Source organism: Frigoribacterium sp. CFBP 13707 (assembly GCF_014842245.1).
Lineage (GTDB): Bacteria > Actinomycetota > Actinomycetes > Actinomycetales > Microbacteriaceae > Frigoribacterium > Frigoribacterium endophyticum.
Window position 1 is genome coordinate 1 of record NZ_JACYVL010000006.1, and the last position, 56,319, is coordinate 56,319.

At 72.8% G+C, this 56,319-nt stretch carries 55 protein-coding genes and 1 pseudogene (1 of these 56 only partly in view); 7 read left to right on the forward strand and 49 right to left on the reverse strand.

Annotated elements, in window-relative coordinates:
• Positions 1–208: 208 nt before the first annotated feature.
• From tyrS to infC, 20 genes and pseudogenes are all read right to left on the reverse strand, one after another.
• Entirely contained in the window at positions 209–1,522 is a 1,314-nt protein-coding gene (tyrS, locus tag IFT45_RS11580) for a tyrosine--tRNA ligase (RefSeq protein ID WP_371810989.1), read from the reverse strand.
• Between the two features lie 18 nt (positions 1,523–1,540).
• Positions 1,541–2,116, reverse strand: a pseudogene (locus IFT45_RS11585) (DNA-3-methyladenine glycosylase); the annotation flags it as partial.
• A gap of 55 nt (positions 2,117–2,171) precedes the next feature.
• Positions 2,172–2,294: a hypothetical protein gene (locus IFT45_RS17535; RefSeq protein ID WP_256431871.1), complete on the reverse strand. Its 123-nt coding sequence runs from the start codon at positions 2,292–2,294 to the stop codon at positions 2,172–2,174.
• Positions 2,291–3,742 carry an argininosuccinate lyase gene (gene argH / locus IFT45_RS11590; protein WP_192045936.1) on the reverse strand — a complete coding sequence of 484 codons (1,452 nt, stop codon included), beginning with the start codon at positions 3,740–3,742 and terminating at the stop codon, positions 2,291–2,293. The genes IFT45_RS17535 and argH overlap by 4 nt, the downstream gene beginning before the upstream one ends.
• A complete protein-coding gene (locus IFT45_RS11595) occupies positions 3,742–4,941 on the reverse strand; it encodes an argininosuccinate synthase (RefSeq protein ID WP_056056171.1) in 1,200 nt (399 codons plus the stop codon). The genes argH and IFT45_RS11595 overlap by 1 nt, the downstream gene beginning before the upstream one ends.
• Before the next feature lie 109 nt (positions 4,942–5,050).
• On the reverse strand, positions 5,051–5,971 hold the full coding sequence (argF, locus tag IFT45_RS11600; protein ID WP_167259524.1) for an ornithine carbamoyltransferase: 921 nt from the start codon (positions 5,969–5,971) through the stop codon (positions 5,051–5,053).
• On the reverse strand, positions 5,968–7,170 hold the full coding sequence (locus IFT45_RS11605) for an acetylornithine transaminase (protein ID WP_056056174.1): 1,203 nt from the start codon (positions 7,168–7,170) through the stop codon (positions 5,968–5,970). Before IFT45_RS11605 ends, argF begins: the two co-directional genes overlap by 4 nt.
• The gene (argB, locus tag IFT45_RS11610) at positions 7,167–8,180 is read right to left on the reverse strand and encodes an acetylglutamate kinase (RefSeq protein WP_192045939.1); all 1,014 of its coding nucleotides are present in this window, start codon (positions 8,178–8,180) and stop codon (positions 7,167–7,169) included. Before argB ends, IFT45_RS11605 begins: the two co-directional genes overlap by 4 nt.
• Entirely contained in the window at positions 8,180–9,337 is a 1,158-nt protein-coding gene (argJ, locus tag IFT45_RS11615; protein WP_192045940.1) for a bifunctional glutamate N-acetyltransferase/amino-acid acetyltransferase ArgJ, read from the reverse strand. The genes argB and argJ overlap by 1 nt, the downstream gene beginning before the upstream one ends.
• On the reverse strand, positions 9,334–10,383 hold the full coding sequence (argC, locus tag IFT45_RS11620) for an N-acetyl-gamma-glutamyl-phosphate reductase (RefSeq protein WP_192128288.1): 1,050 nt from the start codon (positions 10,381–10,383) through the stop codon (positions 9,334–9,336). The genes argJ and argC overlap by 4 nt, the downstream gene beginning before the upstream one ends.
• A 58-nt stretch (positions 10,384–10,441) precedes the next feature.
• Positions 10,442–12,949, reverse strand: a complete 2,508-nt coding sequence (gene pheT, locus IFT45_RS11625; protein ID WP_192128290.1) for a phenylalanine--tRNA ligase subunit beta — start codon at positions 12,947–12,949, stop codon at positions 10,442–10,444.
• Positions 12,949–13,989 (reverse strand): phenylalanine--tRNA ligase subunit alpha, encoded by a 1,041-nt coding sequence (gene pheS / locus IFT45_RS11630; protein WP_192128292.1) that lies wholly within the window; start codon positions 13,987–13,989, stop codon positions 12,949–12,951. Before pheS ends, pheT begins: the two co-directional genes overlap by 1 nt.
• A 103-nt stretch (positions 13,990–14,092) precedes the next feature.
• Complete coding sequence (locus IFT45_RS11635) at positions 14,093–15,025, reverse strand: amino acid ABC transporter permease (protein WP_192128294.1); 933 nt, start codon at positions 15,023–15,025, stop codon at positions 14,093–14,095.
• The gene (locus tag IFT45_RS11640; RefSeq protein ID WP_167261200.1) at positions 15,022–15,690 is read right to left on the reverse strand and encodes an amino acid ABC transporter permease; all 669 of its coding nucleotides are present in this window, start codon (positions 15,688–15,690) and stop codon (positions 15,022–15,024) included. Before IFT45_RS11640 ends, IFT45_RS11635 begins: the two co-directional genes overlap by 4 nt.
• 121 nt (positions 15,691–15,811) lie before the next feature.
• Positions 15,812–16,684, reverse strand: a complete 873-nt coding sequence (locus tag IFT45_RS11645) for a glutamate ABC transporter substrate-binding protein (protein ID WP_167259531.1) — start codon at positions 16,682–16,684, stop codon at positions 15,812–15,814.
• 137 nt (positions 16,685–16,821) lie between these two features.
• A complete protein-coding gene (locus IFT45_RS11650) occupies positions 16,822–17,559 on the reverse strand; it encodes an amino acid ABC transporter ATP-binding protein (protein ID WP_192128296.1) in 738 nt (245 codons plus the stop codon).
• An 81-nt stretch (positions 17,560–17,640) separates the two neighbouring features.
• The gene (locus IFT45_RS11655) at positions 17,641–18,465 is read right to left on the reverse strand and encodes an RNA methyltransferase (protein ID WP_056056188.1); all 825 of its coding nucleotides are present in this window, start codon (positions 18,463–18,465) and stop codon (positions 17,641–17,643) included.
• Positions 18,466–18,587: 122 nt separating this feature from the next.
• The gene (gene rplT, locus IFT45_RS11660; RefSeq protein ID WP_056056191.1) at positions 18,588–18,974 is read right to left on the reverse strand and encodes a 50S ribosomal protein L20; all 387 of its coding nucleotides are present in this window, start codon (positions 18,972–18,974) and stop codon (positions 18,588–18,590) included.
• Between the two features lie 30 nt (positions 18,975–19,004).
• Positions 19,005–19,199, reverse strand: a complete 195-nt coding sequence (gene rpmI, locus IFT45_RS11665; protein ID WP_056056193.1) for a 50S ribosomal protein L35 — start codon at positions 19,197–19,199, stop codon at positions 19,005–19,007.
• A 3-nt stretch (positions 19,200–19,202) separates the two neighbouring features.
• Entirely contained in the window at positions 19,203–19,859 is a 657-nt protein-coding gene (infC, locus tag IFT45_RS11670) for a translation initiation factor IF-3 (RefSeq protein WP_235491231.1), read from the reverse strand.
• A gap of 253 nt (positions 19,860–20,112) precedes the next feature.
• Between infC and IFT45_RS11675 the strand changes: the two genes are divergently transcribed.
• A complete protein-coding gene (locus IFT45_RS11675) occupies positions 20,113–20,529 on the forward strand; it encodes a DUF1844 domain-containing protein (protein ID WP_370543615.1) in 417 nt (138 codons plus the stop codon).
• Here IFT45_RS11675 and IFT45_RS11680 read toward each other — a convergent pair.
• The 6 genes from IFT45_RS11680 to IFT45_RS11705 form a co-directional block, all read right to left on the reverse strand.
• Positions 20,526–21,344, reverse strand: coding sequence for an SseB family protein (locus IFT45_RS11680; RefSeq protein ID WP_192128298.1), 819 nt, complete (start codon positions 21,342–21,344; stop codon positions 20,526–20,528). The two genes, IFT45_RS11675 and IFT45_RS11680, sit on opposite strands and share 4 nt — an antisense overlap.
• Before the next feature lie 62 nt (positions 21,345–21,406).
• Complete coding sequence (gene priA / locus IFT45_RS11685; RefSeq protein WP_056056198.1) at positions 21,407–22,153, reverse strand: bifunctional 1-(5-phosphoribosyl)-5-((5-phosphoribosylamino)methylideneamino)imidazole-4-carboxamide isomerase/phosphoribosylanthranilate isomerase PriA; 747 nt, start codon at positions 22,151–22,153, stop codon at positions 21,407–21,409.
• A 130-nt stretch (positions 22,154–22,283) separates the two neighbouring features.
• Positions 22,284–22,919: an imidazole glycerol phosphate synthase subunit HisH gene (gene hisH, locus IFT45_RS11690; protein WP_056056200.1), complete on the reverse strand. Its 636-nt coding sequence runs from the start codon at positions 22,917–22,919 to the stop codon at positions 22,284–22,286.
• Positions 22,916–23,530 (reverse strand): imidazoleglycerol-phosphate dehydratase HisB, encoded by a 615-nt coding sequence (hisB, locus tag IFT45_RS11695; RefSeq protein ID WP_185232950.1) that lies wholly within the window; start codon positions 23,528–23,530, stop codon positions 22,916–22,918. Before hisB ends, hisH begins: the two co-directional genes overlap by 4 nt.
• Positions 23,527–24,612: a histidinol-phosphate transaminase gene (locus tag IFT45_RS11700; protein ID WP_192128300.1), complete on the reverse strand. Its 1,086-nt coding sequence runs from the start codon at positions 24,610–24,612 to the stop codon at positions 23,527–23,529. Before IFT45_RS11700 ends, hisB begins: the two co-directional genes overlap by 4 nt.
• Before the next feature lie 63 nt (positions 24,613–24,675).
• A complete protein-coding gene (locus IFT45_RS11705) occupies positions 24,676–25,056 on the reverse strand; it encodes a hypothetical protein (RefSeq protein WP_192045946.1) in 381 nt (126 codons plus the stop codon).
• Positions 25,057–25,308: 252 nt separating this feature from the next.
• Between IFT45_RS11705 and lexA the strand changes: the two genes are divergently transcribed.
• A complete protein-coding gene (gene lexA / locus IFT45_RS11710) occupies positions 25,309–25,995 on the forward strand; it encodes a transcriptional repressor LexA (protein WP_056056206.1) in 687 nt (228 codons plus the stop codon).
• Between the two features lie 123 nt (positions 25,996–26,118).
• Here lexA and hflX read toward each other — a convergent pair whose 3' ends face one another.
• Positions 26,119–27,666 carry a GTPase HflX gene (hflX, locus tag IFT45_RS11715; RefSeq protein ID WP_192128302.1) on the reverse strand — a complete coding sequence of 516 codons (1,548 nt, stop codon included), beginning with the start codon at positions 27,664–27,666 and terminating at the stop codon, positions 26,119–26,121.
• A gap of 82 nt (positions 27,667–27,748) precedes the next feature.
• Here hflX and IFT45_RS11720 point away from each other — a divergent pair, with 82 nt between their 5' ends.
• Positions 27,749–28,357: a class I SAM-dependent methyltransferase gene (locus IFT45_RS11720; RefSeq protein WP_056056210.1), complete on the forward strand. Its 609-nt coding sequence runs from the start codon at positions 27,749–27,751 to the stop codon at positions 28,355–28,357.
• Between the two features lie 44 nt (positions 28,358–28,401).
• Here IFT45_RS11720 and dapF read toward each other — a convergent pair whose 3' ends face one another.
• From dapF to thyX, 16 genes are all read right to left on the reverse strand, one after another.
• Positions 28,402–29,286 carry a diaminopimelate epimerase gene (gene dapF / locus IFT45_RS11725; protein WP_192128304.1) on the reverse strand — a complete coding sequence of 295 codons (885 nt, stop codon included), beginning with the start codon at positions 29,284–29,286 and terminating at the stop codon, positions 28,402–28,404.
• Complete coding sequence (gene miaA / locus IFT45_RS11730) at positions 29,283–30,194, reverse strand: tRNA (adenosine(37)-N6)-dimethylallyltransferase MiaA (protein WP_192128306.1); 912 nt, start codon at positions 30,192–30,194, stop codon at positions 29,283–29,285. Before miaA ends, dapF begins: the two co-directional genes overlap by 4 nt.
• A 1-nt stretch (position 30,195) precedes the next feature.
• Positions 30,196–31,770 (reverse strand): tRNA (N6-isopentenyl adenosine(37)-C2)-methylthiotransferase MiaB, encoded by a 1,575-nt coding sequence (gene miaB, locus IFT45_RS11735; protein ID WP_192128309.1) that lies wholly within the window; start codon positions 31,768–31,770, stop codon positions 30,196–30,198.
• Positions 31,771–31,807: 37 nt separating this feature from the next.
• Entirely contained in the window at positions 31,808–32,884 is a 1,077-nt protein-coding gene (locus IFT45_RS11740; protein WP_192128310.1) for a regulatory protein RecX, read from the reverse strand.
• Positions 32,881–33,942 (reverse strand): recombinase RecA, encoded by a 1,062-nt coding sequence (gene recA, locus IFT45_RS11745; RefSeq protein ID WP_056058750.1) that lies wholly within the window; start codon positions 33,940–33,942, stop codon positions 32,881–32,883. Before recA ends, IFT45_RS11740 begins: the two co-directional genes overlap by 4 nt.
• Positions 33,943–34,235: 293 nt before the next feature.
• The gene (locus IFT45_RS11750; RefSeq protein ID WP_056056219.1) at positions 34,236–34,460 is read right to left on the reverse strand and encodes a DUF3046 domain-containing protein; all 225 of its coding nucleotides are present in this window, start codon (positions 34,458–34,460) and stop codon (positions 34,236–34,238) included.
• Positions 34,461–34,553: 93 nt separating this feature from the next.
• Positions 34,554–34,862, reverse strand: coding sequence for a helix-turn-helix domain-containing protein (locus tag IFT45_RS11755; RefSeq protein ID WP_055794896.1), 309 nt, complete (start codon positions 34,860–34,862; stop codon positions 34,554–34,556).
• A gap of 143 nt (positions 34,863–35,005) precedes the next feature.
• The gene (locus IFT45_RS11760; RefSeq protein ID WP_056058753.1) at positions 35,006–35,497 is read right to left on the reverse strand and encodes a CinA family protein; all 492 of its coding nucleotides are present in this window, start codon (positions 35,495–35,497) and stop codon (positions 35,006–35,008) included.
• Positions 35,497–36,141, reverse strand: a complete 645-nt coding sequence (gene pgsA / locus IFT45_RS11765) for a CDP-diacylglycerol--glycerol-3-phosphate 3-phosphatidyltransferase (RefSeq protein ID WP_056056221.1) — start codon at positions 36,139–36,141, stop codon at positions 35,497–35,499. The genes IFT45_RS11760 and pgsA overlap by 1 nt, the downstream gene beginning before the upstream one ends.
• A 3-nt stretch (positions 36,142–36,144) precedes the next feature.
• The gene (locus tag IFT45_RS11770) at positions 36,145–38,991 is read right to left on the reverse strand and encodes a DNA translocase FtsK (protein WP_192128312.1); all 2,847 of its coding nucleotides are present in this window, start codon (positions 38,989–38,991) and stop codon (positions 36,145–36,147) included.
• 67 nt (positions 38,992–39,058) lie between these two features.
• Positions 39,059–40,288 carry an ABC transporter permease gene (locus IFT45_RS11775; RefSeq protein WP_192128314.1) on the reverse strand — a complete coding sequence of 410 codons (1,230 nt, stop codon included), beginning with the start codon at positions 40,286–40,288 and terminating at the stop codon, positions 39,059–39,061.
• The gene (locus tag IFT45_RS11780) at positions 40,285–41,046 is read right to left on the reverse strand and encodes an ABC transporter ATP-binding protein (protein WP_192128316.1); all 762 of its coding nucleotides are present in this window, start codon (positions 41,044–41,046) and stop codon (positions 40,285–40,287) included. The genes IFT45_RS11775 and IFT45_RS11780 overlap by 4 nt, the downstream gene beginning before the upstream one ends.
• A complete protein-coding gene (locus IFT45_RS11785; protein ID WP_056056229.1) occupies positions 41,046–42,059 on the reverse strand; it encodes an efflux RND transporter periplasmic adaptor subunit in 1,014 nt (337 codons plus the stop codon). Before IFT45_RS11785 ends, IFT45_RS11780 begins: the two co-directional genes overlap by 1 nt.
• Positions 42,060–42,187: 128 nt before the next feature.
• Positions 42,188–43,864 (reverse strand): ribonuclease J, encoded by a 1,677-nt coding sequence (locus IFT45_RS11790; protein ID WP_192128318.1) that lies wholly within the window; start codon positions 43,862–43,864, stop codon positions 42,188–42,190.
• Entirely contained in the window at positions 43,861–44,838 is a 978-nt protein-coding gene (gene dapA / locus IFT45_RS11795; protein WP_056056233.1) for a 4-hydroxy-tetrahydrodipicolinate synthase, read from the reverse strand. Before dapA ends, IFT45_RS11790 begins: the two co-directional genes overlap by 4 nt.
• Positions 44,839–44,933: 95 nt before the next feature.
• Positions 44,934–45,692 (reverse strand): FAD-dependent thymidylate synthase, encoded by a 759-nt coding sequence (gene thyX, locus IFT45_RS11800; protein ID WP_192128400.1) that lies wholly within the window; start codon positions 45,690–45,692, stop codon positions 44,934–44,936.
• A gap of 191 nt (positions 45,693–45,883) precedes the next feature.
• Between thyX and IFT45_RS11805 the strand changes: the two genes are divergently transcribed.
• A complete protein-coding gene (locus tag IFT45_RS11805; protein WP_192045955.1) occupies positions 45,884–46,789 on the forward strand; it encodes a TIGR01777 family oxidoreductase in 906 nt (301 codons plus the stop codon).
• Positions 46,790–46,801: 12 nt separating this feature from the next.
• Here IFT45_RS11805 and IFT45_RS11810 read toward each other — a convergent pair whose 3' ends face one another.
• Positions 46,802–47,257, reverse strand: coding sequence for a hypothetical protein (locus tag IFT45_RS11810; protein WP_192045956.1), 456 nt, complete (start codon positions 47,255–47,257; stop codon positions 46,802–46,804).
• The gene (dapB, locus tag IFT45_RS11815; protein ID WP_056056240.1) at positions 47,257–47,988 is read right to left on the reverse strand and encodes a 4-hydroxy-tetrahydrodipicolinate reductase; all 732 of its coding nucleotides are present in this window, start codon (positions 47,986–47,988) and stop codon (positions 47,257–47,259) included. Before dapB ends, IFT45_RS11810 begins: the two co-directional genes overlap by 1 nt.
• Positions 47,989–48,038: 50 nt before the next feature.
• Here dapB and IFT45_RS11820 point away from each other — a divergent pair, with 50 nt between their 5' ends.
• Positions 48,039–48,560 carry a GNAT family N-acetyltransferase gene (locus IFT45_RS11820; RefSeq protein WP_056056242.1) on the forward strand — a complete coding sequence of 174 codons (522 nt, stop codon included), beginning with the start codon at positions 48,039–48,041 and terminating at the stop codon, positions 48,558–48,560.
• On the opposite strand, the gene IFT45_RS11825 is transcribed toward IFT45_RS11820, so the two are convergent.
• Together IFT45_RS11825 and IFT45_RS11830 are read right to left on the reverse strand one after the other, a co-directional pair.
• Positions 48,557–49,159 carry a histidine phosphatase family protein gene (locus IFT45_RS11825; RefSeq protein ID WP_056058759.1) on the reverse strand — a complete coding sequence of 201 codons (603 nt, stop codon included), beginning with the start codon at positions 49,157–49,159 and terminating at the stop codon, positions 48,557–48,559. The genes IFT45_RS11820 and IFT45_RS11825 overlap by 4 nt on opposite strands.
• 14 nt (positions 49,160–49,173) lie before the next feature.
• Positions 49,174–50,544 carry a pitrilysin family protein gene (locus tag IFT45_RS11830; RefSeq protein WP_056056244.1) on the reverse strand — a complete coding sequence of 457 codons (1,371 nt, stop codon included), beginning with the start codon at positions 50,542–50,544 and terminating at the stop codon, positions 49,174–49,176.
• Between the two features lie 225 nt (positions 50,545–50,769).
• On the opposite strand from IFT45_RS11830, the gene IFT45_RS11835 reads away from it, so the two are divergent.
• On the forward strand, positions 50,770–51,384 hold the full coding sequence (locus tag IFT45_RS11835; RefSeq protein WP_192128320.1) for a TetR family transcriptional regulator: 615 nt from the start codon (positions 50,770–50,772) through the stop codon (positions 51,382–51,384).
• A gap of 38 nt (positions 51,385–51,422) precedes the next feature.
• Here IFT45_RS11835 and IFT45_RS11840 read toward each other — a convergent pair whose 3' ends face one another.
• Positions 51,423–52,460 carry an aldo/keto reductase gene (locus tag IFT45_RS11840; RefSeq protein WP_235491232.1) on the reverse strand — a complete coding sequence of 346 codons (1,038 nt, stop codon included), beginning with the start codon at positions 52,458–52,460 and terminating at the stop codon, positions 51,423–51,425.
• A gap of 322 nt (positions 52,461–52,782) precedes the next feature.
• Complete coding sequence (locus tag IFT45_RS11845; RefSeq protein WP_056056250.1) at positions 52,783–55,059, reverse strand: polyribonucleotide nucleotidyltransferase; 2,277 nt, start codon at positions 55,057–55,059, stop codon at positions 52,783–52,785.
• A gap of 311 nt (positions 55,060–55,370) precedes the next feature.
• Here IFT45_RS11845 and IFT45_RS11850 point away from each other — a divergent pair, with 311 nt between their 5' ends.
• Positions 55,371–56,319, forward strand: the 5' portion of a protein-coding gene (locus tag IFT45_RS11850) for a lytic transglycosylase domain-containing protein (RefSeq protein ID WP_371810990.1). It continues 338 nt past the right edge of the window; only the first 949 of its 1,287 coding nucleotides appear in the window; its start codon is at positions 55,371–55,373; its stop codon lies beyond the right edge, outside the window.

Genomic DNA, 56,319 nt, shown 5'->3' on the forward strand with positions numbered 1-56,319 from the left:
GGCGTGTCGCAACCACCAACCCCGGAAAATCAAGGGTCCAGCGCGTGAACGTTCGGCAGAGAGCCGCACACGGCCGCACGAGGGCAAGTCTGCCGACGGGTGGACCCCTGCCGAATGGCCCCCGGCCGGCATGGTCGTCGCGTCCCCGGAACGACGAGACCCGCCCGCCGGCATCTACCGGGGGCGGGTCTGTGGAGGGGTCGGCGGGCTAGGCGCTGACGCGCACACCGGCGAGGGTCTTCTTGCCCCGGCGGAGCACCGCGACCCGACCGGGCAGGAGCGACTCCCCCACGAGGACGTCGGCATCGGCGACCCGGGCGTTGTTCACGTAGACCCCGCCCTCGGTCGCCGCGCGACGGGCAGCGCCCAAGGACGTGACGAGCCCGGTGTCGACGAGCGCCTGCGCGACCGTCGCGTCGGCGGCGACCTCCGCGGTCGGCAGCTCGGCGATCGCGCTGGCGAGGGTCGACTCGTCGAGGGCGTCGAGGTCGCCCTGCCCGAAGAGCGCCGCGGCGGCGTCGATGGCGGCCTGGGTCGCGGCCTCGCCGTGGACCAGGCGCGTGACCTCCCAGGCCAGGGTGCGCTGCGCCTCCCGCCGGAACGGCTCCGTCGCGACGGCCTGCTCGAGACGCTCGATCTCGGCCCGGTCGAGGAAGGTGAACACCCGCAGGCGCGACACCACGTCGCCGTCGTCGGTGTTGAGCCAGAACTGGTACATCGCGTAGGGGCTGGTCAGCTCGGCGTCGAGCCAGACGGCGTTGCCCTCGCTCTTGCCGAACTTGGTGCCGTCGGTGTTGGTGATCAGGGGCGTCCCGATGGCGTGCACCGCGACTCCCTCGGAGCGACGGATCAGCTCCGTGCCGCTCGTGAGGTTGCCCCACTGGTCGCTGCCCCCGGTCTGCAGCACGCAGTCGTACGCGCGGTACAGCTCACGGAAGTCGAGGCCCTGGAGGATCTGGTAGCTGAACTCCGTGTAGCTGATGCCGGCGTCGGAGTTGAGGCGTGCGCTGACGGCGTCCTTCTTGAGCATCGTCCCGACGCGGAAGTTCTTGCCGATGTCGCGGAGGAACTCGATCGCCGAGAGCGGCGCCGTCCAGTCGAGGTTGTTGACGACCCGCAGGCCGTTCACCCCCTCCGGCGACAGGAACTTCTCGACGTGCACCCGGATGCGCTCGACCCACTCGGCCGTCTGCTCGGGCGTCTTCAACGTGCGCTCGGCCGTGGGGCGCGGGTCGCCGATCAGGCCCGTCGAGCCGCCGACGAGGCCGAGGGGCCGGTGGCCGGCCAGCTGGAGGCGACGCATGAGCAGCAGCTGCACGAGGTTGCCGAGGTGCAGGCTCGGCGCGGTCGGGTCGAAGCCGCAGTAGTACGTGATCGGGGGCCCAGCGAGGAGGGCCTTGAGGGCCTCGGCGTCGGTCGAGACGTGGACGAGGCCGCGCCACTGCAGCTCCTCCCACACGTCGTCGAACGTCGGGTCGTTGCTCTGCCCGGCCAGGACGTCCGCGGTTGTTCCAGTGCTCACCCGAGAACGGTACCAGCGTCAGGGAGCAGGGCGGGCGCGCCGGACCGCGGGCCGCCAGGCCGACACCGTCGGGTCGCCCTCGAGGCTGAACCGCCACGGCCAGGCGTCCGTGCCCGCCGGGCCGGAGACTCCCACCCGGGGCCCGGCGACCACCGGTCCGACGGGCCCGGTCGGCAGCTCGAGCGAGAACCGGCCGGAGCCCAGACGCGACCCGTCGTCCGTCAGCTCGATCGCGAGGGCCGACCCGAGCCTCCCCGGCCCCCGGGCGAGCTCGACGTCCCGCCGCGCCGTCGGGCGTCGGCGCCGGGCGACCTCGAGGCCGTCGACGACCTCCCCGGCACGGAGCAGCAGCCCGGACCCGTAGCCCTCGGGCCCGCACACGATGTTGACGCACCGGTGGATCCCGTACGACAGGTACACGTAGAGCGTGCCCGCCTCGGCGAACATGCTCGCGTTCCGCTCCGTCGGCCCGCGGTGGGCGTGCGACCCGGGGTCGTCGCCCTGCCCGTGGTAGGCCTCCACCTCGGTGAGGCGGACGGCCACGTCGCCGACCCGGAAGACCGAGCCGAGGAGTCGCGGGCCGGCCCGGAGAGCAGGCGGGTCACCTCGTCACCCGGCCCCGCGCCTCCCCCGGGGCCCTGCTGCCCGCTCAGAAGAAGCTCTGCCCGCTCGCCACGACGATGACGACGACGGCCACGAGGACGACGACGCAGAGGGCCACGACCGTGGGGAGCACCCACGGCCGCGGCCCGGTCGGACGGCCTCGGGTCACGCCGACACCGGGTCGAGCTCGCGCACCAGGCGCGCGACCTGCTCGGTGAGGGCCGCCGTCTGCTCCGCGACCCGCTCGGGAGCCGTGCCCCCTGCGCCGCGGCGGCTCGCGACGGAGCCCTCCACGGTGAGGACGGCGCGGATCTCGGGGGTGAGGTGCGGAGAGACCGCGGCGTACTGCTCGTCGGTCGGCTGGTCGAGGTCGAGCCCCGACTGCTCGCAGAAGCGGACGAGCTCGCCGCTGATCTCGTGGGCGTCACGGAAGCTGACGCCCTGCCGCACGAGCCACTCCGCGACGTCCGTCGCGAGGGAGAAGCCCTGCGGGGCGAGCTCGGCCATGCGCCCGACGTCGAACTCGAGCGTCGCGATCATGCCCGTGAAGGCGGGCAGCAGGACCTCGAGCTGGGTGACGGAGTCGAAGACCGGCTCCTTGTCCTCCTGCAGGTCGCGGTTGTACGCGAGCGGCAGGCCCTTCAGCGTCGCCAGCAGGCCCGTGAGGTTGCCGATCAGCCGACCCGACTTACCGCGCGCCAGCTCGGCGACGTCGGGGTTCTTCTTCTGCGGCATGATCGACGACCCGGTGGAGAACGCGTCGTGCAGCTTCACGAAGCCGAACTCGCGCGTGGACCAGAGGATGACCTCCTCGGCGAGCCGGGAGACGTCGATGCCGATCGAGGCCGCGACGAAGGCGAACTCGGCGACCACGTCGCGGCTGGCCGTCGCGTCGATCGAGTTCTCCGTCGTGCGGTCGAAGCCGAGCTCGGTCGCCACGAGCAGCGGGTCGAGGCCGAGCGAGCTGCCCGCGAGGGCCCCCGCGCCGTAGGGCGAGGCCGCAGCACGTCGCGACCAGTCGCGGAGGCGCTCGAGGTCGCGCACCAGGGGCCACGCGTGCGCCAGCAGGTGGTGGGCGAGGAGCACGGGCTGGGCGTGCTGGAGGTGGGTCCGACCGGGCATGACCGCCGTCGGGTGCGCCGCCGCCTGGGCGGCGATCGCGTCGACGAGCCCGACCACGAGACGGGCCACGGACGCGCCGTGGTCACGGAGGTACAGGCGCACCAGCGTGGCGATCTGGTCGTTCCGGCTGCGGCCGGCGCGCAGCTTTCCGCCGAGCTCGACACCGGCGATGCCGATGAGGCCGCGCTCCAGGGCCGAGTGGACGTCCTCGTCGGTCTCCTGCGCCGCGAAGGCACCGGTCGCGACGTCGTCCTCGAGGCGGTCGAGGGCCTCGATCATGCTCGTCAGCTCCGCCTCGTCGAGGTACCCGGCCGCCGCCAGGGCCCGGGCGTGCGCCCGGGACCCGGCGATGTCGTACGGTGCCAGCTGCCAGTCGAAGTGCGTCGACCGGCTCAGCGCCGTCAGCTCGGGGGACGGACCGGAGGCGAACCGGCCTCCCCACAGTGCCCCCGCCTCCCCCGCCCTCTGGTTCGGGGCTGGCGTCGCGTCGGCCACTACTGCTGGGCCAGGTCGCGGCGCGCCGAGATCTTGCTCGGCAGCGACCAGATCTCGATGAAGCCCTTCGACAGCGACTGGTCGAACGTGTCGCCGGTGTCGTAGGTGGCGAGGTCGAAGTCGTACAGGCTCTGCTCGCTCTTCTGCCCGGTGACGACCGCACGGCCGCCCTGCAGCTTGAGGCGGATCTCGCCGGAGACGTACTTCTGCGTGTCGTCGATGAAGACGTCGAGCGACCGCTTGAGGCCCGAGAACCAGAGGCCGTCGTAGACCAGGTTCGACCACTCGGCCTCGACGCCGCGCTTGTAGCGGCCCAGGTCGCGCTCGATCGTGAGGGCCTCGAGGGCCTCGTGCGCCTGGATCAGGGCGACGGCGCCGGGCGCCTCGTAGACCTCACGGCTCTTGATGCCGACGAGGCGGTCCTCGACGACGTCGATGCGGCCCACGCCGTGCGCCCCGGCCAGCTCGTTCATCTTCTGCACGATGCCGAGCGGGGTGTACGAGACGCCGTCGATCGCGACCGGCACGCCGGCCTGGAAGGTGATGACGACCTCGTCGGCGGGCTTGATGACCGAGGGATCCTGCGTGTACTCGTACAGATCTTCGATCGGCGGGTTCCACGGGTCCTCGAGGAAGCCCGTCTCGACCGCTCGGCCCCAGACGTTCTTGTCGATCGAGTAGGGGTTGGCCGCGCTCTGGCGGATCGGCAGGCTGTGCTGCTCGGCGTAGACGATGGCCTTGTCACGCGTGAGGGCGAGGTCGCGGACGGGCGCGATGCTGGTCAGGTCGGGGGCGAGAGCCGCGACGGCGGCCTCGAAGCGGACCTGGTCGTTGCCCTTGCCGGTGCAGCCGTGCGCGACGCTGTCGGCGCCGAGCTCCTTGGCGACGCGGGCCAGGTGGCGCGCGATCAGGGGGCGGCTGAGGGCCGACACCAGGGGGTAGGTCTTCTGGTACATCGCGTTGGCCTTGAGGGCCGGCATCAGGTAGTCGGTGCCGAACTCCTCCTTGGCGTCGACGACGACCGACTCGACGGCGCCGCAGTCGAGGGCACGCTGACGGATGTCGTCCATGTCCTCCCCGCCCTGCCCGACGTCGACGGCGAGGGCGACGACCTCCTTGCCGGTCGCGTCGGCGAGCCAGCCGATGCCGACGGAGGTGTCAAGGCCTCCCGAGTATGCGAGGACGACGCGATCCGCCATGGTTCTCCTTAGGTGTGATGTGGGGTGAGAGTGTATCGGCGGTCGACCGGGCGGGGGCCCGGTCGACCGGTGGGTCAGGTGACCCGGTGGTGCGGGAGGTGCTCCGGCGTCAGTGCGCGAGGAGCCAGGTGAGCAGGGCCTTCTGGGCGTGGACGCGGTTCTCCGCCTCGTCCCAGATGACGCTGGTGGGGCCGTCGATGACGTCGGCGTCGACCTCGTAGCCGCGGTCGGCGGGCAGGCAGTGCAGGAAGATCGCGTCGTCGGCCGCGTGCGCCATCAGCGCCTGGTCGACCTTGAAGCCGCCGAAGACGGCCACGCGCTCTTCCTTCTCGTCCTCCTTGCCCATCGAGACCCACGTGTCGGTGACCACCACGTCGGCCCCCGCCACGGCCTCGCGGGCGTCGGTCGTGACCTGCACCGCGCCTCCCGTGGTGGCGGCGATCGCCTCGGCGTCGGCCACGACGGCGGCCTCGGGCTGGAAGCCCTCGGGCGCGCCGACGCGCACGGTCATGCCCGCGGTGGCGCCGGCCAGCAGGTACGACTGGCCCATGTTGCTCCGCCCGTCGCCGACGAAGGCGACGGTGAGGCCGGCCAGACGGCCCTTGGCCTCACGGATGGTCTGGAGGTCGGCGAGGAGCTGGCACGGGTGGAAGTCGTCGCTCAGGGCGTTGACGACCGGGACCGTCGTGCCCGCCGCCATCTCCTCCAGGCCGGCCTGGCCGTAGGTGCGCCAGACGATGGCCGACACCATGCGCTCGAGCACGCGCGCGGTGTCGGACGGGGTCTCCTTGCCGCCGAGCTGGCTGTTCGCCGTGGCGATGATCAGGGGGCTGCCGCCGAGGTCGGCGATTCCGACCGCGAACGAGACCCGCGTCCGCGTCGACGACTTGTCGAAGATGACCGCCACGGTCTGCGGCCCCTCGAGGGGCCGCTGCGACCAGCGGTCGCGCTTCAGGGCGTCGGCGAGGTCGAGGACCTCGAGCTGCTCGGCGGGGCTGAGGTCGTCGTCGCGGAGGAAGTGGCGGGTCATGAGAGACCTTTCAGGACGGTGCCGAAGATGGTGGTGAACTCGTCGATCTCGGCGTCGCCGACGATCAGCGGCGGGGCGAGACGGATGCTCGAGTCGTTCGGGGCGTTGACGATGAGCCCGGCCTCGAGGCACCGCGCCGCGATCTCGGCGGCGACGGGCTGGGTGAGGCCCAGGCCGATGAGCAGCCCGCGGCCGCGGATCTCGTCGACCAGCGGCGAGTCCATCGCCTCGATCGCCGCGCGCAGCTGGTCGCCGCGCACGAGGGCGTTGAGCACGAGCCCCGACCTCTCGATCTCGGCGAGGACGGCGTCGGCCGCGGCGGTCGCCAGCGGGTTGCCGCCGAACGTGCTGCCGTGCTGGCCCGCCTCGAAGAGGTCGGACGCGTCGCCGAACGTGACGAGGGCGCCGATGGGCACTCCCCCGGCGATGCCCTTGGCGACCGTGACGGCGTCGGGCACGACGTCGAACTGCTGGAAGGTGAACCACGACCCCGTCCGGCCGACGCCCGTCTGGATCTCGTCGAGGATGAGCAGGGCGCCGTGCTCGGTCGCCAGCTCGCGGGCGAGCTCGAGGTAGCCGTGGGGCAGGTCGAGCACGCCGGCCTCGCCCTTGATCGGCTCGACGAAGATCGCGGCCACGTCGTCGCCCATCGCGTCTTCGAGGGCCTCGATCGACGTGTCGATGTGCTCGACGCCGGGCGCCATGGGCAGGAAGGGCTCGCGCAGCGCGGGCTTGCCGGTGAGCGCCAGGGAGCCCATGGTGCGGCCGTGGAACGAGTTGGTGAGCGCGAGGATGCGGGTGCGGCGGCCCCCGTCGCTGTTCAGCCGCGCGAGCTTGAAGGCGGCCTCGTTCGCCTCGGCGCCGCTGTTGCCGAAGTAGACGCGGCCCCGCTCACCGGCGCCGGTGATCCGCTTGAGGCGCTCGGCGAGGGCGAGCTGGGGCTCGGTGGCGAAGTAGTTCGACACGTGCACGAGCTTGGCCGCCTGGTCGGCGATCGCCGAGACCAGCGCGGGGTGCGCGTGGCCCAGGGCGTTGACGGCGATGCCGGCGAGGAAGTCGAGGTAGCGCTTGCCCTCGACGTCCCAGACCTGGCAGCCCTCGCCGCGCTCGAGCATCACCTTCGGGGTGGACAGGGAGCCCATGAGCGCGTCGCCGAAGCGGCGCTGCCAGGTACCGCCCGGGGTCTGGATGATGGTCATGACTGTCCTTCCTTCTCGGTGCCCGCGTCGACGGACGCGACGGCGTCCTCGTCGACGACGGGGTAGCTGGTGACGACGGTCGCGCCGTGGTCGGCGGCCCTGTCGTCGGGGACGACCTCGGTGCCCGACCCGCGCTGGGTGAAGACCTCGAGGAGGATCGAGTGGGGGATGCGGCCGTCGATGATGGTCGCTCCCCCGACGCCGCCCACGACGGAGTCGAGGCAGGCCGTCATCTTGGGGATCATGCCCGACTCGAGCGTCGGCAGCATGTCGCGCAGCGCCGACACGGTGATCGCCTCGACGAGGGACTCCCGGTCGGGCCAGTCGCTGTAGAGGCCCGCCACGTCGGTGAGCACGACGAGCTTCGTCGCGCGGAGGGCGATGGCCAGGGCCCCCGCGGCCGCGTCGGCGTTCACGTTGAGGGCGAGCGCGGGGTCGGCCTCGTTCGTGGCGATCGACGACACGACCGGGATGCGACCTGCGGCGATCTCGGCGAGCACCGACGACGGGTCGACCTCGGTGACGTCGCCCACGTGGCCGAGGTCGAAGGTCTCGCCGTCGACGACGACCCCCCGGCGTCGGCCCTCGAAGAGCGTGGACCCCTCGCCGGAGACCCCGCGCGCGAGGTCGCCGTGCTCGTTGATGAGGTCGACGATCTCTCGGTTGACCTCCCCGGCGAGCACGTCGCGGACGACCGAGATCGCCTCGGTGCTCGTGTAGCGGTAGCCCCCGCGGAAGTCGCTCGGGATGCCGGCGGCCTGGAGGGCGGCGGAGATCTGCGGGCCGCCGCCGTGCACCACGACGGGGTGCAGGCCGGCGTAGCGGAGGTACACCATGTCTTCCGCGAAGGCGCGCTTGAGCGCGTCGTCGACCATGGCGTTGCCGCCGAACTTGACGACGACGACCTTGCCGCTGAAGCGCTTGAGCCACGGGAGCGACTCGATCAGCGTGGCCGCCTTGACGGCGGCGAGCTCCTGTTCGTCGCCGAGGACGATCGCGGTGGAGGCCATCAGCTGGAGTACGCGCTGTTCTCGTGCACGTAGTCGTGCGTGAGGTCGTTCGTCAGGATCGTCGCCTCGGCGTCGCCGACCTGCAGGTCGACGAGCACGTGGACCGCGCGCGGGGTCAGGTCGACGCCGTCGCTCGGCTGGTCGGGCGCCCCGGCGTGGCAGACCCGCACGCCGTTGATGCTGACGTCGACGGCGTAGGGGTCGAACTCGGCGCTCGTGGTGCCGATCGCGGCGAGCACACGGCCCCAGTTGGGGTCGTTGCCGAAGACGGCGGCCTTGAACAGGGCGTTGCGGGCGATCGACCGGCCGACCTCGACCGCGTCGTCGTCGTCGATCGCGCCGACCACCTCGATGCGGATGTCGTGCGAGGCGCCCTCGGCGTCGGCCTGGAGCTGCTCGGCCAGGTCGGCGCAGAGAGCCGTCACGGCGGCGGTGAACTCGTCGTCGCCGGGAGTCGCTCCGGACTCGCCGCTGGCGAGGAGGACGACCGTGTCGTTGGTCGACATGCAGCCGTCGGAGTCGAGCCGGTCGAAGGTCACGCGGGTGGCGGCGCGGAGGGCCGCGTCGAGGCGGTCGGCCTCCAGGTCGGCGTCGGTCGTCAGCACGACGAGCATCGTCGCCAGGCCCGGCGCGAGCATGCCCGCTCCCTTGGCCATGCCGCCGACGACCCAGCCGTCGCCCCGGACGACGGCCTGCTTGGGCACCGTGTCGGTCGTCATGATGGCGGTCGCCGCCTCGAGGCCGCCGTCGGCGTGCAGGGCGGCCGCCGCGTCACGGGAGCCGGACAGGACCTTGTCACGGAAGACCTGGTCTCCGACGCCGATCAGGCCCGTGGAGCAGACGACGACGTCGGTCGCGGAGACCTCGAGGGCCTCGGCCACGGCCTCGGCGGTGGCGTGGGTCGTCTGGAAGCCGAACGACCCGGTGAAGCAGTTCGCGCCTCCCGAGTTCAGGACGACCGCCTCCGCCAGGCCGTCGGCCATGACCTGCTGCGACCAGAGGACGGGGTTCGCCTTGGCGCGGTTGCTCGTGAACACGGCGGCCGCCGACTTGCGGCGGCCCCTGTTGACGACCAGCGCGACGTCGGGCGCCCCGGTGCTCTTGAGGTGCGCGACGACGCCGGACGCGACGAATCCCTGGGCTGCGGTGACGCTCACGGTGCCACTCCGTTCACGGTGAGGCCGGTCGTCTCGGGGAGCCCGAGTGCGATGTTGGCGGACTGGACGGCAGCTCCGGCGGTGCCCTTGGCGAGGTTGTCGATGGCGCTGACCACCACGAGGCGGTCGGCGTCGACGTCGACGGCGAGCCCGATCAGGGCGGTGTTGGCGCCGACGGTGTCGGCGGTGCGCGGGAACTGCCCGGCCGGCAGCACGTGCACGAACGGCTCGGCTGCGTAGGCCTGCTCGTAGGCCGTGCGCACGTCGTGCTCGGAGACGCCGGGCGACAGCGTGGCCGTCGACGTCGCGAGGATGCCGCGCGACATCGGCACGAGGACCGGCGTGAACGAGATGCTCACGCGCTCGGCGCCCGCGACCACGAGGTTCTGCTGGATCTCGGGGACGTGGCGGTGCGTGCCGCCGACCCCGTAGGCCGAGGCCGAGCCCATCAGCTCGCTGGCCAGCAGGTGGGGCGCCAGGGCCTTGCCGGCCCCCGACGGGCCGACGGCGAGCACCGACACCAGGTCGGTCGCGTCGACGAGGCCGGCCCGGACCGCGGGCGCCAGGGCCAGGGTCACGGCGGTGACGTTGCAGCCCGGCGCGGCGATGCGGCGTGCACCGACGAGACGGTCGCGCTGACGGCCGCCGGTCTCGGCGAGGAGGAGCTCGGGCAGGCCGTAGGCCCAGGCGCCGTAGAACTCGGAGCCGTAGAAGCGCTCCCACGCCGCCTCGTCGGTGAGGCGGTGGTCGGCGCCGCAGTCGACGACGAGGACGTCGTCGGGCAGCTGGGCGGTGAGCGCGCCGGACTTGCCGTGCGGGAGGGCCGTGAAGACGACGTCGTGGCCCGCGAGGGCCTCGGGGGTCGTCTCGACGAGCGTGAGGTGCGCCAGGGAGCGCAGCTGCGGCTGGAGGGCGATGAGGGGCTGCCCGGCGTTCTGGTTCGCGGTGACGGTGGTCACCTCGAACTCGGGGTGGGCGGCGAGGAGCCTCAGCAGCTCGCCCCCGGCGTAGCCGCTCGCTCCGGCGACGGCAACGGTGTGTGGCATGGATGAACCCTACTGTTCGAGTCGGTCGAGGATCGAGGGCGGCGACGCCGGGCGAGTGTCAGTCGCGGAGCGCCGCCCCCGATCGCTCGGACGCGAGCCGGACGGCGCCCTGCTTGGCCTCGGTGGCCTCGGCCGCCGTCAGGGTGCGGTCGTCGGCGCGGAAGCGCAGGGCGAAGGTCAGCGACTTGGTGCCGTCGGGGAGCCCGGCGCCGCGGTAGTCGTCGACGAGGCGCACCGACTCCAGGAGCGAGCCGGCCCCCTCGCGGACGGCCGCGAGCAGGTCGCCGGCGGAGACGTCGAGGTCGACGACGAGCGACACGTCCTGCGTGGCAGCCGGGTAGGCCGAGATCGGGCGCGGCGCGACGTCGACGCCCAGGGCGAGCACACGGTCGAGGTCGACCTCGCCGACCGCGACGACGCGCGGGAGGTCGAGCTCGGCGGCGACCGTGGGCAGGAGCTCGCCCGCCACGCCGACCCGCTCGTCGCCGACGAGGAGCTCGGCGGTGCGGCCGGGGTGGAGTGACGGGTGGCTGCCCTGCCGCACGGTCAGCTCGACGCCCGCGGCGCGGACGGCGACCCGGAGAGCGTCGAGGACGTCGGCGAGGGAGGCCGCGACGGCGGCCTGGCCGGGCTGACGGTCCACGGCCGCGCCGAGCGCGAGGACGCCGAGGTGCCGCGGCTGGGGAGGCAGGCTCGCGGCCAGCTCGGCCAGCACGTCGTCGGTCGGACGCGCCGCACCGGCCGGCACCTCGGCCGTGCCGTAGCGGACCCCGGCCTCGGGCAGGAAGACGGTGCCGGTCTCGAAGAGCGCGAGGTCGACGAGGCCGCGAGACGCGTTGCGGCGCGCCACGTCGAGCAGGCCCGGCAGCAGCGAGCGCCGCAGCTGGGGCGCCGCGGTGTCGAGGGGGTTCGCCAACGTCACGGCGGGCACGGCCTGCCCGTCGGCGGACCCGAACACGGAGTTCTGCGCCGGGGTGACGAACGGGTAGGCGGCGACCTCCACGAGCCCGGCCGCGGCCAGGGAGGAGGAGACCTGCCGGCGCAGCCGCTGCTCACGGGTGAGCCCGCGGCCGGGAGGCGCGACGGGCAGCACCGACGGGATGCGGTCGTAGCCGGTGATGCGCGCGACCTCCTCGACGAGCGACGCCGGGTCGACGAGGTCGGGACGCCACGTGGGCGGGGTCACGACGAGCACGTCGCCCTGCTCGACCACCGAGGCGCCGACGGCCGTCAGGGAGTCGACCACCTCGGCGCGGTCGTAGGCCACGCCCATCAGGCGGGCGGGCCGGTCGACGGCGAGCTCGACCGCGGCCGGCGCGACCGACTCGTCGAGGACGGAGCCCAGCTCGTCGGCCGTGCCGCCGGCGAGCTCGACGAGCAGGTCGACGACGCGCTGGGCCGCCGGGGCGGAGACCGCCGGGTCGACGCCGCGCTCGAACCGACGGGACGCCTCGCTGGGCAGCTTGTGCCGGCGGGCCGTGCGGGCGATCGAGACCGGATCGAAGGTGGCGGCCTCGACGAGGACGTCGGTCGTCGACGCGCCCATCTCGGTGCGCGCCCCGCCCATCACGCCGGCGAGGCCGACGGGCCCCGTCTCGTCGGCGATCACCAGGTCTTCGCGGTGCAGCGTGCGCACCTGGCCGTCGAGGGTCTCGAGCGTCTCGCCCGGGGCGGCGCGGCGGACGGTCAGGCCGCCGGTGATCGCGGAGAGGTCGTAGCCGTGGATCGGCTGGCCGAGCTCGAGCATGACGTAGTTCGTCACGTCGACCAGCAGCGAGATCGACCGGACGCCAGCCAGCCGCAGCCGCGACGACATCCAGGTCGGCGTCGGACGCGCGGCGTCGACGCCGCGCACCACGCGGGTGACGAACGTGGCGACCGCGGCGCGGTCGCGCACGGGCGCCTCGTCGACGACGGAGACGCTGAAGCCGCTCGCCTCGACGGGCGTCACGGTCGTCGCGGGGTCGGTGAAGGTGGCGCCGGTGGCGTGCGAGTACTCGCGGGCCACGCCCCGGATGCTGAACGCGTAGCCGCGGTCGGGCGTCACGTTGATCTCGACGGCCGCGTCGTCGAGCCCGAGGAGGGGGATCGCGTCGGTGCCGACGACCGGGTCGAGCCCCAGCGAGCTGAGCAGCAGGATGCCGTCGTGCTCGTCGCCGAGCCCGAGCTCGCGGCTCGAGGCGATCATGCCGTCGGACACGTGGCCGTAGGTCTTGCGGGCGGCGATCGGGAAGGGCCCGGGCAGGACGGCCCCGGGCAGCGACACGACGACCTTGTCGCCGACCACGAAGTTGTGGGCGCCGCAGACAATGCCGCGCACGTCGTCGTCGCGCGTCGCGTGGTCGGGGCCGACCGCGACACGGCACCAGTTGATGGTCTTGCCGTTCTTCTGGGGCTCGGGCGTGACCTCGAGCACCTGGCCGACGACGAGGGGGCCGGTGACGTCGCCGACGTGGACGGCCTCCTCCTCGAAGCCGACGGAGACGAGCGCCGCGTGGACGCTCTCGAGCGTGACGTCGCTCGGCAGCTCGACGTGCTCACCGAGCCAGCTCAGCGGAACCCGCATCAGACCACCATCCCGAACTGCTCGCTGAACCTGACGTCGCCCTCGACCATGTCGCGCATGTCGTTGAGGTCGTTGCGGAACTGGAGGGTGCGCTCGATGCCCATGCCGAACGCGAAGCCCTGGTAGTCGTCCGGGTCGATGCCCGCGGCCCGCAGCACGTTCGGGTTGACCATGCCGCAGCCGCCCCACTCGACCCACCGCGCGCCGCCCTTGGCGTGCGGCTGCCAGACGTCCATCTCGGCGCTGGGCTCGGTGAAGGGGAAGTAGTTGGGGCGCAGGCGGATCTGCGCCTCCGCGCCGAACATCGAGCGTGCGAGGTGCTCGAGGGTGCCCCGGAGGTGCGCCATCGTGAGCCCGCGGTCGATCGCGATGCCCTCGATCTGCGTGAAGACGGGCGTGTGGGTCGCGTCGAGCTCGTCGGTGCGGAAGACCCGCCCGGTCGCGACGTTGTAGACCGGCAGCTGCTTCGAGAGCAGCGTGCGGATCTGCACCGGCGAGGTGTGCGTGCGCAGCACGAGGTGCTCGTCGACCGGGTCGACGAAGAAGGTGTCTTGCATGGCCCGCGCGGGGTGGTCGGCGTCGAAGGCCAGGGCGTCGAAGTTGAACCACTCGTGCTCGAGCTCGGGGCCGTCGCTGACCTCCCAGCCCATGCCGACGAAGAGGTCGACCATCTGCTCCTGCAGCAGGGCGAGCGGGTGACGGGCGCCGGCCCGACGGCGGGTCGGCAGGGCCGTGACGTCGACGGACTCGTCGGCGAGGCGCCGGGCCTCCTCCTCCTCGGCGAGGCCGGCCTCGCGGGCGGCGACGGCCTGGGCCACGCGGCCGCGCGCTCCGCCGACGAGCTTGCCGGCGGCCGCCCTCTGGTCGGCGGGCAGGTCGCGCAGACCGGCGTTCATGCGCGCCAGCACGGAGGCCTCGCCCACGTGCTGGGAGCGAGCGGTCTTCAGCTCGGCGACCGACGCGGCGGTGGCGACGGCGGCGAGCGCCGCGTCGACCGCGGACGCGACGGCGTCTTCGGAGATGGGGACGGTGTCTGACACGAGAACCAAGCTTAGCGATCGTCGGGGAGCCGGACCGCGCCTCCTCGTGCCGTGGGGGCGAGGAGGCGCGGGTCGACGGCCTGGGGAGGGGCGGGCGACCGGGTCAGACGGAGGCGCCCGTGGTGGCGTCCGTCTCGACGCGCCCGGGTCGGGCCAGGATGCCCGGCCCCCCGAGCCCGCCGCCCCTGCCGGCCCGACCGGCGCGGCGGAGCACGCCGTCGCGGCCCGTGCGGCGGTCCACGATGCGGACGACCCACGAGAACAGGAGGTTCGTGGCCAGGTACACCACGAGCACCACCGCGAAGAGCGTGAACGTGTAGGTGCTGCCGTAGTAGGTGCCGAGACGGGTGAGGCCCCCACGGGTCAGCTCGACGTACCCGACGATGTACCCGAGGGACGTGTCCTTCAGGAGGACGACCAGCTGGGCGAGGATGATCGGCAGCATCTGGCGGAACGCCTGCGGGAACTCGATCAGGAACCTCGTGGCGGTGGGCGTCAGGCCCAGGGCGAGGCCCGCCTCCTTCTGGCCCTTGGGCAGCGACGCGACGCCGGCGCGGAGGGCCTCGCCGATGAGGGCGCCGTTGTAGACGGCCAGCGCCGCCACCACGGCCCAGAAGGCCCCGGTCGAGAAGACCAGCAGGATGAACAGCATCATCAGCAGCACGGGCATGCCGCGGAAGAACTCGAGCACGACCGTCGTCGGGACCCGGACGAAGCGGGAGCGCGCCGTGCGGAGGAACGAGAAGACGACGCCGACGACCACCGCGAGCACCGAGGCGACCGCCGCGGCCTGGATCGTCGCGAGCCAGCCCCGGAAGATGGCCCGCCACAGGGCCAGGTCGGAGAGGATGTCCCACCGCGACGGGTCGAGCACCCCCGGCGTCACGGCGCCGTTGGCGCTGACGCGGGGGCGGCCCAGGAGGTAGACGAGCCACGCGACGAGAGCGAGCACGAGCACCACGCCGACGACGGAGATGATGCGCGAGGTGCGGCGGGCCTTCGGGCCGGGCGCGTCGTAGAGGACGGTGGTGCTCATCGGAGGACTGCGACCTTCTGCTCGACGACGGCGGCGACGCGGCCGAGCGTGACGGTGATGACGAGGTAGAACACGGCGACGGCCAGCAGCACGGTGACGACGGCGTCACCGCGGTCGTTGGCGATGTAGCGGCCGGCGGCGAAGAGCTCGCTGACGAAGAAGGCCCCGGCGACGGAGGTGTTCTTCGTGAGGGCGATGAAGACGTTGATCAGCGGCGGCAGCACCATGCGGACCGCCTGCGGCAGGATGACGTGCCCCAGCGTCTGGCCGAACCCCAGGCCGATGCTGCGGGCCGCCTCCGCCTGCCCGACCGGGACGCCGTTGACGCCGGAGCGGATCGCCTCGGCCACGAAGGGCGAGGTGTAGGCCGTGAGGCCGATGACGGCGAGCGGGAAGTACGTGCCGAAGTCGACGCCGAGGTACGGCAGCACGAACGCGCAGAAGAAGAGCACCAGCGTGAGAGGCGTGTTCCGCAGCGCCTCGGTGTACGCCGTCGCGAAGACGCGGAACGACGAGACCGGGGAGATGCGCATGGCGGCGACGACGAAGCCGATCACCAGCGCCCCGACCCCGGAGAGCACGAGCAGCTGCAGCGTCGTGACGAAGCCGCCCCAGAAGCGGGGCCAGTTGTCGGTCACGGCGTCGAAGCCGGGGATGACGTCCAAGGGGTTCACGGGGGTGTCTCCAGGTCAGGGGCGACCGCGCGGGTCGAGCGGTCGTGCAGGGGCGCCGGGGAGGCGCGGGCGGGCACCGCGGGCGACGAGCGTCGCGGTGCCCGCCGGGCCGTCAGTAGCGGTCGATCGACGGCGGGGTCGGCGTGGGCAGGACCTTGCCGGCCGTCTTCTCCCACAGCTCGTCCCAGGTGCCGTCGTCCTCGGCGTCCTGGAGCGTGTCGTTGACGAACTCGCGGAAGTCGGTGTCGTCGAGCGCGAGGCCGATGCCGTAGGGCTCCTCGGTGAAGGGCTCGTTGACGACCTCGAACTCGCCCTCGTTCTGGTCGGCGAGGCCGGCCAGGATGACGTTGTCGGTGGTCACGGCGGCGACCGCGCCCGAGCGCAGCGGCTCGAGGCAGTTCGAGTAGGTGTCGGTCGCGATGACGTCGGTCGCGGCCGCGACGTAGGGGGCGATGTTCTTCTCGCTGGTCGAGCCGCTCACGGTGCAGACCTTCTTGCCCATGAGGTCGTCGACCGAGCTGATGCCCTCGGGGTTGCCCTCGAGCACGAGGAGGTCCTGGCCGGCCTGGTAGTACGGCCCGGCGAACGAGACGACCTCCTTGCGGGCGTCGTTGATCGTGTAGGTCGCGATGACGAGGTCGACCTGGCCGTTCTGGATGAACGGCTCGCGGTTCGCGGAGACCGTCTCGACCCAGTTGATCTTCTCGGGCTGGATGCCGAGCTTCGCGGCGATGAGCTTGCCCATCTCCGCGTCGAAGCCCTGGGGCACGCCGTCGGGGTCGGCGAGGCCGAAGAGGGGCTGGTCGAACTTCGTGCCGATGGTGATCTCGCCGGCGTCGGCCAGCTTCGCCATCGTGCTGCCCTCCGCGAAGTCGGCGGGCGTCTCGACGTCGACGGCCGGGGCCGACGAGTCGGTGCAGGCCGTCAGGCCGAGCACCATCGCGGCGGCTGCGGCAGCGGTGACGATTCCCTTGCTGAGTCGCATTCTGTTCTCCTTGCTGGGGGACCCGGTCGACGGTCGTCGCCCGGAAGTCTCGAGGGGGTGCTCCCCCGCGGTGCGGGGGGCGGGCCGGAGTCGCGGTGCCGGTCGGCCTCGTGGGCCCCGGCTCCGCGAGCGGGCCGTCAGTGCGTGAGGATCTTCGAGAGGAAGTCGCGGGCGCGCTCGGACTTCGGCGCGGTGAAGAACTCCTCCGGCGTGGCCTCCTCGACGATCTGGCCCTCGGCCATGAACACGACGCGGTCGGCAGCCTTGCGGGCGAAGCCCATCTCGTGGGTGACGACGATCATCGTCATTCCGTCGGCCGCGAGCTGCACCATGACGTCGAGCACCTCGGTGATCATCTCGGGGTCGAGGGCGCTCGTCGGTTCGTCCAGCAGCATCACCTTCGGGTCCATGGCGAGGGCACGGGCGATGGCCACGCGCTGCTGCTGGCCGCCGGAGAGCTGCGAGGGCATCTTCTCGGCCTGGTCGGCCACGCCGACACGGTCGAGGAGCTCCATCGCGCGCTTCCGCGCCTCGGCCTTCGACCGACGGCGGACCTTGACCTGGCCGAGCATGACGTTCTCGACGACGGTCTTGTGCGCGAACAGGTTGAAGCTCTGGAACACCATGCCCACGTCGGCCCGCAGCTTGGCCAGCGCGGCGCCCTCCTCGGGCAGCCGGGTGCCGTCGATGCTGATGACGCCGTCGTCGATCGTCTCGAGGCGGTTGATCGCCCGGCAGAGCGTCGACTTGCCCGAGCCGCTCGGCCCGATGACGACGACGACCTCGCCGCGGCCCACCGTCGTCGTGACGTCCTCAAGGACGTGAAGCTCTCCGAAGTGCTTGTTGACGTGGTCGACCACGACGAGGGGATCCATGGAGCCACACAAACAGACACCCGGAGGGGGGTCAAATTCACGGCGGATTCGTAACAGAACCGAAATGCGTCGTACGACGGCTCAGCTGCGCTGGGCGAAGGCGCTCTCGTACAGGCAGACGGAGGCGGCGGTGCTGAGGTTCATGGACTCCGCCTGCCCGTAGATGGGCACGACCACGGCCCGGTCGGCGAGGGCGAGGTCGGCGTCGGTGAGGCCCCGGGCCTCGTTGCCGAAGAGCCAGGCGGTCGGGGCGCCGAGCAGGCCCTCCTGCCGGGCCTCGAGCAGGTCGTCGCCCTTGACGTCGGCGGCGAGCACCTGGACGCCGGCCTCCGCGCAGCGCGCGACGACGGACGCGAGATCGCCGCCCAGCGCCACGGGCACGTGGAAGAGCGACCCGGTCGTCGCCCGGACGACCTTGGGGTTGTAGAGGTCGACGCTGCGGCCCGTCATCACGACGGCGTCGGCGCCAGCCGAGTCGGCGGCCCGGATGATCGTGCCGGCGTTGCCCGGGTCGCGCACCTCCTCGAGGATGGCGATCAGACGGGGCCCGCCCTCCCCCGTGTCGGCGAAGACGTCCTTGACGCTGACCGGGAACTGCTTGCACACCGCGACGACGCCCTGCGGCGTCACGGTGTCGGCCATGACGTCGAGGACGGCCTCCGTGACGAACTCCGCCTCCAGGCCCGCCGCCTCCGCGGCCTCGCCCAGGGCGGGGTGACGCTCGAGCGCGGTGGGCGTGACGAACAGCTCCACGAGCAGCTCCGGTCGCCACGCCAGGGCTTCGGAGACCGCCTGGGGGCCCTCGAGCAGGAAGAGGCCGGTGTCGGTGCGGGCGTCGCGCTTGGCGAGCTTCGCCACCGCTCGGACTCGGGGCGAACGGGGGTTGTCGAGGAGGGGGCTGCGCACGCCACCACTGTGCCACACGACCCGGCCGGTGACGGCGGCGGCGCCGCCGCGCCGCGGACGCGGGAGAGGCCCCGACAGCGGTGCTGTCGGGGCCTCTCGGGCGGTGCAGGTGACGCGGTGGATCAGGCGGCGGCCTTGGGGGCCGACGTGTCGGCGGGCAGCGCGGCCTTGGCCGTGGCGACGATCGACGCGAAGGTGGCGGGCTCGTTGACGGCCAGCTCGGCGAGGATGCGGCGGTCGACCTCGATGCCGGCCAGGGCGAGGCCCTGGATGAGGCGGTTGTAGGTCAGGCCGTTCGCGCGCGACGCGGCGTTGATGCGCTGGATCCACAGGCGACGGAACTCGCCCTTGCGAGCACGACGGTCACGGTACGAGTAGACGAGCGAGTGGGTGACCTGCTCCTTGGCCTTGCGGTACAGGCGCGAACGCTGACCGCGGTAGCCCTCGGCGCGTTCGAGGACGACGCGACGCTTCTTGGCGGCGTTGACCGCTCTCTTGACTCTTGCCATTTTCTTGTTCCTCTACGTTCGTGTCAGCGGTCAGTGACCGAGAAGCTTCTTGGCGACCTTGGCGTCGGCGGGGGCGAGCACCTGGTCCTTGTTCAGGCGAGCCTTGCGCTTGGCGCTCTTCACCTCGAGGTTGTGGCGCATGCCGGCCTGCTGCTTCATGATCTTGCCGGAACCGGTGACCTTGAAGCGCTTCTTGGCGCCGGAGTGGGTCTTCTGCTTGGGCATCTCTTACTTGCTCTCTTCTGTGGGCGCGGCCGGTGCGTCGGCCGGCGCCTCGTCGGACGTCGGGTGCTTCGGGCCCTTGGCGGCGACCTTGCGGGCCTCCGCCTCGGCCTTGGCCTCGGACTTGTTCTTGTGCGGACCGATCACCATCACCATGTTGCGGCCGTCGATGGTGGGCGTCGACTCGACGCTGCCGAGCTCGGCGACGTCCTCCGCGAAGCGCTGCAGGAGGCGGACGCCCTGGTCGGGACGCGACTGCTCGCGACCGCGGAACAGGATCATGGCCTTGACCTTGTCGCCGCCCTGGAGGAAGCCCTCGGCGCGCTTGCGCTTGGTCTCGTAGTCGTGCTTGTCGATCTTCAGGCGGAAACGGACCTCTTTGAGGATCGTGTTCGCCTGGTTGCGACGCGCCTCCTTCGCCTTCTGCGCAGCCTCGTACTTGAACTTCCCGTGATCCATGATCTTGGCCACGGGAGGCTTCGAGTTGGGGGCCACCTCGACGAGGTCGAGCTCGGCCTCGGCGGCGAGCCGCAGGGCCATGGCGATGGGGACGACACCGATCTGTTCTCCGGCGGGGCCGACGAGTCGGACCTCCGGGACGCGGATGCGGTCGTTCGTACGGGGATCGCTGATGCGGAACTCCTCTGTTGATGCTTCCGACACCACCGCGTCGGTGACGCGGCGGGGAAAGAGGAGGTTCGTGGCCCCTGCACCTCACGGCGCGACAGGACCACTGCACCCTGGCTGCCTGTCTCCGACCTGAGCCACCTGCAGGGCAGGTGAGCTTCGGACGGACACCGACGGGGTGCCAACAACCCGGTAACCTCGTGTAACGGTCGAGCGCGGGTGGGAGAATCTCCACTTTCGCACGGAGCAGACGCTCCGAGCCTTGACGACTTTAGCAGAGGATCAGTTCGTGAGCCACTCCCCCCGAGACACCGCCGCCGCCTCCGACGACGCGCACACCCACCGCTTCGCCGACGACACCGCCCCGTCGGCGACGGGCGGCGCCGACGACGCCGTGCGCGACATCGCCGAGGTCAACGCCGTCGAGGTCATCAACACCGTCGCCGTCCACCTGATGAGCGCCGCCGCCGTCAAGGTCGGCCTGGCCGACGACCCCCAGGCGCAGACCGACCTCGACGAGGCCCGCAAGCTGATCACCTCGCTCGCGGGGCTCGTCACGGCCAGCGCGCCCGAGATCGGCGACCAGCACGCCCGGGCCCTCCGGGACGGGCTCCGGTCGCTGCAGCTCGCCTTCCGCGAGGCGAGCGCGATCCCCGACGCGGTGGGCGCCGGCCCCGGCGAGAAGCTCACCGGCCCGGTCAACTAGGGCCGGGCCAGCCCGTCGGGCCGGGCCGGGCCGCCGGGCTGGGCCGGCCCCCCGGCGGCGGCGGGGACGACCTTCACGGCCATGCCGTCGACCCGCTCCGCGATGACGGCGTGGGCCGACCAGGCCGCCTGCAGGCGCCCGAGGAGGGCACCGAGCTGCTCCTGGTCGAGGCCCGGCCGCACCCCGAGCTGCACGACGAGCTCGGGCGGGCCGAGCCGCGCCGACCGGTAGCCGGGCGCGACCGCCAGCGTGACCAGCGCCTCCTCGGAGGCCGACGCCGCCAGGAACGCCCGGAGCACGTCCGGGTCCCGGTGGCTGGGCAGCCAGCGCCCGTCCTGCGCGACGGCCCACAGGGCCGGCCGCCGCAGGCCGAACTCGGTCGCCGAGCCGGGGTCGAGCACGAGCCGGTCGGTGGACTCGGCCGCCGCGGCCAGGGCGATGCGCCGGGCGTCGGCGGGCACGGGGCGCGCCGTCGCGTCCCAGGCCCGCAGCGTGTCCACCGACGTGAACGCCGGCAGCACGTCGCGGCCGTCCGGGCCCGCGACCGTGACGATCGACAGCTCCTGCGTCTTGTCGACGACGACGCCGTGCTCATTCAGCCCTTCCTCGCCGGCGACCGCGACGAGTGGGATCAGCAACCGGGCGGGGCGGAGGGCGTCCACCACCGCCACCTCGTCGGCCTCCCCCGCGTGGAACCGCGTGAGGGCCTCGAGGAGGCGCGGGTCGGCCGAGCCGTCGTCACCCGCGTAGGCCGTGTCGTGGTGCTGGAAGGTGCGGCCCGCCCACGGGCGGCCGGCGCTGTCGACCGGGGGCACGGGACGCCCGTCGTGGTCGTTGCGCCCCGCGTGCGCCGCGCCGTGGCCAGGAGCCTCCGACGTCACGCCGAGGCGACGTCGAGCGCGGCGCCGAGCGTGAACGCACCCGAGTACAGGGCCTTGCCGACGATGGCGCCCTCGACCCCCCGGGGCACGAGCTCGCGGAGGGCCGCGATGTCGTCGAGGCTCGAGATGCCGCCGCTCGCGATGACGGGCTTCTCCGTGCGCTCCGTCACCTGCTTCAGCAGCTCGACGTTCGGGCCCTGGAGCGTGCCGTCCTTCGTGACGTCGGTGACGACGTAGCGCGCACAGCCGGCGTCCTCGAGGCGGGCGAGGACGGTCCAGAGGTCGCCGCCCTCCTGCGTCCAGCCCCGCGCGGCCAGCGTCGTGCCTCGCACGTCGAGGCCCACGGCGACGGCCTCGCCGTACTCCGCGATGACGTGCGCGGCCCACTCGGGGTTCTCGAGCGCCGCGGTGCCGAGGTTGATGCGCTTGACGCCGGTGCTCAGGGCGTCGTCGAGCGAGCGGTCGTCACGGATGCCGCCGCTGAGCTCGACGTTGATGCCCTTCACCTGGCGGATGACCTTCTTGATGATCGACCGGTTGTCGCCGCGCCCGAACGCCGCGTCGAGGTCGACGAGGTGCAGCCACTCGGCGCCCTGCTCCTTCCAGTCGTCCGCCGCGGCCACCGGGTCGCCGTAGCCGGTCTCGGTGCCGGCCTCGCCCTGGGTCAGGCGGACGGCCTGGCCACCGGCGACGTCGACGGCCGGGAAGAGGGTCAGGCCGGGGGTGGTGCAGAACTCGCTCATGCTGTCTCCCTCGCGGCGTGGCCGCGGGATCGTGCCCCCGTCGCGTCGGGACGACGCGCCTCTCGGGGCGGGGTCGGGGTGGAGGCGGCGGCCGGCCGGGCGGTCGGGCCCGGCCGCCCGTCGCGCCGGGTCAGAGGGTGCCGAGCCAGTTCGACAGGAGGCGGATGCCGGGCTGCCCCGACTTCTCGGGGTGGAACTGGGTCGCCCAGAGCGGGCCGTTCTCGACGGCCGCGACGAACCGGCCGCCGTGGTCTGCCCACGTGACGTGCGGCTCGGGGAACGGGCGGATCACGTCGAGCGTCCACTCCTGCGCGGCGAACGAGTGCACGAAGTAGAAGCGCTCGTCGCGGACCCCGTCGAAGAGGACGCTGCCCTCGGGGGCGTCGACGGTGTTCCACCCCATGTGCGGGAGCACGTCGGCCTTGAGCTCGTCGACGACGCCCGGCCACTCGCCGAGCCCGCCCGTGGTCGTGCCGCGCTCGACGCCGCCCTCGAAGAAGACCTGCATGCCGACGCAGATGCCCATCACGGGGCGACCGCCGGCGAGGCGTCGGTCGATCAGCTCGCCGCCGCCCACCGACTCGAGCTGGCTCATGACGGCCCCGAAGGCCCCGACGCCGGGCACGAAGAGGCCGTCGGCCGACTGCACGCGACCTCGGTCGCGGGTCAGCTCGACGTCGGCGCCCGCGAGCTCGAGCGCCTTGACGGCCGAGTGCACGTTGCCGCTGCCGTAGTCGAGCACGGCGACGGTCGGCCGCGCCGTCACAGCGAGCCCTTCGTCGAGGGCACGCCCGAGACCCGGGGGTCGGGCTCGACGGCCTGGCGGAGCGCTCGTGCGAAGGCCTTGAACTCGGCCTCGGCGATGTGGTGCGGGTCGCGCCCGCCCAGCACGCGGACGTGCACGGTGATGCCGGCGTGCACGGTGATGGCCTCGAAGACGTGGCGCACGAGCGAACCGGTGAAGTGCCCGCCGATGAGGTGGTGCTCGAAGCCCGCGGGTTCGCCGGTGTGGACGAGGTAGGGGCGACCCGAGACGTCGACGACCGCCTGGACGAGGGCCTCGTCGAGCGGCACGAGCGCGTCGCCGTAGCGCGAGATGCCCGACTTGTCGCCGAGGGCCTCGCGCAGCGCGGTGCCGAACGTGATGCCGATGTCCTCCACCGTGTGGTGCGCGTCGATGTGCGTGTCACCGGTGGCGGTCACGTCGAGGTCGATCAGCGAGTGCTTCGAGAGCGCGGTGAGCATGTGGTCGAAGAACGGCACCGACGACGAGATGGTCGACCGCCCCGTGCCGTCGAGGTCGAGCGAGAGGGCGACGCTCGACTCGCTCGTCGATCGGGTCAGGGAGGCGGTGCGGGAGGCGCGCTGATCGGTCACGAGGAGAGCCTAATGTCGCGGAGGGCGTCGAGGAACGCGGTGGTCTCGGCCTCGGTGCCGGCGCTCACGCGGAGGTGGCCGGGGATGCCCAGGTCGCGCACGATGATGCCACGCTCGAGGAGCCGCTCGAAGACGTCGGACGGGTCGCCGACGCCGCCGAACAGGACGAAGTTCGACCAGGTCGGCCACGGCTCGTAGCCCATCGCGGCCAGCTCGCGGACGATGCGGTCGCGCTGGCCCCGGATGTCGTCGACCATGGCGAGCATCTCGTCGGCGTGACGGAGGGCCGCGACGGCGGCGGCCTGCGTCAACGAAGAGAGGTGGTACGGGAGGCGGACGAGACGGAGCGCGTCGGCCACGGCCGGGTGCGCGGCCAGGTACCCGACGCGGGCCCCGGCGAAGGCGAAGGCCTTGCTCATCGTGCGCGAGACGACGAGGCGCGGACGCCCCTCGAGGAGGGTCAACGCCGTCGGCTGCCCGGGCGGCATGAACTCGGCGTAGGCCTCGTCGACGAAGACGATGCCGTCGGTCGCGTCGTAGGCCGCCTCGACCGTGGCGAGGTCGAGGGGCGTGCCGGTGGGGTTGTTGGGGCCGCAGAAGAAGACGATGTCGGGGCGGACGCGCTCGATCTCGGCGACGGCGGTCTCGGGCGAGATGCCGAAGCCCTCGTCGCGGCGACCCTCGACCCAGGTGCTGCCGGTGCCGACGGTGATGATCGAGTGCATCGAGTACGTGGGCGGGAACCCGAGGACGGAACGACCGGGGCCGCCGAACGCCTGGAGCAGCTGCTGGATGACCTCGTTCGAGCCGTTCGCCGCCCAGATCTGCTCAGGCGTGACGCCGTGCCCGAGATAGGCCGCCAGCGCCTCGCGCAGGGCCGTGAACTCACGATCGGGGTAGCGGTTGACCTCGTGCAGCGCCTCGGCGATCGACGCGACGATGTCGCGGGCCACGTCGGCGGGCACGGGATGCGTGTTCTCGTTGACGTTGAGGGCGACGGGCACCTTCTTCTGGGGTGCGCCGTACGGGGTCAGGCCGCGGAGGTCGTCGCGGAGGGGCAGGTCGTCGAGACTGAAGGACACCCCTCCATGGTAGGCGCGAGGCGCGCCCCGACCGTCACCGGGACGACGGCCGCTGCCGACGGGTCAGTCGGAGTACTTCGTCGGGACGGCGAGGGTCTGCCCCGCGCTGACCTCGGCGCTGCCGAGGGCGTTCAGCCGGACGATGTCGCTGACGACGTCGCGCGGGTCTTTCGTGGGGGCGATCTCGTGGGCGACCTGCCAGAGCGTCTCGCCGCCCTCGACCGTGACGTGCTCGAACGCCACGGCGGCCGAGCTGTCGGAGGCCTGCGCCCCGGGGCCGGCGAGCAGGACGCCGCCGACGATGCCCGCCACGCCCAGCGCGACGGTGGCGGCCACGACGCGACGCCCGCGGCGCGTGATGCGGAGACGGGTGCGGACGGGGGCGGCGGCGGGGGTGCCGTCGATGCTGGGGGCGATGCTGATGCTGCTGATGATGGCGCTCATGGGGTGGGTCCTTTCACCGCGAGAGAAGACTGCGAATTCGTGCCCGGCACTCGGCCGGGAATGCCGGACACGAAGACGTGTTCCGAACATACATTCGATCCGTGGTCGATTCAACCCCTCATCCCCCTCCGACGCCCTCCGGATCTGCGACACACTCGAACAGGTGTGTGGCTGGGGCGTCGTCATCGGATACGGTTTCGATCGATGGTGGGAGTCAAACAGCGACCACCGACATCCGACGTCAGGAGACAGATGAGCGACCCGCAGCGCGCGAGCGCGGCCGTGACGGCCCCCTCCCGCAAGGCACTGACGGCGAAGCAGGAGTCGATCCTGGCGGCCATCCAGGCGAGCATCGCCCAGAGCGGCTACCCGCCGAGCATGCGCGAGATCGGCGACGCGGTCGGCCTCCGCTCGCTGTCGAGCGTCACGCACCAGCTCAACCAGCTCGAGCTCGCCGGCCGCATCCGCCGCGACCCGAACCGGCCCCGCGCCCTCGAGGTGCTCGCCGACGAGTCGGCCCCCTCCGCTCCCGTCACCACCATCCTCACCAGCAGCGACGACGGCGACACCGCCCACGTGCCCATGGTCGGCCGGATCGCCGCCGGCGTGCCCATCACCGCCGAGCAGCAGGTGGAGGACGTCATGCCCCTGCCCCGCCAGCTCGTGGGCAAGGGCGACCTCTTCATGCTGCGCGTCGTCGGCGACTCCATGGTCGACGCCGCCATCTGCGACGGCGACTGGGTCGTCGTCCGCCAGCAGCAGAGCGCGGAGAACGGCGACATCGTCGCCGCGATGCTCGACGACGAGGCGACCGTCAAGGTCTTCCGCCAGCGCGACGGCCACACCTGGCTGCTCCCCCGCAACAGCGCCTTCGAGCCGATCCTGGGCGACCACGCCCAGATCGTCGGCAAGGTCGTGGCGGTGCTGCGCTCGGTGTAGCGGGCTGGGTCGCGGCGGCCTCGACGGCACGACCCGCGACTCCTGCACCACCGTCGACCACGACGACGAAGGCCCCCTGCCGAGACGGCAGGGGGCCTTCGTGCTGTGGCGGAGGGCTGGCGCTCAGCGCCGGGCGACCGCCGGCTGCACGAACGGTGCCAGGGCGGCCACGTCGCTCGGGTACACCCGGGCGTGGAGGCGCGTGCCGGCCTCCTCGTAGTCGGTCGAGACGACGCGGCCCGCGTCGTGCAGATGCGCCACGACCTCTCCGCGGTCGTACGGCACGAGCAGGTCGACCTCGACCTCGGGCTCCGGCAGGAGGCCGGCGACGCGGTCGAGCAGCTCGTCGACGCCCTCGCCCGTCCGGGCGGAGACGAAGACCGCCGAGGGCTCGAGGCCCTGCAGCACGAGCCGCTGGTCGGCGTCGACGAGGTCGGCCTTGTTGAAGACGACAACCTCGGCGACGTCGTGGCCGTCGACCTCGGAGATCACCTGGCGCACGGTCGCCAGCTGCGCGGCCGGGTCGGGGTGCGAGCCGTCGACCACGTGCACGATGACGTCGCTCGCGGCGACCTCCTCGAGGGTCGACCGGAACGCCTCGACGAGCTGGTGCGGCAGGTTGCGCACGAAGCCGACCGTGTCGACGTACGTGAACGGGCGGCCGTCGGGCGTCGTGCTCTTGCGCACGGTCGCGTCGAGGGTCGCGAACAGGGCGTTCTCGACCAGGACGCCCGCGCTCGTCAGGCGGTTCAGCAGGCTGCTCTTGCCGGCGTTCGTGTAGCCCGCGATCGCGACGGAGGGCACCTCGTTGCGGTCGCGGTTCCTGCGCTTGGCGTCGCGCGCCGGCTTCATCTCCTTGATCTGGCGACGGAGGCGCGCCATGCGCGTGTGGATGCGGCGACGGTCCAGCTCGATCTTCGTCTCACCGGGGCCACGGCTGCCCATGCCGGCACCAGCGCCGCCGACCTGGCCACCGGCCTGGCGCGACATCGACTCGCCCCAGCCACGGAGGCGGGGCAGCAGGTACTCGAGCTGCGCGAGCTCGACCTGCGCCTTGCCCTCGCGGCTCTTGGCGTGCTGGCTGAAGATGTCGAGGATCACCGCGGTGCGGTCGATGACCTTGACCTTCACGACGTCCTCGAGGGCGCGTCGCTGGCTGGGCGCGAGCTCGGTGTCGGCGATGACCGTGTCGGCGCCGAGCGCGGCGACGGTCTGCCGGAGCTCCTCCGCCTTGCCCTTGCCGAGGTACGTGCTGGGGTCGGGGTTCGGACGCCGCTGCAGGAGGCCGTCGAGCACGACCGCACCGGCGGTCTCGGCCAGGGCGGCGAGCTCTCGCAGGGAGTTCTCGGCGTCGCCGAGCGACCCCTGCGACCAGACGCCGATCAGCACGACGTTCTCGAGCCGCAGCTGGCGGTACTCGACCTCGGTGACGTCCTCGAGCTCGGTCGACAGGCCGCCCACGCGCCGGAGCGCGGCGCGGTCGTCACGGTCGAGCTGCTCGCCGTCGGAGCCGGCGTCGGCCAGGGAGCGGGTCTGGATCGCCTGCGCGGGCGAGAAGACGGTGTACGCGGAGGAGCGGGCCGCCGCGCGCTCCAGTACCCGGGCGACGACGTCGTCGGGCAGCTGGTCGCCCTGCTCGGCGTCGAGCGGGGTGGAGGGAGTGTCTGTCATCGGTGTGATCGTAGCCCTTTCGTCAGGCAGGTCGCAGGGCGCCCGGACGGGCGGGCCCTGCATCTTCGGTAGGTTGTGGGTCATGTCGAGCGAGCACTACTTCTCCCCGAACCCGGAGAGCGAGCTGCGTCGTCGCACGATCACGGCGACCCTCGCGGGCCGTGAGCTCTCGATCACGACGGCCGCGGGCGTCTTCAGCCCCGGCCGGGTCGACCCCGGCACGTCGGTGCTGCTGGCCGGCACCCCGGCGCCGCCCCCGGTGGGCGACCTCCTCGACGTCGGGTGCGGATGGGGGCCCGTCACCCTGAGCCTCGCGCTGATGTCACCCGACGCGACGGTGTGGGCCGTCGACGTGAACGAGAGGGTCCTGCAGCTCGTGCGCGAGAACGCCCGGGCCGCCGGCCTCCACAACGTCAACGCCGTCACCCCGGACGATGTTCCCGACGACGTCCGCTTCGCGACCATCTGGTCGAACCCGCCCATCCGCGTCGGCAAAGCCGACCTGCACGGCATCCTCGAGCGCTGGCTCCCCCGGCTCGAGGAGGGGGCCGACGCCTGGCTCGTCGTGCAGAAGAACCTCGGCGCGGACTCCCTGCAGCGCTGGATCGGCGAGACCATGGGCGACGTCGTCGACGTGCACCGCGCCTCCACCAGCAAGGGGTACCGCATCCTCCGCGCCACCCGCAGCTGACCCCGGGGAGGCGCGGGTCGGCCCCCGCGAGGGAGCGCCGCGCCTCAGAGGGTCAGGGCGCCGCTGTAGACCAGCTCGGCCGGCCCGCTCAGCGAGACGTGCTCGCCGTCGGGGTGCTCCGTGACGCGGACGCCGACCACGCCGCCCGGCACCGTGACGAGCCAGGACGCCGGGGCGCCCGTGCCCGCCCAGTGGCGGGTCGCGAGGGCCGCGGCCGCCGCGCCGGTGCCGCAGGAGAGCGTCTCGCCGCTGCCGCGCTCGTGGACGCGCATGCGGATGCGGCCGACGCCGTCGACGACCAGAGGGTCGGAGGGGACGACGAACTCGACGTTGGCGCCGTCGCTCGGCACGGGGTCGAGCATCGGCGCGTAGCCGAGGTCGACCGCGTCGAGCTCGGCGTCGCCGGCCAGCGCGACGACGACGTGGGGGTTGCCCACGGAGAGCGAGAGGCCGGGGCGCGCGGCGTGCAGCTCGCGGGCGCGCACGGTCGGCTCGGCGTCGTCGAGGCGCCAGGCCCCGAGGTCGACGCGGAAGCCGTCGACGGACCGCTCGACCCAGCGGACCCCGGCGCGGGTGCCGATCGCGAGGCGCTCGCCCTCGGCGAGCTCGACGAGGCCGCGCTCGAGCAGGTAGCGCACGTAGACGCGGATGCCGTTGCCGCACATCTCGGCGACGCTGCCGTCGGCGTTGTGGTAGTCCATGAACCACTCGGGGGAACCGGCGCCGTCGCCGACGAAGGGCGCGGCGCCGCCGGGCAGCGACGTCGTCTTCACGGCCCGGATGACGCCGTCGCCGCCCACGCCGAAGTGGCGGTCGGTCAGCGCCCGGATCGTCACGGGGTCGAGGTCGACCTCGGCGTCGGCATCGGTGAACAACACGAAGTCGTTGCCGGTGCCCTGGCCCTTGGTGAACTGCAGGGTGGTGGTCACCCGAGGAGTCTAGCGACGGCCCGCTCGACGGCCCCGGCCTCCCCCGTCTCCGACCAGTCGACGTCGGGCAGGCGGCGGAACCAGCTGACCTGGCGGCGGGCGTAGCGACGCGTGAGGGCCTGCGTGGTCTCCACCGCCTCCTGCTGGTCGACCTCGCCCCGCAGCTGCGCCGCCGCCTGCGCGTAGCCGATCGCCCGGCGGGCGGTGACGCCCCGGTCGAGGCCGAGCGTCGTGAGGTGCGCGACCTCGTCGAGGAGCCCGCCCGCCCACATGGCGTCGACGCGCTCGTCGAGCCGCTGCACGAGGACGGAGCGCTCCTCGCGGAGGCCGACCACGTGGGAGTCGCGCCACCGGGGCGCCTCGTCGGGCAGGGAGGCGGAGAACGGCTCCCCCGTGATCTCCCCCACCTCGAGCGCCCGCACGAGCCGTCGGGCGTTGTGCGGGCCGATGGACTCGGCCGCGCGGGGGTCGGTCTCGCGGAGCAGCGCGTGGAGCGCCCGCGGCCCCCCGCTCTCGCCCAGCGCCTCGAACCGCGCCCGCACGACCGGGTCGGTGCCGGGGAAGCGGTAGTCGTAGAGCACGCTCGAGACGTACAGCCCGGAGCCGCCCACCAGGAGGGGCACGGCGCCGCGGGCCAGGACGGCGCCGACGGCCGCGCGCGCCTCCTTCTGGTACCACTCGACGCTCGCCTCGTCCGTCACGTCGAGGACGTCGAGGAGGTGGTGCGGCACTCCCCGGCGCTCGGCCGGGGGCAGCTTCGCCGTGCCGACGTCCATGCCGCGGTACAGCTGCATCGCGTCGGCGTTGACGACCTCCGCCGCCGCCCCGCGGGCGGCGAGGGCCTCGGCGAGGTCGAGGGAGAACGCGGACTTCCCCGTGCCGGTCGAGCCGACGATCGCGACCAGCACGTCAGCGGAGGTCGTCGGTCGTGCTGTAGATCGGCGTCGTCGCGACCCGGAGCGTCGGGAGGCCCAGCGACACGCGCGGCGCGGCGGTCGTGCCGGAGGCGCCCCCCACGGTCGCGGGGACACCGCAGGACGCCGCCTGGGCGCGGTCCCACGCGTCGCCCGCCCGCGTGCGGCGGAGGCTCCAGGGGCGGCCGGGGCCCGCGTCGGCGATCAGGTAGAACGGCGCAGCGTCGGTGACCTGCACCGAGACGACGTCGCCGGGACGCGGGACCTCGGCGCCTCGCGGCACCTCGACGTGCACGAGGCGGCTGTCTTCGGCGCGGCCGGAGAGCCGGTGCGTCGCCGCGTCCTTCCGGCCCTCGCCGGCGGCGACCATGACCTGGACGAGCCGCCCGACCTGGGCACGGTTCTCCGCGGCGGAGATGGAGTCCTGGAGGGCGACGAGACGCTCGTAGCGCTCCTGCACGACGGCCTTCGGCAGCTGGTCGGGCATCTCGCCGGCCGGGGTGCCGGGCCGCACCGAGTACTGGAAGGTGAAGGCGGACGCGAACCGCGCCTCCTCGACGACCCGGAGGGTCTCGGCGAAGTCGGCCTCGGTCTCGCCGGGGAAGCCCACGATGATGTCGGTGCTGATCGCCGCGTGCGGCATCGCGGCACGGACGCGGTCGAGGATGCCCAGGAACTTCTCGCTGCGGTAGCTCCGTCGCATGGCGCGCAGCACCCGGTCGGAGCCGGACTGGAGGGGCATGTGGAGCTGCGGCATGACGGTGGGCGTCTCGGCCATCGCCTCGATGACGTCGTCGGTGAACGACGCCGGGTGCGGGCTCGTGAACCTCACGCGCTCGAGGCCCTCGACCTGGCCCACCGCCCGCAGCAGCTTCGAGAAGGCGAGCCGGTCACCGAACTCGACGCCGTAGCTGTTGACGTTCTGGCCGAGGAGGGTCACCTCGATCACACCGTCGTCGACGAGCGACCCGACCTCGGCGAGGACGTCGCCGGGGCGCCGGTCACGCTCCTTGCCCCGCAGGGACGGGACGATGCAGAAGGTGCAGGTGTTGTTGCAGCCGACCGAGATGCTCACCCAGCCGCTGTGCGTGGACTCGCGCTTGGTCGGCAGGGTCGACGGGAAGACCTCGAGCGACTCCAGGATCTCGACCTGCGCCTCGTCGTTGTGCCGCGCGCGCTCGAGCAGGGCCGGGAGGGAGCCCGTGTTGTGGGTCCCGAAGACCACGTCGACCCAGGGCGCGGCCTCGAGGACGGCCGCGCGGTCCTTCTGGGCGAGGCAGCCGCCGACGGCGATCTGCATGCCGGCGTGCTTCCGCTTGACCCCGGCCAGCTGGCCGAGCGTGCCGTAGAGCTTCTTGTCGGCGTTCTCGCGAACCGCACAGGTGTTGATGACGACGACGTCGGCCTCCGCCCCCTCCGGGGCGGCGACGAGGCCGGACGCCTCGAGCGAGCCGCTCAGCCGCTCGGAGTCGTGGACGTTCATCTGGCAGCCGTAGGTGCGCACCTCGTAGGTGCGCGGACGGACCTCCGCCGGAGCGGCCGGGAGCGGGGCGGAGGTGACCGTCGTCATGGTGACCCAGTGTAGATCGGCGCCCCCGCCCCCTCGGTCACTCGAAGCGGACGCCGCCGCCCCGAGGGCTGCCACCGCGCGGCAGCACCTTCTCGATCGCACGTCGCACGACGTCGGAGCGGTAGCCGCGCCTCATCAGGTACCCGTTCAGGCGCCGCTCGGCGGTGGCGTGGTCGAGCCCGCGGAGGGACCCGACGCGCTTGCGGGCCCACTCGTCGGCCCGGGACTGCTCGTCGTCGTCGTCGATGTCGGCCAGGGCCTCCTCGACGACCGAGGCGTCGAGCCCGCGCTGCCGGAGCTCCGACGTCACGGCTCCCCGACCGAGCCCCTTGCGCTCCTGCTTGGAGCGGACGAGGTTCTCGGCGAGCTCGCGGTCGTTGAGCAGCCCGACGCCCTCCAGGCGAGCCACCTCGCCCAGCACGACCTCCTCGTCGAGGTCACGGCTGCGGAGCAACGTCGTCATCTCGGCGGAGGACACGCCGCGGCGCGACAGGGCGTGGAGGCTGACGTTCTCGGCACGTCGCCGCTGGGCGTCGAGGCCTTCGGGCTCGGGCTCCGGCTCCTGCTCGGTCGCGTCCGCGTCGGGAACGATCGTGGGCTCGACGGCGCGGAGCCGTGACCGGCTGCGGGGCGAGCTGGACGCCGGCGGCTCCTCCGCGGTCGGCTCCGGCGACGTCGGGGCCGACCAGTGGGCGCTGATCGCAGCCAGCCGTTCGGCCGTCTCGGCGACGGGACCACCGGGGGTCGACGCCGTGTCGCCCTCCCCGAGGCTCGCCTCGTCGACGGCGGGAGCGCCGTCGACAGCGTCGGGTCGGCCGGACCCCGAGCCCAGCGGGCCGGAGACCGCCCAGCCCGTCACGGGGTCGAGCTGCACGTCGCCGTCGGGGTCGAGGGCCGCGTCGCCGTCGTCAGCGTCGAGGGACTCCGTGGTGACCGGCTCGACGGGGGGCACGACGTCGAGACGACGTCGCGGGGCCGTGGCGTCGTCGGCGAGCGGCGCGGGAGGCGCGTCGCTGGACACGGGCCGACGGCCCGGCCCCGCACCCCGGACACCGAAGAGCGGTGTCACGGGGGCGAGGGCCGAGCCGTCGCCCTGCTCGTCGTCGTGCGTCATGCGCCCTTGCGAGCGGCGATCTTCGCCTCGATCGACTCGACCGGGGCCGCCGGGGCCGCAGCAGCGCCGACGCCGAGCTTCGCGAGGATCTTCTGCTCGATCTCGTCGGCGACGGGCGCGTTCTTGATCAGGAAGTTGCGCGAGTTCTCCTTGCCCTGACCGAGCTGGTCGCCCTCGTAGGTGTACCAGGCACCGGACTTGCGGACGATTCCGTGCTCGACGCCGAAGTCGATCAGGCTGCCCTCGCGCGAGATGCCGACGCCGTAGAGGATGTCGAACTCGGCCTGCTTGAAGGGCGGCGCCATCTTGTTCTTGACGACCTTGACCCGCGTCCGGTTGCCGACCGCGTCGGTGCCGTCTTTCAGGGTCTCGATGCGACGGATGTCGAGACGGACCGACGCGTAGAACTTGAGCGCCTTGCCGCCGGCGGTCGTCTCGGGGCTGCCGAAGAACACGCCGATCTTCTCGCGCAGCTGGTTGATGAAGATCATCGTCGTGCCGGTCTGGCTCAGGCCACCGGTCAGCTTGCGGAGGGCCTGCGACATCAGGCGGGCCTGGAGGCCGACGTGAGAGTCGCCCATCTCGCCCTCGATCTCGGCACGGGGCACGAGAGCGGCGACGGAGTCGATGACGATGAGGTCGATGGAGCCCGACCGCACGAGCATGTCGGCGATCTCGAGGGCCTGCTCACCGGTGTCGGGCTGCGACACGAGGAGGGCGTCGATGTCGACGCCGAGCTTCTTGGCGTACTCCGGGTCGAGCGCGTGCTCGGCGTCGATGAAGGCCGCGATGCCGCCGTTGCGCTGGGCGTTGGCGATCGCGTGCAGGGTCAGCGTCGTCTTGCCGGACGACTCGGGGCCGTAGATCTCGACGATGCGGCCACGGGGGATGCCCCCGATGCCGAGCGCGACGTCCAGCGCGATCGAGCCGGTGGGGATGACGGCGACGGGAGCGCGCTCGTCGCTGCCGAGGCGCATGACAGCACCCTTGCCGAACTGACGGTCGATCTGCGCGAGAGCGGTCTCGAGGGCCTTCTCGCGGTTCTCTGCTGAGGGCATGCTGTTCTCCTTCGGGGTGATGTCCGTGCGCCTGTAGGCTGTCGCGTCGCTGGGCACCGGTGGGGCAAGGAGCTCAGCGTGACGACAAGGCTGGTGGCCCCGACGCGGGTCGGGACCGGTGGAACGTCGATGCAGTGAACGCTACGAGCCACCACCGACACCGGTGGTGCCGGCGTGGTGGCCGGTGGAGAACACGAGGCTTCGACGCCCTGGGGAGGACGCTACACCGATCCGAACGGATGTTCGACAGGGGCACGCGGCGTGTCGAACGCTCCGACGACCGGCAGCGCGACTCAGCGTCGGGGCTCGGGCAGCCCGACGCCGTGCCTCCGGGCGACGGGGACGCCCTCGGCGGCGCAGAGCGCCAGCCAGACGTCGCGCGGGGGCACGCCCTGGGCCACGGCCTCGTCGGCGGTGCGGTCGCCGAGCTCGGCGATGACCAGGTCGCGGGTCACGACGCGGCCGTAGGCCTCCCCGAACTCGTCGGCGACGGCACGACTGAACTCGCTCTTGCGCATCGCTCGAGGGTACCCGCGACGCCCCTCGCCCCGCACACGACGAACGCCCCCGGCCTGGGCCGGGGGCGTTCGGGCGGCGTGGTGAGCGGGAGCTCAGCGCACCGCGAGGTCGGTGTCGAACTCGGCGACGAGGTCGTCGGGCAGCGTGTCGGGGATCGGGTTGAGGCCCTCGATGACCGCCATGCGGTCACCCACCTCGCGCATGATCACCGAGATGGGCGTCTCGAGCGCGTCAGCCACCGACGCGAGGATCTCGGAGCTGGCCTCTTTCTGACCACGCTCGACCTCGCTGAGGTACCCGAGCGCGACGCTAGCCTTGCTGGCGACCTGTCGGAGCGTCCGGCCCTTCTGCAGGCGGAAGTCGCGAAGGACGTCACCGATTTCTTGACGAACCAGAACCATGGGACCCTCCTCCGGATGGACGACCCACCAGACGGACGTCAGTGGTGGGCGGGTGTATCTGCGCGACGACCGTTGTCACTGTAACCACCACGATCTGTACGACGCTTGTGAACCCGGCAGTTGTAACGAGACCGAAACGCGGATCATTCCCGCGTGTCGTCGAGCCACTCAGCCAGCAGTGACAGGAGTTCGGAGACGGTGCCCGATCGGATGGCTCCGCGGTCGCCCCGGAGGTCGAGACGCCGTACCCGACTGTCGTCGGCGGTGGCCAGCGCGATGTAGACCGTGCCCGCGGGCAGGTCTCCCTGGGGGCCCGGCCCGGCCACGCCGGTCGTCGCGAGGCCGAGGGTGGCCGGCGCCCCGGCGACGGCGAGGCGCTCACGCACGCCCGCGGCCATGGCCGCCGCGACGTCGGGGTCCACGGGCCCCGTCGCGGCGAGCCGTGCAGCGTCGACGCCGAGGACGGTGTGCTTGAGCTCGGTCGCGTAGGCCACCACTCCCCCGTGCACGACGGCGGACGCCCCGGGCACCGAGACCAGCTCCGCCACGACGAGGCCGCCGGTCAGCGACTCCGCGACGGCGACGGTCTGGCCGCGACGCGCCAGCTCGGAGACGACCGACGACGCGTCGGCGATCACGCTCCGCGCCCGTGCTTCGCGGCGACGCGCAGGTAGTCGGCTCCGGAGACGAGGGTCGCCACGAGGGCGGCCGTCATGAGGACGCCGTTCACCCAGTGCATCCCCTCGCCGAACACGTTCCAGAGCGGGAAGAGGGCGAGCGTGACGGCCACGGCCTGGAGGACCGTCTTGAGCTTCCCCCCGCGGGAGGCCGGCACGACGCGGTCACGGATGACGATGAACCGGTAGACGGTGATCCCGACCTCGCGGAGCAGGATCAGGGCCGTCACCCACCACGGCAGCTCGCCGAGGATCGTCAGCGAGACGAGCGCCCCACCGATGAGGACCTTGTCGGCGATCGGATCGACGATCTTGCCGAAGTCGGTGACGAGGTCCAGCCCGCGGGCGAGGGCGCCGTCGAGGCTGTCGGTGAGGATCGCCACGACGAAGAGCACCGCCGCCGCGATGCGCAGCGGCCCGTCGGCACCGTCGTCGACGAGCAGCCACGCGATGAACAGCGGGGCCATGAGGATCCGCACCACCGTCACGACGTTCGCGATGTTGGCCGTGCTCGCGGGCCCCGGGCCCTTGCTCGCGAAGCGCCCTCGGAAGGGGAACGTCGCCGGTGCGGGGGACGCGCCTCCGCTGCGGTCGTCGGTCACGGGTCAGTCCCTCCCGGTCAGGCCCCAGGCGTCTTCCGACCCCTCGTCGCCGTCGACCTCGTCGTAGCCCCGCGTCATCTCGGCGACGGGGTCGTCGTCGTAGCCCGGTCGCGGGCTCGACCCGGAGGACAGGCCGGCGGGCGCGCCCGCCCCGTGCTCGTCGTCGCCGCCGCGCAGCTTCGCCAGCACCCCCGGGAGCTGCTCGGGAGTCACGAGCACGTCACGCGCCTTCGAGCCCTCGGAGGGACCGACGATGTCGCGCGACTCCATCAGGTCCATCAGGCGACCCGCCTTGGCGAAGCCGACCCGGAGCTTGCGCTGCAGCATCGACGTCGAGCCGAACTGCGTGCTGACGACGAGCTCGGCGGCCGCGAGCAGGAGCTCGAGGTCGTCGCCGATGTCGCCGTCGATCTCTTTCTTCTCGACCACCGCGGCCACGTCGGGCCGGTAGTCGGGGCGCGCCTGGCGCGTGACGTGCGCCACGACCTGGGCGATCTCGTCCTCCTGGACCCAGGCGCCCTGCACGCGCATCGCCTTGGAGGCGCCCATCGGCAGGAAGAGCCCGTCGCCCTGGCCGATGAGCTTGTCGGCGCCCGGCTGGTCGAGGATGACGCGCGAGTCGGTGACGCTCGACACCGCGAAGGCGAAGCGGGACGGCACGTTGGCCTTGATGAGGCCGGTCACGACGTCGACCGAGGGGCGCTGCGTGGCGAGCACGAGGTGGATGCCGGAGGCGCGGGCCAGCTGCGTGATGCGCACGATGCTGTCCTCGACGTCGCGGGGGGCGACCATCATCAGGTCGGCGAGCTCGTCGACGACCACGAGGAGGTACGGGTAGGGCTTGAGGGTGCGCGCGCTGCCCGCGGGCAGGACGAGCTCGCCCGCCACCACGGCGCGGTTGAAGTCGTCGATGTGACGGAAGCCGAAGCTGGCGAGGTCGTCGTACCTCATGTCCATCTCTTTGACGACCCACTGGAGCGCCTCGGCGGCCTTCTTGGGGTTGGTGATGATGGGGGTGATGAGGTGCGGCACGCCCGCGTAGATCGAGAGCTCGACGCGCTTCGGGTCGATCAGGACCATCCGGACGTCGGTCGGCTTGGCCCGCATCAGCAGCGACGTGATCATCGAGTTGACGAAGCTCGACTTGCCCGAGCCCGTGGCGCCCGCCACGAGCAGGTGCGGCATCTTGGCGAGGTTGGCGACGACGTAGCCGCCCTCGACGTCCTTGCCGACGCCGATCGTCATCGGGTGCACGCTCTTCGCGGCGGCGCCCGAGCGCAGCACGTCGCCCAGCGACACCGTCTCGCGGTCGGTGTTGGGGATCTCGACGCCGATCGCGCTCTTGCCGGGGATGGGCGAGAGGATGCGCACCTCGTTCGACGCGACCGCGTACGAGAGGTTCTTGCTGAGCGCGGTGACCTTCTCGACCTTCACGCCCGGGCCGAGCTCGATCTCGTAGCGGGTGACCGTCGGGCCACGGCTGAAGCCGACGACCCTGGCGTCGACCGAGAACTGCCGGAGCACCTCGGTGATCGAGCGCACGATCTCGTCGTTCGCCTCGCTGCGGGCCTTGGCGGGCGGGCCCACGGCCAGGGTGGAGGCGGCGGGCAGCCGGTAGGGAGCCTGCGGCGAGTCGTCGTCGACGTCGAGCGACGCGGGCGGCAGCTCGTCGTCGTCGGGCGCGAGGACCGCCGCGGCGACGTCGCTCTCGGCGAGGTCGGCGGGCGGCAGCGACGCGGGGACGCTCGGCAGCACGGTCGTCGCCGCGGTCGCGGAGTCGTCACGGACCGCCGCCGGGGCCGGCGCCGGGGTCGGGGCAGGGGGCACCTCGACGCCCCGGGCACGGACGGCCTCCTCGGCCCGGTCGAGCTCCTCGAGGAGACTGATGTCGAAGACGTCGGTGGCGCCCTCGTCGACGAAGCGGGGGGTCGTCGGCGCGGCCTCGACCGCCGCCGGCCCCGAGGCCCGGCGGTCGCGCCGGGACGGGCGGGCGGGGCGCTCCGGCGGCGCCTCGGTGAGGACGGGGGTGTCGTAGGCGGGGTCGTCCTCCCGACCGCTCTTGGTGCGTCGCCACCACGGGAGGCTCTCGGCGTCGTCGGTCGACCCGTCGGCGGCCTCGGCGGTGCCTGGCTCGGCGGCGGTCGCGCCGAACAGCCAGGCGTAGAGCTCGCCGAGGCGTCGACCGATGTGGTTCGGCGGGGTCTTGGTCGTGATGAGGACGGAGAAGACGAGGAGCACGACGACCACCGGGACGGCCACCCACTCGGTGGCCAGGGCGACCATCCAGGAGGCGACGAGCCAGCCGAGCACGCCGCCGCCGCCGGCGAGAGCCGGCAGGCCCTCCGCGGCCTGGGGCTGCCCGCCGAAGATGTGGCAGAGCGCGCTGATCGACACGATCATCAGGCCGAGGCCGATGCCCATCCGCGTGTTGTCGTGCACGGAAGCCGGGTGCCGGAAGAGCCAGCCCGCGAAGAGGACCATGATCACCGGCAGGGCGTAGGCGACCCGCCCGACCAACGCCCCGAACGTGTAGGCGTCGAGCGCCTGCGCGACGGGGCTCGTCGGGTTCAGCCACTCGACCGCCGCGCCGGCGACGGCGAGCAGCACGAGCAGGAACGGCACCCCGTCGCGGCGTTCGCTGGCGTCGAGCGCCTCGCGGCCGAGCAGGCGGAAGGCGCCGCCGGTGGCGTGCGCCAGGCCCATCCAGGCCCGGGAGACGACGCCGGGGCCCGGGTCGACCGCCGCGGGAGGGGGCGTCGGGAGCTTCTTGGTGGCAGCCGTCGCGCCGCGGGCGCCGGACGCGCGGGAGCCGGAGCGCGATCGCGGGGTCTGCTTGGTGGGCGTGGCCATGGGCTCGAGGGTACCGCCCGCCCCCGACGCGGGTCGGAGGCGGGCGGCGCGTCAGCGGCGGGCGGGGTCAGTAGCGGATGGCGTCGATGACCTTGACGCGCACCGCGACGAGGGCCGGCAGGAGCCCGGCGACCGCACCGATGAGCGTCGCGGAGCCGAGGCCCACGAGGGCCGCCGTGATCGGGAAGGGCGGCAGGTCGTCGACCGCCCCCTGCGCGATGAACCCCTGCACGGTGCCGTTCTGCACGACCAGGACGGCCACCATGACGCCCACCACGCCGGCCACGACGGTGCCCGCGACGCTCTCCAGCATCACCGAGAAGAAGACCCGCGGGGCCGTCGCCCCGAACGACCTCCGCACCCCGATCTCGCGGATGCGCTGGCGGACCGTCACCAGGGCGATGTTGACGAGCCCGAGACCGCCGAGCAGCAGCACGAGCACCCCGACCCCGGTGATCGTCAGCTTGATCGGCAGGAAGGGATCGGTGTCGCCGGCGTACGCGGCGTAGTCCGTCCGGCTCACGTCGACCTGGACGTCGTCGCCGAGGGCGGCGGCCAGGTTGCCCTGCACCATCGCGCTGAGCTCGTCGCCCGACCCCGGCGGCAGCCACATCTCGTACTGCGGCGACTCCGGGTAGCCCCCCTGCGAGACCGGCACGAGGTCGAGCTCGTCGGACGGGAGGAGGAAGATCGCGGGCCTCTCCCCCTCGTAGAGCGCGGCGGTCACGCCGACGACCACCCCGGTCGCCGAGTCGGCGCCGCGGAGCTGCAGGGTCGGGTGCGACGAGACGGGCGGACGGCCGAGCTGCTCCCACAGGGCCTCGTTCACGACGACCGCGGGCGCCATGCGACGCTCGTCGCCGTCGACGAACCACGACCCCTCGGCCAGGGCGACGCGGTGCATCTCGCCGTACTCGGGGTCGACGATCTGCGCCGACACGTCGGTGAGCCCGCCCGGCAGCTGCACGGAGCGCGTCGTGTAGAGGGCCTCCGAGGCCCAGGTGACGTCGTACCGCGACATCGTCGAGCGGAACTCCCGGTCGACGAGGGCGGGGTCGAGCACGCCGGCGCCCGTCGTGTAGGCCGAGACCGTGTAGGTGGCCGGCCTCCCCCCGGACTTCTCCGACGACTCCCGCGTCGACTGCTCGGCGAGGCTACCGAGGCCGACCACGGCCGTCAGCGCCGCCACGGCGACCGCGACCCCGACGAGGCTGAGCAGCACGCGCAGCTTGTTGACCCGCAGCTCCGACCAGGCCTCGACGAACGCCCCCACGACGCTCGACAGCAGCCCGGTCACGCCGCGGGCTCCGCGGTCGCGGTCGCGGTCGCGGTCGCGGGCACGAGCGCCGACGGGCCGGCGAGCTCGCCGCCCAGCCGGGCCGCCGACAGCACGCCGGCGTCGAGCGCGTAGTGCCGGGCCGCGAGGCCCGCCACCGCGAGGTCGTGCGTGATGGTCACGAGGGCCGCGCCGGTGTCGGACGAGATGTCGTCGAGGAGGCGCATGACCGTCGCGCCCGTCTCGATGTCGAGCGCCCCCGTCGGCTCGTCGGCGAGGATGACGCGGGGGTCGCGCACCAGCGAGCGAGCGATGGCGACGCGCTGCTGCTCGCCCCCGGAGAGACGGTGCGGCATCGAGTCGACCCGGTCGCCGAGCCCGACCTTCTCGAGCATCTCCGCGGCGATCGACCGTCGCCGCCAGAACCGCCGGCCGCGCGCGTAGAGCAGCGGCGTCATGACGTTCTCGAGCGCCGTCCGCCCCTGGAGCAGGTTGAACTGCTGGAAGATGAAGCCGACCTGCTCGCCCCGCAGACGGTCACGCGCCCCCGACCGGAGCCCGCTCACGTCGACGTCGTCGAACGAGTGCGTGCCCGTGGTCGGCGCGTCGATGAGGCCGAGGATGTTCAGCAGGGTCGACTTGCCCGAGCCGGAGCGGCCCACGATGCTCACGTGCTCCCCGGCGTCGACGACGAGGTCGACGCCGCGGAGGATGTCGAGGGCCGCCCCGTCGGCCAGGGGCACCGTCTTGGTGACCCCCTCGAGCCGGATCAGCGGCATCAGCAGAGGACCTCTCCGGTCATCGGGTCGACACAGCCCTCCTGCGGGGCGACGGCGCCCGGCACGAACTCGAGCACCGTGTCGCCCTCGACGAGGCCGCCCGTCACCTCGACGGCCGTGCCGTCGTTGATGCCGAGCGTGATCTCGCGCTCCTCCTGCGTGCCGTCGGCGCCGACCACGGTCACGACGCCCTTGCCGGCCGCGCCCTCGACGGCGGTGAGCGGGACGGTCAGCACGTCGGTCGCCACGCCGGCGGGGATGGTCAACGTCGTCGCGAGCCCGGCGAACACCGTGACGTCGGCCGGCACGGCGCAGCTCACCGACTGACCGGAGGTGCCGGTCGCGGCGGGGTCGCCGCCGTCGCCCGACGTCGACGGCGCCGCGGCGCCGACGCCGCCCACGACGAGCGCCGTGCACGCGAACGGCGCCGGCCCTCCCGGGATCGACGCCGTGCCCTCCGTGGGGCGGCTGACGAGGCGGTACAGCTGGTCGGCAGCCAGCGAGCCCGTGACGTGGAAGGTGGGAGGCGCCACCTTCGCCACCGGGTCGCCCACGGCCACGATCTGGTCCTTGATCACGGGGAGCTCCGTGACGGTGCCGGCCACCGGGGCCGCCACCACGGCGGTCTTGACGACGGGGGCACGCTCGGTGACCGTCCCGTCCGCCGCGACGAGCGCCTCCTGCGGGGTCTCCGAGCGGAGCGTGGCGATCTTGTCGCCCGCCGCGACGACCTGGCCCTTCTCGACGACGACCGTCACGACGGTGCCGGCGAGGGTGGCCGGAGCGACGGACGCGGCGTCGGCCTCGACCGTGGCGTCGACGGTGACGTCGTTGGTGACGGTGCCGACCGCCACGGCGACCTGGGGCTCGACCGCCTCGCCGGTCGGGACGGCGACCGAGCCGGACGCGGCGTCCGGCGCGGCGAAGAACGCGAGCTTGACGAGGGCGACGGCGATCGCGGTGAAGATCAGGATGCGGAGGATCGGGAAGATCCAGGTCTTGGCCACGCGCACGGGCGACTCCCCCTTCGGAGCAACGGACGGAACGTGCTCACCCTAGGAGCGGGGGGACGACGGAGCCCTCCGTCGCCGGGATGACTTCCCGGCGGCGGAGGCCCCTCGTTCGTGGCGGCCCTGAGGCCCTAGGCGCTGATGACGACCGGCACGATCATCGGGCGCCGGCGGTGCTGCGTGTTGACCCAGCGACCGACCGTGCGGCGGACGACCTGGCTGAACTGGTGCGTGTCTCGCGTGCCGCCCTCGGCGGCCTCGGCCAGGGCCGCGATGATCTTCGGCAGCACTGCGTCGAACACCGAGTCGTCCTCCGCGAAGCCGCGCGACTGGATCTCGGGCCCGACGACGACACGGCCGGTCTGCGCGTCGAGGGCGACGAAGATCGAGATGAAGCCCTCCTCGCTGAGGATCCGCCGGTCCTTCAGGTCGGCGTCGGTGATCTCGCCGACGGTCGAGCCGTCGACGTAGACGTAGCCGAGGTCGAGCTGGCCGACGACGGTGGCCACGCCGTCCTTCAGGTCGACGACGACGCCGTCCTCGCCGAGCACGGTGTTCTGCTCGGGGACGCCGGTGCGGACCGCCAGGGCGGCGTTGGCGTACAGGTGCCGGTGCTCGCCGTGGACCGGCATGACGTTGCGGGGCCGGAGCACGTTGTAGCAGTACAGGAGCTCGCCGGCCGAGGCGTGGCCGGAGACGTGGACCTTCGCGTTGCCCTTGTGCACGACCTTCGCCCCGAGCTTCGTGAGCCCGTCGATCACCCGGTAGACGGCGTTCTCGTTGCCGGGGATCAGGCTCGAGGCGAGGATGACCGTGTCGTCGCGGCCGATCTCGATCTGGTGCTCCCTGTTCGCCATGCGCGCCAGGACGGCCATGGGTTCGCCCTGCGAGCCCGTGCTCATGTAGACGATGCGGTCGTCGGGGAGGTCCTTCGCCTTCTTCGCGTCGATCAGCACGCCGTCGGGCACCCTCAGGTAGCCGAGGTCGGCGGCGATGCCCATGTTGCGGACCATCGAGCGCCCCATGAAGGCGACGCGGCGGCCGTTCGCGTGCGCGGCGTCGAGCACCTGCTGGACGCGGTGGACGTGGCTCGAGAAGCTCGCGACGACGACCCGGCGCGGCGCGCGGCGGATGACGTCGTCGAGGACGGGGCCGATGTCGCGCTCGAGCGCCGTGAACCCGGGGACGTCGGCGTTGGTCGAGTCGGGCAGGAAGAGGTCGACGCCCTCCTCGCCCAGCCGGGCGAACGCCCGGAGGTCGGTGATGCGGTCGTCGAGCGGCAGCTGGTCCATCTTGAAGTCGCCCGTGTGGAGCACGAGGCCCGCCGAGGTGCGGATGGCCACGGCGAGGGCGTCGGGGATGGAGTGGTTCACCGCGACGAACTCGAGCTCGAACGGCCCGAGGGTCTCGCGGCCGCCCTCGCGGACGGTCAGCGACCACGGCGTGATCCGGTGCTCCTTGAGCTTCGCCTCGATCAGCGCGAGGGTCAGCTGCGACCCGATCAGCGGGATGTCGGCGCGGAGGCGGAGCAGGTACGGCACGGCGCCGATGTGGTCCTCGTGGCCGTGCGTCAGCACGATGGCGAGGACGTCGTCGAGGCGGTCCCGCAGCGGCGAGAAGTCGGGCAGGATCAGGTCGACGCCGGGCTGGTGCTCTTCCGGGAAGAGCACGCCGCAGTCGACCACGAGCAGCTTGCCGTCGATCTCGTAGATCGTCATGTTGCGGCCGATCTCGCCGAGTCCGCCCACCGGCACGACGCGCAGCGTGCCGGGCTCGAGCGCGGGAGGGTCCTGGATCGTCGCGGTCATCGCGTGGTGCCGTGCACCTTGGGCAGGGCGCCGCCGGCCGCCGCGTTGCGGTCGGGGCGGAAGCGGCTGAGGTCGAGGCCGGGGATCTCGCCGACGTGCGACAGCTCGTCCTCGATCAGCGCGGCCTCGCTGTCCTCCGGGCCGACGAGCGGCAGGCGCACGCGCGGGCTGGAGATGCGGCCGAGGCCGTGCAGGATGTACTTCGCCGCGACCGTGCCGGGCACGTGCGTCATGACGGCGCGCACGAGCGGCTCGAGCATCTGGTGCGCCGCGGTGGCGGTGTGCAGGTCGCCCGCGTTCACGGCGTCGACGATCGTGCGGTACGGCGCGGCGGCGATGTTCGCCGTCACGCCGATCAGGCCGGAGGCGCCGATCGAGAGGTGCGGCAGGACGTTGGCGTCGTCGCCCGAGAAGTACAGGAGGTCGGTCTGGTTGATGACCCGGCTCACCTCGGCGAAGTCGCCCTTGGCGTCCTTCACGGCGACGATGTTCGGGTGCTTCGCGGCCCGCAGCAGCGTCTCGTACTTGATCGGGATGCCCGTGCGGCCGGGGATGTCGTAGAGGATCACCGGCAGGTCGGTCGCGTCGGCGATCATGCGGAAGTGCGTGAGGACGCCCGCCTGCGTGGGCTTGTTGTAGTACGGCGTGACGATCATCACGCCGTCGGCGCCCGCCGCCTCGCTCGCCTTGTAGAGCTGGATGGCGTGCGCGGTCTCGTTCGAGCCGCCGCCCGTGATGATCTTCGCTCGGCCGGCCGACACCGACTTGCCGACCTCGACGAGCCGGAGCTTCTCCGGGTCGGTCAGCGTGCTCGTCTCGCCGGTGGTGCCGGTGACGACGATGCCGTCGGCACCCGCGGTGATGCAGTCGTCGATGTGCTTCTCGGTCGCGGCCCAGTCGACCTCGCCGTCAGCGGTGAACGGGGTGACGAGAGCGACGAGGACCTGCCCGAAGGGGTTGCTGATGTCAGACACGTCGACCAGCGTACTGGCTCGCTCCGTCGGGGCGGGCGTGCAGGAGGCGCGACCGGCGTCGACGACGTCACCGCGCCTCCCCGGGGCGGCCGGCCCTACGGCGCGACGCGACCGTTCTTGCCGAACGCCGCGTAGGTGAGGGGCATCAGCTCGGCCCAGATGTCCTCCATCTTCTCCGCGCACATCTCGATCTCCCGCTGCGGGAACGACGGGAAGTGCGTGCCCTCGCGCTTGGTGCGCAGGCTGAGGAAGTTCATCAACGAGCGGGCGTTCACCGTGACGTACATCGACGAGTAGATGTTGAGCGGCAGGACGATGCGGGCGACCTCGCGGGCGATGCCCTCGTCGAGCATGCGCTTGTAGGCGGCGTAGGCCTCCCGCGAGGTGCGCTCGGTCTCCGACCGCACGAGGGCCGACTGCTCGGGCGTGCCGGGCAGGAAGTCGTAGGCGCCGGGCTTGCCGACCTGCTGCAGGTTGCGCGTCTCGGCGGGCACGTAGAAGACCGGGTTGAGCTCGCGGTAGCGACCGCTCTCCTCGTTGTAGCTCGCCATGCGGTGCCGCATGAACTCGCGGAAGACGAAGATCGGCGCCTGGACGTAGAAGGTCATCGAGTTGTGCTCGAACGGCGAGCCGTGGCGGTCGCGCATCAGGTAGTTGATGAGGCCGGCGCCCTTGGTCGCCTGCTCGCCCTCGGCGGAGGCCTGCGCGCCCTCGAGGGTGAGCTCGCCCATCGTCGACACGCGCGCGGCGAACAGCACGTCGCTGTCGTGGGCGCTGGAGCGGACGAGCTCGACGGTCACGTCGGAGCGGAACTCGACGTCGTGCTCGACGGGGTGGTTCTCGGCGGACTGGATCACGGGGTCAACGGCAGCGGCATCAGACACGGCGACGACTCTACCTCCGCAGCCCCTCCCGCAGAGCGTCTCCCCGGGCGCCCTCCCGGCCGCCTCGCCCGTGCGCCTCGGGACGACCACCAGGAGGCACGCCTACGCTCTCGGGGAGCACCTCCCTCCCCGCTCCCCCGCACCGTGAAAGCCAGGGCCCCATGACCGACGCACCCCTCACCGTCCTCGTCTCCGGCGCCTCCGGCCTGGTCGGCACCGAGCTCACCCGGCAGCTGCGGGAGGCCGGCCACCGCGTCGTCGCGCTCGTCCGCGGCGAGGCCCGTGACGACGACCAGGTCACCTGGGTCCCCGCCGCCGGCATCGTCGACTACACCGTGCTCGACCGGGCCGACGCCGTCGTGAACCTGAGCGGCGCGAACCTCGGCCGCCTGCCCTGGACCCCGGGCTACAAGAAGGAGATCGTGGCGTCGCGCGTGTCGGCGACCCAGACCCTCGCGCGGGGCATGGCCCGGGCCGAGACGCCGCCGACGGTCTTCCTGAGCGGATCGGCCGTCGGGATCTACGGCGACCGCCCCGGGGAGCGCCTGACCGAGGAGAGCCCCCGCGGCACCGGCTTCCTCAGCGACGTCGTCGCCGAATGGGAGGCCTCGACCGCCGAGGCGCCCTCGGGCACGCGCGTCGCCCACCTGCGCACCGGCGTGGTCGTGGGCCCCGGTGGCGCCCTGAAGCCCCTCCTCCCCCTGACCCGCCTCGGACTCGGCTCGCGCCTCGGCACAGGCGACCAGTTCTGGCCCTGGATCAGCCTGCACGACGAGGCCGCCGCGATCGTGCACCTGCTCACCTCGACCCTCGAAGGGCCCGTGAACCTCGCCGGCCCGACGCCGGCCACGAGCGACGAGCTGACCCGCCGGCTGGCCGGTGACCTCGGGAAGCCCTACGCCCTCACCGTGCCCGAGTTCGTCATCTCCGGCGCCATGCAGGAGGCGGGGCGCGAGATGCTGCTGCCGAGCCAGCAGGTCGTGCCCGCGAAGCTCCTCGCCGACGGCTTCGCCTTCCGTCACCGCACCGTCGACGAGGCCGTCGACGCCCTGGTCTCGACCCTCTGAGGGGTCGGGCGGTCAGCGCGAGGCGGCCGCCGCCTCCCCCCGGAGCTTGATCGACCAGCGCAGGGCCTTCCGGGCCCGCCGGCGGTCGCCGCACGCGTCGTAGGCCAGCCCGAGCCGGAACCAGGAGCGCCAGTCGTCGGGCGACTCCGCCGCCTCCGCCGCCCACCGCGGGAAGGCGGCGTCGGCGGCCTCGCGGTCGTACCGGCCGGAGGCGCGGCGCGGCACGTCGTCGACGGGGAGCTCTCCCGAGGCGGCCAGTTCACGGACCATCTGCTGGGTCCGGGCGCCGAAGCGGAGCTCGACGACGAGCGCCCAGGCGCCGAGCAGCGGCAGCACCACGAGGGCGGCGCCGAGGACGACCGCGATCGGCTCGCCCGTCCGGAGGAAGAGGTACGCGCGCTGCGCGACGAGCACGACGTAGAGCAGCAGCAGCAGCGCCATGACGAGCGCGGCGACGCGGCCCTTCATCAGTCGAGGGGCAGCACGCGGTCGAGGCCGACCACGACGCCGCTGACGGTGGGAGCCGCCTCGATCGCGACCAGGAGGCCCTTCTCGTACGCGCCCTGCGACAGCGTGTCGTGGGTCAGCGTCAGGGTCTCGCCCGCGCCTCCCAGGATCACCGACTGCTGGGCGACCACGCCGCGCATCCGCAGGCTGTGCACCGGCACGCTGGCGACCTGCTGGCCGCGGGCGCGCTGGTCGGAGAACGGGGCGGCCACGGGCCCGAGGTCTCGCCGCGCCTCCGCGATGAGCTCCGCGGTGCGGACGGCCGTGCCGGAGGGCGAGTCGACCTTGCCGTCGTGGTGCGACTCGACGATCTCGATCGAGTCGTAGAACCGGGCCGCCATGGTCGCGAACCGCGTGGCCAGCACCGACCCCAGGCTGAAGTTCGGCACGACGAGGACGCCGGGGCCCGCGACGTCGGCGACGATCGTCGACAGCTTCGCGATGCGCTCGGCGCTCCAGCCCGAGGTGCCGACGAGCACGGGGAGGCCGGCCCGCACGACGTGCTCGACGATGCCGGGGCTCACGGCGGGGTGCGTCACGTCGACCACGAGGTCGGCGCCGAGGACGCCGTCGAGGTCGTCGCGCGACGACAGGCCGGCGTGCAGCTCGAGGCCGTCGGTGCGCTCGACGAGGTCGACGATGAACGAGCCGAGCGTGCCCGTGGCCCCGACCACGGCGATGCGGGAAGTCATGGGGACCAACCTACCGGCCGGGGCTCCCGGGGCGACCTAGCATGGTGCCCATGAGCAGGTTCCGCCCCGTCGACGTCACGGCGCCCGTCGCCGCCGAGCTGCTGACCGCCTACTTCGCCGAGCGGGCCCGCACCTTCCCCGGCGGGCCGGCTGCCTACGTGACCACGCTCCCCGACCCGGCCGCGTTCACGCCGCCCGCCGGCGTCTTCGTCGTCGCCGAGGAGGACGCCGGCGCGGCGCCGGGCCCCGACGAGTCGGCGTCGCTCGGCTGCGGCGGCGTCCGCGCCGTGGCTCCGGGGCCCGGCGGCGAGGTGCGATTCGAGGTCAAGCACCTCTTCGTCTCCCCCGCCGGGCGGGGCCGGGGGCTCGGTCGGGCGCTCCTCGACGAGCTGGAGCGCCGGGCGCGCGACCTCGGTGCGGACGAGCTCGTGCTCGACACGAACGACAGCCTCGCGGCCGCCGGCAGCCTCTACCGCTCGTCGGGCTACGAGCGGATCGAGCCCTACAACGCCAACCCGAACGCGACGGCCTGGTACCGGAAGGCACTGGGCCGCACGGCTCCCCCGAGCTAGATCGGCTGCTCCACCGGGAGGCCGGTGCGGAGCTCGACCGGCAGGTGCCCGAGGTCGTTGTGGGTGACGAGCTCCGGCGGCTTCGCCGAGCGGACGCGGATGATCGTCAGGCCGGCGTTGGCCTGGTTGACGCCCATCCAGCGCCAGTCCGGAGCCCCGAAGACCTCGCGGACGAACCACCCGATCACGAAGTTGTGCGTGATGAGGAGGTCGTGGCGGTCCTCGCGGGCCGGGGTCAGCCACTCGGAGACGGCGTCGGCCATCTGCGCCTGCCCCGCCTCGACCTCCTCGTCGGTCACCCCGCCGAAGAACGGCTTGTAGGCCGCGGGCATGTCGGGCGTCGGGCCGGACGGCACGCAGTCGAAGAGCAGCGTCGAGGGCTGCGACTCGAGGGCCGGCAGCCGCTCGGTCATGATGCGGGCGGTCTCGGCGGCCCGCTCGAGCGGGGAGTGCCACGCGGCGTCGAACGGGACGCCGCCGAGGCGCTCGGCGATGAGGCGCGCCTGGCGCTTGCCCCGCTCGGAGAGCGGGCCGTCGGGCAGCCCGTGCTCGGCGTCCTGCTGTTCGCCGTGCCGGACGAGGTAGAGGTAGTGGGACACCGTCGTCTCCTGGTTCATGGGGTGGTGGCTGCCGGGCCGGGCACGTCGGGCGCGCTCGGCACGGCGAGGTCGGCGGCGTCGAGGTCGCCGACGACGACCGTCGAGAGGGCTCCGCCGCGCAGGGCCCCGGCGAGCTCGCGGACGTCGTCGGTGGTGACGCGGGCGATGCGGTCGAGCGAGGCGTCGAGGTCGACGAACTCGCCGAGCGAGAGCTCTGCCCGGCCGAGCCGGTTCATGCGCGTGTCGCTGTCCTCCAGCGCGAGGGCGGCGGCGCCGCCCAGCTGGCCGAGCGCACGGCGGTGCTCGTCGTCGGTGATGCCGTCGTCGGCGAGGCGGTCGAGCTCGTCGAGCATCAGGCGCGACACCCGACCGGCGTTCGACGGCGTGCAGCCGGCGTAGAGGCCGAACACGCCGGCGTCGGAGTAGCTCGACGCGAACGAGTAGACCGAGTACGCGAGGCCGCGACGCTCACGGACCTCCTGGAAGAGGCGCGACGACATGCCCCCGCCCAGCACGGAGTTGAGGACGGCCAACGAGGAGCGACGCTCGTCGGCCGCGGAGATGCCGGGCAGGCCGAGCAGGACGGTGGCCTGCTCGAGCGGGCGCCGCACGATCGTGACGGGCTCGGCCGGCGTGGGCACGACCGCGGCCGTCGACCGCCGGGCGACGGGCGACGCGGCCTCCGTCGACCAGTCGGACCGGTCGAGGGCGGCCGTGAGACGCTCGACGAGGTGGTCGTGCTCGACGGCGCCGGCGACGGTGACGACGAGGTCGCGGGGCCGGTAGTTCTCGCGCCAGTGGCGGTGCACGTCGTCGCGCGACGCGGCGCGGATGCTCTCGGGGGTGCCGCCGATGGGGCGGCCCAGGGGGTGGTCGCCGAAGACCGACTCGAAGAGGCGCTCGCCCGCGACGTCGGCCGGGTCGTCGTCGGCCATCGCCAGCTCCTCGAGGATGACCCCGCGCTCGGTCTCGAACTCGACGGGGTCGAGCGAGGCCGACGTCAGCATGTCGGCCAGCACGTCGACGGCGTCGTCGAGGTCGACGTCGCGCACGCGGGCGTAGTAGCAGGTGTACTCCTTGGCGGTCGCGGCGTTGTGCTCGCCGCCGACCGACTCGAAGGCCACCGCGATGTCGAGGGCGGACCTCGTCGTCGTGCCCTTGAAGAGCAGGTGCTCGAGGAAGTGGGTCGAGCCCCGCTCGCCCTCCTGCTCGTCGCGCGAGCCCACCGCGACCCAGAAGCCCACCGTGGCGCTGCGCGCGCCCGGCATGCGCTCGCTGAGGATGCGCACCCCCGTCGGCAGGACGCTGCGGCGGACGAGGGCGTCGCCCGTCGCGACGAAGGAGAGCTCGACCGCGTCGAGGGGCAGGGAGACAGGACCGGTCATCAGAGCGAGCCTACGGGATGCCCTCCGGCGCCGTCACCCGAACTGGGGGACGTGGGTGTGGACAAACAGACGAGTCCGTCTGTCCTCATCGGTGCTACAGTGATCTCACCGACGGCGGCACCACCCCCCTGATCAGTCGTCGTCGGCGGCTGTGGACGTCCTGGAGGTCCCGAGCACGCGTTCCCCCGACGCGGCTCGAGCCACCGAGTCCCAAGGAGCCACGCTGTGACGGTCGATTCCCCCCAACCGGCCGTCCAGCGTCTCCCTGGGCGTCCCCGCGCCGACCAGACCACGCCAGGCGCCCGCGCCCGCGTGCTGACGACGGCCGACCGCCTCTTCTCCGACGAGGGGATCCGCGTCGTGGGCGTCGATCGCCTGATCGCCGAGTCGAGCGTCACCAAGGCCACGTTCTACAAGCACTTCGGCGCGAAGGACACCCTCGTGCTCGAGTACCTCGCCGGCCGCCACGACCGCGACGTCGAGGCCCTGGCCGCCCTCGTCGAGGAGCACCCCGACGGCGTCGAGCGCATCCGGTCCCTGCTGGAGTCGGTGGTCGCGCAGCTGCAGGCCCCCGGCTACCGGGGCTCGCCCTGGGCCAACGCCGCGTCCGAGTTCAGCGACCCGACCCACGCCGTCCGCGCCAGCATCGCCGAGCACCGCGAGTGGCAGACGGACGCCCTCGTCGACCTCTTCAAGGACGCCGCTCACCCGATGCCCGGCGACGCCGCCGACGACCTCCTGCTCGCCTGGGACGGCGCGCAGATCGGCGCCTACGCCGGCGACGCCATCGCGGCCGCGGCCTCCCTGCGCCGCACCGTCGAGCGCCTCCTCAGCGCCTGACCCCTGCCTCCCGGCTGCCGGCCTGCCGGCCCGGAGCCTCAGGCCGAGGCTCGGTCGAGCTCCAGCACCTGCGTGCGCGTGAGCCGGACCTGAGCCGCCTGGGCGAGCTCGGCGACCTGAGCCGCGCTCGTGGCGCTCGCCACCGGCGCCACCACGTTCGGCTTCGCGAGCAGCCACGCCAGGGAGATCGCGGCCGGCGACACGTCGTGCACCGCTGCGACCCGGTCGAGCTCGGCGAGGACCCGCAGGCCCTTCTTCGTCAGGTGGCGCGAGACGTCCTTGCCGCGGCGGGTGCGCGAGACGTCGGCCCGCGTGCGGTACTTGCCGGTCAGGAACCCGCTCGCCAGCGCGAAGCGCGGCATGACGGCCAGCCCGAGCTGGGCGGCGACCTTCGAGAGGCCGCCCTCGTACTCCGTGCGGTTCATGAGGTTGTACTGGTTCTGCAGCGCCACCATCGGGGCCACCCCGAGCATGCCCGCGGCGATGCGCGCCTCGTACAGACGGTTGCCCGAGTGGTGGGCACCACCGAACCACCGGACCTTGCCGGCCCGGATGAGGTGGTCGACGGCGAGCAGCGTGCGCTCGAACGCCACCTCGGTGTCGTCGACGTGCAGGTAGAGGAGGTCGACGTGGTCGGTGCCGAGCCGTTCGAGCGACGCCTCGACGGCCCGCTCGACCGCCCGCGGGGTGAGCCCTGGGTGGTCGGCGCTCTTGCCGATCTTCGTCGACAGCACGACGTCGTCGCGGGAGCGGCGGCGCTTCATCCACGAGCCGATCATGATCTCGCTGCGCCCGCCGGCGTACGAGTCGGCCGTGTCGACGAAGTTGCCGCCCAGGTCGTAGTACGCGTCGAGCACGGCCTCGGTCTCGGTCTGGTCGGCCGTCCAGCCGAAGACGTTGCCGCCGATCGCCATCGGGAAGACGCGGAGGTCGGACGTGCCGAGGCGACGTCGCGGCTGGATCACGCCGAGGTCGACGGGGACGGTCGCGTCCGTGACGGACGAGCGCCGCGGCGGGCGGGCGGGGGCGGCACGGGGAGCCTCGGCACCGGTGGCGCGCGCCGTGGTCTCGCTCACTCGCGTCACCCCTCCGAGGCTGGTCTGGCGGCTCTCGTCGGGCACCGACGACAGGACCCCGCCGACCGTGGCGACCATCGGTCACGGCGAGCTGGATCGGGCCCTCACGTCGAGACTACGGGCCCGAGCGGTGCTCGGCACGCCGCCGCACCCGATCGTTACGAGAACATCCCTCAGATTCTCGGAGCGCGCCTCCTCGGGGCCTCAGGAGGCACGGCAGCACCGTCCGTCACACCTCCTGGGGGCCGTCCCGACGCTCTCGGAGACGACGAAGCCCGCCCCCGACCGAGGTCGGGGGCGGGCCGTGTCTGACGGTCAGCGACTAGCCGAGGTCGACCGACGCGTCGTCGCTCTCGCCGGCGGCGCCGCTCGAGTCGGTGTCGGCCTCGTCGGCCACGACCGGGGCGAGCGACAGCTTGCCCCGGTCGTCGATCTTCGTGATCTCGACGAGGATCTTCTGGCCGACCCCGAGCACGTCCTCGACGTTCTCGACGCGCTTGCCGCCGGCCAGCTTGCGGACCTCGCTGATGTGCAGCAGGCCGTCCTTGCCGGGGAGGAGCGAGACGAAGGCGCCGAACGACGCGATCTTGACGACCGTGCCGAGGAACTGCTCGCCCACCTCGGGGTTGGTCGGGTTCGCGATGGCGTTGACCTGGGCGCGGGCGGCCTCGGCCGAGGGGCCGTCGACGGCGCCGATGTAGACGGTGCCGTCCTCCTCGATGGAGATGTCGGCGCCGGTCTCGTCCTGGATCGCGTTGATCGTCTTGCCCTTCGGGCCGATCAGCTCGCCGATCTTGTCCTGCGGGATCTGGACCGAGATCACGCGGGGCGCGGTCGGGGCCATCTCGTCGGGCGCGTCGATCGCCGAGGTGAGCACGCTGAGGATGGCGGTGCGCGCCTCCTTGGCCTGCTTCAGGGCGGCGTCGAGCACGGCGGTCGGCAGACCGTCGAGCTTCGTGTCGAGCTGGATGGCCGTGACGAACTCGCTCGTGCCGGCGACCTTGAAGTCCATGTCGCCGAGGGCGTCCTCCGCACCGAGGATGTCGGTGAGGGCCGCGTAGCGGGTCTGGCCGTCGACCTCGTCGGAGACGAGGCCCATGGCGATGCCCGCGACGGGCGCGCGCAGCGGGACACCGGCGTTGAGGAGCGACAGGGTCGAGGCGCAGACGGAGCCCATCGACGTCGAGCCGTTGGAGCCGAGGGCCTCGGACACCTGACGGATCGCGTAGGGGAACTCCTCGCGGCTGGGCAGCACCGGCACGAGGGCGCGCTCGGCGAGGAAGCCGTGCCCGATCTCGCGACGCTTCGGCGACCCGACGCGGCCGGTCTCACCGGTCGAGTAGGGCGGGAAGTTGTAGTGGTGCAGGTAGCGCTTCTTCGTGACCGGGCTCAGCGAGTCGATCTGCTGCTCCATCTTGAGCATGTTCAGCGTGGTGACGCCCAGGATCTGGGTCTCGCCGCGCTGGAAGATGGCGGAGCCGTGCACGCGCGGGATGACCTGGACCTCGGCGTCGAGCGGACGGATGTCGGCCAGGCCGCGGCCGTCCATGCGGACCTGCTCGGTGAGGATGCGGTCGCGGACGACCTTCTTGGTGGCCGTCTTGTAGGCGGCGGAGACCTGGCCGAGGGCGGACTCGGGCAGCGCGCCCGACTCGACCTTCGCCGCGACGGCGTCCTTGACCTTGCCCTTGAGCACGTCGTCGGCGTCCTGGCGCTCGATCTTGCCGGCGATCTTGTAGACCTCGGACAGCTCGGAGCCGGCGGCCTCGGTGACCGCGGCGAGGACCTCGTCGGTGTAGGGCAGGAAGACCGGGTAGTCGGCGATCTCCTTGAAGGCCTGCGCGGCCATCGCGGACTGCGCGTCGACCAGCTGCTTCAGGAAGGGCTTGGCGGCCTCGAGGCCCTGGGCCACGACGGCCTCGTCGGGCTTGGTGGCGCCGCCCTGGATGAGGCCCCAGGCGTGCTCGGTGGCCTCGGCCTCGACCATCATGATCGCGACGTCCTCGTTGCCGGCGGCGTCGGTGACGACACGGCCCGCGACGGTCAGGTCGAAGACGGCCTCGGCCAGCTGCGACGCCTTGGGGAAGGCCACCCACTGGTCGCCGATGAGGGCGAGGCGGACACCGGCGATCGGGCCGGAGAAGGGCAGGCCCGAGATCTGGGTGGAGGCGCTGGCCGCGTTGATGGCCAGGGCGTCGTAGAACTCGTCGGGCGCGATGCTCAGGACGGTGATGACGACCTGGACCTCGTTGCGCAGGCCCTCGACGAAGGAGGGGCGCAGGGGCCGGTCGATGAGACGGCAGACGAGGATGGCCTCGGTGGAGGGGCGGCCCTCGCGACGGAAGAACGAGCCGGGGATCTTGCCCGCGGCGTACGAGCGCTCCTCGACGTCGATGGTGAGGGGGAAGAAGTCGAAGTTGTCCTTCGGCTTCTTGCTGGCGCTCGTGGCGGACAGCAGCATGGTGTCGTCGTCGAGGTAGGCGGCGACGGCTCCCTGGGCCTGCTGGGCGAGACGACCGGTCTCGAATCGGATGGTGCGCTTGCCGAACTTGCCGTTGTCGAGGACGGCTTCGCCGAACTTGATCTCTGGACCCTCCATGTGGGGGCTACTCCTCTTTGTTTTGCATCGACGCCCCGTGTGGGCATCGATGTGCATCCGGAGCGGGCGGGGCGGCGGGCACGAAGGACGTGCACGGACGACGGCGCGGTGCGCCGGTCGCTCGTCTGGCCAACAGTGGGAACGGTCGGAGCCCCCTGCCCGACCGACGCTGACGAGCGCCGGGACCGGGGCGGGATCCGCCTGTCACCACCGGTGACCAGCAGCCGAGACCGGCCTGCTCCGTGCGCGATCCTAGCACCGGGGCCTCCGCGGGCCGGGAGGCGGGCGGGCTCCGCGGCTAAGGTCGACGCGTGACCCCGACCGCTCCCTCCCGCCGACCCGGCCGCGCCGCCCGCCGGGCGAGCCTCGTGGTCGCGACCACCGCCTCCCTCGCCCTCGTGCTGTCGACCCTGGCCGGGGCGGGCCCCGCGTCGGCGGCCGAGGCCCCCAGTTGGGCCGACGTCGAGGCCGCACGGGGCGACGCCGCGGCGACCCAGGCGCAGGTCGTCGCCGTCACGGCGGCGCTCGACGGACTCGAGCGCACCGCCGCCGCACGGGGGGACGCCGCGGTGGCGGCGACCGCGACCAGCGCGGAGGCCGCGGCCGAGGAGGCCGCCGCCGGCACCCGGGCCGACCGCCTGCAGGCCGACGCCGACGCGGCGGTGGCCGCCGAGCAGGCGGCCCACGAGCAGGCGGGACAGCTCGCCGCGCGGCTCTCGCGGGTCGGCGGCCCCCAGGCGCCGTCGACGGAGCTGCTCGTCGCCACCGACCCGGACCAGGTGCTGTACCAGCTGGGGGCGCTCACCCAGCTGGGCGACCGGTGGCGCGGGGTCCTCGCCGCGGCGACGACGACGAGCGGCACGGTCGCCTCGCTGACCGCGCAGGCCCAGGTCGCCCGGGCCGAGGAGTCGCGGCTCGCCGACGAGGCCGCCGACCGGGCCGCCGACGCGACGGCCGCGCAGGCCGCCGCCGACGCGGAGGTCGCGTCGGCCACGACGCAGTCCGACCAGCTGTACGCCCAGCTCGCGACGCTCAACGACACCTCGGCCGAGGTCGAGCGGCAGTACCGGCAGGGCGAGGCGGAGAAGGCCGCGATCGCGGAGCAGGCGCGGGCGGCGGCGGCTGCCGCGGCTGCGGCGACAGCCGCCGCCGCCCGGGCGACCGCACCGGCGGCGGGCTCCGGCTCGGCGTCGCCCGGGTCACGCCCGGCGCCGGCTCCGGCTCCTGCTCCTGCCCCCGCACCGGCCCCTGCGCCCGCCC

Excerpts from the sequence above, each read along its gene's own strand:
- IFT45_RS11755 (WP_055794896.1), bottom strand. The coding sequence starts at position 34,862 with ATGGTTCTGGTTCGTCAAGAAATCGGTGACGTCCTTCGCGACTTCCGC.
- IFT45_RS11845 (WP_056056250.1), bottom strand. The coding sequence starts at position 55,059 with ATGGAGGGTCCAGAGATCAAGTTCGGCGAAGCCGTCCTCGACAACGGC.
- argC (WP_192128288.1), bottom strand. The coding sequence starts at position 10,383 with ATGCCACACACCGTTGCCGTCGCCGGAGCGAGCGGCTACGCCGGGGGC.
- pheT (WP_192128290.1), bottom strand. The coding sequence starts at position 12,949 with ATGCGGGTTCCGCTGAGCTGGCTCGGTGAGCACGTCGAGCTGCCGAGC.
- IFT45_RS11810 (WP_192045956.1), bottom strand. The coding sequence starts at position 47,257 with ATGAAGGGCCGCGTCGCCGCGCTCGTCATGGCGCTGCTGCTGCTGCTC.
- IFT45_RS11830 (WP_056056244.1), bottom strand. The coding sequence starts at position 50,544 with ATGACCGGTCCTGTCTCCCTGCCCCTCGACGCGGTCGAGCTCTCCTTC.
- IFT45_RS11605 (WP_056056174.1), bottom strand. The coding sequence starts at position 7,170 with ATGACCATCATCCAGACCCCGGGCGGTACCTGGCAGCGCCGCTTCGGC.
- rpmI (WP_056056193.1), bottom strand. The coding sequence starts at position 19,199 with ATGCCCAAGCAGAAGACCCACTCCGGCGCCAAGAAGCGCTTCAAGGTC.
- rplT (WP_056056191.1), bottom strand. The coding sequence starts at position 18,974 with ATGGCAAGAGTCAAGAGAGCGGTCAACGCCGCCAAGAAGCGTCGCGTC.
- miaB (WP_192128309.1), bottom strand. The coding sequence starts at position 31,770 with ATGACGACGGTCACCTCCGCCCCGCTCCCGGCCGCTCCGGCGGAGGTC.
- IFT45_RS11595 (WP_056056171.1), bottom strand. The coding sequence starts at position 4,941 with ATGGCGGATCGCGTCGTCCTCGCATACTCGGGAGGCCTTGACACCTCC.
- hflX (WP_192128302.1), bottom strand. The coding sequence starts at position 27,666 with ATGACAGACACTCCCTCCACCCCGCTCGACGCCGAGCAGGGCGACCAG.
- argB (WP_192045939.1), bottom strand. The coding sequence starts at position 8,180 with ATGGCCTCCACCGCGATCGTCCTCGGCGACGAACAGGAGCTCGCCGCC.
- IFT45_RS11780 (WP_192128316.1), bottom strand. The coding sequence starts at position 41,046 with ATGCCGCTGATCCGGCTCGAGGGGGTCACCAAGACGGTGCCCCTGGCC.
- IFT45_RS11635 (WP_192128294.1), bottom strand. The coding sequence starts at position 15,025 with ATGAGCACCACCGTCCTCTACGACGCGCCCGGCCCGAAGGCCCGCCGC.
- IFT45_RS11705 (WP_192045946.1), bottom strand. The coding sequence starts at position 25,056 with ATGAGCGCCATCATCAGCAGCATCAGCATCGCCCCCAGCATCGACGGC.
- recA (WP_056058750.1), bottom strand. The coding sequence starts at position 33,942 with ATGCCCTCAGCAGAGAACCGCGAGAAGGCCCTCGAGACCGCTCTCGCG.
- dapB (WP_056056240.1), bottom strand. The coding sequence starts at position 47,988 with ATGACTTCCCGCATCGCCGTGGTCGGGGCCACGGGCACGCTCGGCTCG.
- argF (WP_167259524.1), bottom strand. The coding sequence starts at position 5,971 with ATGACCCGCCACTTCCTCCGCGACGACGACCTCAGCCCCGCCGAGCAG.
- IFT45_RS11805 (WP_192045955.1), top strand. The coding sequence starts at position 45,884 with ATGACCGACGCACCCCTCACCGTCCTCGTCTCCGGCGCCTCCGGCCTG.
- lexA (WP_056056206.1), top strand. The coding sequence starts at position 25,309 with ATGAGCGACCCGCAGCGCGCGAGCGCGGCCGTGACGGCCCCCTCCCGC.
- IFT45_RS11650 (WP_192128296.1), bottom strand. The coding sequence starts at position 17,559 with ATGGATCCCCTCGTCGTGGTCGACCACGTCAACAAGCACTTCGGAGAG.
- IFT45_RS11750 (WP_056056219.1), bottom strand. The coding sequence starts at position 34,460 with ATGCGCAAGAGCGAGTTCAGTCGTGCCGTCGCCGACGAGTTCGGGGAG.
- IFT45_RS11720 (WP_056056210.1), top strand. The coding sequence starts at position 27,749 with ATGTCGAGCGAGCACTACTTCTCCCCGAACCCGGAGAGCGAGCTGCGT.
- priA (WP_056056198.1), bottom strand. The coding sequence starts at position 22,153 with ATGAGCGAGTTCTGCACCACCCCCGGCCTGACCCTCTTCCCGGCCGTC.
- IFT45_RS11820 (WP_056056242.1), top strand. The coding sequence starts at position 48,039 with ATGAGCAGGTTCCGCCCCGTCGACGTCACGGCGCCCGTCGCCGCCGAG.
- IFT45_RS11770 (WP_192128312.1), bottom strand. The coding sequence starts at position 38,991 with ATGGCCACGCCCACCAAGCAGACCCCGCGATCGCGCTCCGGCTCCCGC.
- IFT45_RS11740 (WP_192128310.1), bottom strand. The coding sequence starts at position 32,884 with ATGACGCACGACGACGAGCAGGGCGACGGCTCGGCCCTCGCCCCCGTG.
- IFT45_RS11790 (WP_192128318.1), bottom strand. The coding sequence starts at position 43,864 with ATGACCGCGACGATCCAGGACCCTCCCGCGCTCGAGCCCGGCACGCTG.
- IFT45_RS11645 (WP_167259531.1), bottom strand. The coding sequence starts at position 16,684 with ATGCGACTCAGCAAGGGAATCGTCACCGCTGCCGCAGCCGCCGCGATG.